This window comes from Methylocaldum sp., assembly GCF_035627495.1.
Lineage (GTDB): Bacteria > Pseudomonadota > Gammaproteobacteria > Methylococcales > Methylococcaceae > Methylocaldum.
Genome location: NZ_DASPLO010000214.1, coordinates 1 through 46766 on the forward strand (window position 1 = coordinate 1; position 46766 = coordinate 46766).

46 protein-coding genes and 1 tRNA gene are annotated in these 46766 nt (G+C 54.4%); 19 read left to right on the forward strand and 28 right to left on the reverse strand.

Annotation, left to right across the window (positions count from 1 at the left end; genetic code table 11):
- Positions 1–214, forward strand: a 214-nt coding sequence (locus VEB01_RS21165; protein ID WP_414675535.1) for an IS1 family transposase, incomplete at its 5' end; no start/stop codon positions are given.
- Here VEB01_RS21165 and nth read toward each other — a convergent pair.
- From nth to dksA, 9 genes are all read right to left on the reverse strand, one after another.
- Entirely contained in the window at positions 215–871 is a 657-nt protein-coding gene (nth, locus tag VEB01_RS21170; RefSeq protein WP_324878992.1) for an endonuclease III, read from the reverse strand.
- Positions 868–1581 carry an electron transport complex subunit E gene (locus VEB01_RS21175; RefSeq protein ID WP_324878994.1) on the reverse strand — a complete coding sequence of 238 codons (714 nt, stop codon included), beginning with the start codon at positions 1579–1581 and terminating at the stop codon, positions 868–870. The genes nth and VEB01_RS21175 overlap by 4 nt, the downstream gene beginning before the upstream one ends.
- The gene (rsxG, locus tag VEB01_RS21180) at positions 1578–2222 is read right to left on the reverse strand and encodes an electron transport complex subunit RsxG (RefSeq protein ID WP_324878996.1); all 645 of its coding nucleotides are present in this window, start codon (positions 2220–2222) and stop codon (positions 1578–1580) included. The genes VEB01_RS21175 and rsxG overlap by 4 nt, the downstream gene beginning before the upstream one ends.
- Complete coding sequence (gene rsxD, locus VEB01_RS21185) at positions 2219–3250, reverse strand: electron transport complex subunit RsxD (RefSeq protein ID WP_324878997.1); 1032 nt, start codon at positions 3248–3250, stop codon at positions 2219–2221. The genes rsxG and rsxD overlap by 4 nt, the downstream gene beginning before the upstream one ends.
- Before the next feature lie 69 nt (positions 3251–3319).
- Positions 3320–5002 carry an electron transport complex subunit RsxC gene (rsxC, locus tag VEB01_RS21190; RefSeq protein ID WP_324878998.1) on the reverse strand — a complete coding sequence of 561 codons (1683 nt, stop codon included), beginning with the start codon at positions 5000–5002 and terminating at the stop codon, positions 3320–3322.
- On the reverse strand, positions 4999–5538 hold the full coding sequence (rsxB, locus tag VEB01_RS21195) for an electron transport complex subunit RsxB (RefSeq protein WP_324878999.1): 540 nt from the start codon (positions 5536–5538) through the stop codon (positions 4999–5001). Before rsxB ends, rsxC begins: the two co-directional genes overlap by 4 nt.
- A 13-nt stretch (positions 5539–5551) precedes the next feature.
- A complete protein-coding gene (rsxA, locus tag VEB01_RS21200) occupies positions 5552–6133 on the reverse strand; it encodes an electron transport complex subunit RsxA (protein WP_324879000.1) in 582 nt (193 codons plus the stop codon).
- A gap of 150 nt (positions 6134–6283) precedes the next feature.
- The gene (gene gluQRS, locus VEB01_RS21205) at positions 6284–7237 is read right to left on the reverse strand and encodes a tRNA glutamyl-Q(34) synthetase GluQRS (RefSeq protein WP_324879002.1); all 954 of its coding nucleotides are present in this window, start codon (positions 7235–7237) and stop codon (positions 6284–6286) included.
- 23 nt (positions 7238–7260) lie between these two features.
- On the reverse strand, positions 7261–7701 hold the full coding sequence (gene dksA / locus VEB01_RS21210) for an RNA polymerase-binding protein DksA (RefSeq protein WP_324879003.1): 441 nt from the start codon (positions 7699–7701) through the stop codon (positions 7261–7263).
- Positions 7702–7837: 136 nt separating this feature from the next.
- On the opposite strand from dksA, the gene VEB01_RS21215 reads away from it, so the two are divergent.
- The 15 genes from VEB01_RS21215 (at position 7838) to VEB01_RS21285 (ending at position 27111) form a co-directional block, all read left to right on the forward strand.
- Positions 7838–9001, forward strand: coding sequence for an aminotransferase class I/II-fold pyridoxal phosphate-dependent enzyme (locus tag VEB01_RS21215; RefSeq protein WP_324879004.1), 1164 nt, complete (start codon positions 7838–7840; stop codon positions 8999–9001).
- Positions 9002–9268: 267 nt separating this feature from the next.
- Positions 9269–9874 (forward strand): XrtA/PEP-CTERM system exopolysaccharide export protein, encoded by a 606-nt coding sequence (locus VEB01_RS21220; RefSeq protein ID WP_324879005.1) that lies wholly within the window; start codon positions 9269–9271, stop codon positions 9872–9874.
- A gap of 26 nt (positions 9875–9900) precedes the next feature.
- A complete protein-coding gene (locus VEB01_RS21225; protein WP_324879006.1) occupies positions 9901–11433 on the forward strand; it encodes an XrtA system polysaccharide chain length determinant in 1533 nt (510 codons plus the stop codon).
- Between the two features lie 14 nt (positions 11434–11447).
- On the forward strand, positions 11448–12362 hold the full coding sequence (locus VEB01_RS21230) for an XrtA-associated tyrosine autokinase (RefSeq protein ID WP_324879008.1): 915 nt from the start codon (positions 11448–11450) through the stop codon (positions 12360–12362).
- On the forward strand, positions 12337–14133 hold the full coding sequence (locus tag VEB01_RS21235; protein WP_324879010.1) for a TIGR03016 family PEP-CTERM system-associated outer membrane protein: 1797 nt from the start codon (positions 12337–12339) through the stop codon (positions 14131–14133). The genes VEB01_RS21230 and VEB01_RS21235 overlap by 26 nt, the downstream gene beginning before the upstream one ends.
- 6 nt (positions 14134–14139) lie before the next feature.
- On the forward strand, positions 14140–15189 hold the full coding sequence (locus VEB01_RS21240) for an XrtA/PEP-CTERM system-associated ATPase (RefSeq protein WP_324879012.1): 1050 nt from the start codon (positions 14140–14142) through the stop codon (positions 15187–15189).
- Between the two features lie 87 nt (positions 15190–15276).
- Positions 15277–16146, forward strand: a complete 870-nt coding sequence (locus VEB01_RS21245; protein ID WP_324879014.1) for an XrtA system polysaccharide deacetylase — start codon at positions 15277–15279, stop codon at positions 16144–16146.
- A gap of 23 nt (positions 16147–16169) precedes the next feature.
- Complete coding sequence (locus tag VEB01_RS21250) at positions 16170–17192, forward strand: FemAB family XrtA/PEP-CTERM system-associated protein (protein WP_324879015.1); 1023 nt, start codon at positions 16170–16172, stop codon at positions 17190–17192.
- Between the two features lie 21 nt (positions 17193–17213).
- Positions 17214–18410, forward strand: a complete 1197-nt coding sequence (locus VEB01_RS21255) for a TIGR03087 family PEP-CTERM/XrtA system glycosyltransferase (RefSeq protein ID WP_324879017.1) — start codon at positions 17214–17216, stop codon at positions 18408–18410.
- Positions 18407–19981 carry an exosortase A gene (gene xrtA, locus VEB01_RS21260; RefSeq protein WP_324879019.1) on the forward strand — a complete coding sequence of 525 codons (1575 nt, stop codon included), beginning with the start codon at positions 18407–18409 and terminating at the stop codon, positions 19979–19981. The genes VEB01_RS21255 and xrtA overlap by 4 nt, the downstream gene beginning before the upstream one ends.
- Before the next feature lie 4 nt (positions 19982–19985).
- Complete coding sequence (locus VEB01_RS21265) at positions 19986–21128, forward strand: TIGR03088 family PEP-CTERM/XrtA system glycosyltransferase (RefSeq protein ID WP_324879021.1); 1143 nt, start codon at positions 19986–19988, stop codon at positions 21126–21128.
- Between the two features lie 12 nt (positions 21129–21140).
- A complete protein-coding gene (locus VEB01_RS21270) occupies positions 21141–23030 on the forward strand; it encodes an XrtA/PEP-CTERM system amidotransferase (RefSeq protein ID WP_324879023.1) in 1890 nt (629 codons plus the stop codon).
- Positions 23031–23052: 22 nt separating this feature from the next.
- Positions 23053–24264, forward strand: coding sequence for a TIGR04063 family PEP-CTERM/XrtA system glycosyltransferase (locus VEB01_RS21275; RefSeq protein WP_324879025.1), 1212 nt, complete (start codon positions 23053–23055; stop codon positions 24262–24264).
- Between the two features lie 168 nt (positions 24265–24432).
- Entirely contained in the window at positions 24433–25683 is a 1251-nt protein-coding gene (locus VEB01_RS21280) for a glycosyltransferase (RefSeq protein WP_324879027.1), read from the forward strand.
- Positions 25684–25758: 75 nt separating this feature from the next.
- Positions 25759–27111 carry a putative O-glycosylation ligase, exosortase A system-associated gene (locus VEB01_RS21285; RefSeq protein WP_324879028.1) on the forward strand — a complete coding sequence of 451 codons (1353 nt, stop codon included), beginning with the start codon at positions 25759–25761 and terminating at the stop codon, positions 27109–27111.
- Between the two features lie 459 nt (positions 27112–27570).
- Here VEB01_RS21285 and VEB01_RS21290 read toward each other — a convergent pair.
- The 11 genes from VEB01_RS21290 to VEB01_RS21340 all read right to left on the reverse strand — a co-directional run bounded on the left by VEB01_RS21290 (position 27571) and on the right by VEB01_RS21340 (position 36274).
- Positions 27571–27647: transfer RNA gene (locus VEB01_RS21290), tRNA-Met, on the reverse strand.
- An 81-nt stretch (positions 27648–27728) separates the two neighbouring features.
- Positions 27729–28241, reverse strand: a complete 513-nt coding sequence (locus VEB01_RS21295; protein WP_324879029.1) for a phosphatidylglycerophosphatase A family protein — start codon at positions 28239–28241, stop codon at positions 27729–27731.
- The gene (thiL, locus tag VEB01_RS21300; RefSeq protein ID WP_324879031.1) at positions 28234–29196 is read right to left on the reverse strand and encodes a thiamine-phosphate kinase; all 963 of its coding nucleotides are present in this window, start codon (positions 29194–29196) and stop codon (positions 28234–28236) included. Before thiL ends, VEB01_RS21295 begins: the two co-directional genes overlap by 8 nt.
- 35 nt (positions 29197–29231) lie before the next feature.
- Positions 29232–29828: a transcription antitermination factor NusB gene (gene nusB / locus VEB01_RS21305; protein WP_324879033.1), complete on the reverse strand. Its 597-nt coding sequence runs from the start codon at positions 29826–29828 to the stop codon at positions 29232–29234.
- Positions 29825–30304 carry a 6,7-dimethyl-8-ribityllumazine synthase gene (ribH, locus tag VEB01_RS21310; RefSeq protein WP_324879035.1) on the reverse strand — a complete coding sequence of 160 codons (480 nt, stop codon included), beginning with the start codon at positions 30302–30304 and terminating at the stop codon, positions 29825–29827. Before ribH ends, nusB begins: the two co-directional genes overlap by 4 nt.
- Before the next feature lie 17 nt (positions 30305–30321).
- Positions 30322–31425 carry a bifunctional 3,4-dihydroxy-2-butanone-4-phosphate synthase/GTP cyclohydrolase II gene (gene ribBA / locus VEB01_RS21315; RefSeq protein WP_324879038.1) on the reverse strand — a complete coding sequence of 368 codons (1104 nt, stop codon included), beginning with the start codon at positions 31423–31425 and terminating at the stop codon, positions 30322–30324.
- Between the two features lie 2 nt (positions 31426–31427).
- Positions 31428–32084, reverse strand: coding sequence for a riboflavin synthase (locus tag VEB01_RS21320; protein ID WP_324879039.1), 657 nt, complete (start codon positions 32082–32084; stop codon positions 31428–31430).
- Between the two features lie 18 nt (positions 32085–32102).
- Complete coding sequence (gene ribD, locus VEB01_RS21325; protein WP_324879040.1) at positions 32103–33212, reverse strand: bifunctional diaminohydroxyphosphoribosylaminopyrimidine deaminase/5-amino-6-(5-phosphoribosylamino)uracil reductase RibD; 1110 nt, start codon at positions 33210–33212, stop codon at positions 32103–32105.
- Positions 33213–33242: 30 nt separating this feature from the next.
- A complete protein-coding gene (gene nrdR, locus VEB01_RS21330; RefSeq protein ID WP_324879042.1) occupies positions 33243–33752 on the reverse strand; it encodes a transcriptional regulator NrdR in 510 nt (169 codons plus the stop codon).
- 69 nt (positions 33753–33821) lie between these two features.
- Positions 33822–35078 carry a serine hydroxymethyltransferase gene (gene glyA / locus VEB01_RS21335; protein WP_324879044.1) on the reverse strand — a complete coding sequence of 419 codons (1257 nt, stop codon included), beginning with the start codon at positions 35076–35078 and terminating at the stop codon, positions 33822–33824.
- Positions 35079–35278: 200 nt separating this feature from the next.
- Positions 35279–36274: a PspC domain-containing protein gene (locus VEB01_RS21340; RefSeq protein ID WP_324879046.1), complete on the reverse strand. Its 996-nt coding sequence runs from the start codon at positions 36272–36274 to the stop codon at positions 35279–35281.
- 208 nt (positions 36275–36482) lie between these two features.
- On the opposite strand from VEB01_RS21340, the gene VEB01_RS21345 reads away from it, so the two are divergent.
- Both VEB01_RS21345 and VEB01_RS21350 read left to right on the forward strand, forming a co-directional pair.
- A complete protein-coding gene (locus VEB01_RS21345; RefSeq protein WP_324879048.1) occupies positions 36483–37835 on the forward strand; it encodes a PP2C family protein-serine/threonine phosphatase in 1353 nt (450 codons plus the stop codon).
- Between the two features lie 113 nt (positions 37836–37948).
- Positions 37949–39043, forward strand: coding sequence for a glycerophosphodiester phosphodiesterase (locus VEB01_RS21350; protein ID WP_324879050.1), 1095 nt, complete (start codon positions 37949–37951; stop codon positions 39041–39043).
- Here VEB01_RS21350 and VEB01_RS21355 read toward each other — a convergent pair.
- Positions 39028–39228, reverse strand: coding sequence for a hypothetical protein (locus VEB01_RS21355; protein ID WP_324879051.1), 201 nt, complete (start codon positions 39226–39228; stop codon positions 39028–39030). The genes VEB01_RS21350 and VEB01_RS21355 overlap by 16 nt on opposite strands.
- A gap of 322 nt (positions 39229–39550) precedes the next feature.
- Between VEB01_RS21355 and VEB01_RS21360 the strand changes: the two genes are divergently transcribed.
- On the forward strand, positions 39551–39736 hold the full coding sequence (locus VEB01_RS21360; protein ID WP_324879053.1) for a hypothetical protein: 186 nt from the start codon (positions 39551–39553) through the stop codon (positions 39734–39736).
- Positions 39737–40067: 331 nt separating this feature from the next.
- On the opposite strand, the gene VEB01_RS21365 is transcribed toward VEB01_RS21360, so the two are convergent.
- The 7 genes from VEB01_RS21365 to VEB01_RS21395 all read right to left on the reverse strand — a co-directional run.
- Positions 40068–41495 (reverse strand): hypothetical protein, encoded by a 1428-nt coding sequence (locus tag VEB01_RS21365; protein ID WP_324879055.1) that lies wholly within the window; start codon positions 41493–41495, stop codon positions 40068–40070.
- A 368-nt stretch (positions 41496–41863) separates the two neighbouring features.
- Positions 41864–43081: a toxic anion resistance protein gene (locus tag VEB01_RS21370; RefSeq protein ID WP_324879058.1), complete on the reverse strand. Its 1218-nt coding sequence runs from the start codon at positions 43079–43081 to the stop codon at positions 41864–41866.
- A 99-nt stretch (positions 43082–43180) separates the two neighbouring features.
- The gene (locus VEB01_RS21375; RefSeq protein ID WP_324879060.1) at positions 43181–44548 is read right to left on the reverse strand and encodes an ATP-binding protein; all 1368 of its coding nucleotides are present in this window, start codon (positions 44546–44548) and stop codon (positions 43181–43183) included.
- Positions 44545–45228 (reverse strand): response regulator transcription factor, encoded by a 684-nt coding sequence (locus VEB01_RS21380; RefSeq protein WP_324879061.1) that lies wholly within the window; start codon positions 45226–45228, stop codon positions 44545–44547. The genes VEB01_RS21375 and VEB01_RS21380 overlap by 4 nt, the downstream gene beginning before the upstream one ends.
- A gap of 115 nt (positions 45229–45343) precedes the next feature.
- Complete coding sequence (locus VEB01_RS21385; RefSeq protein ID WP_324879063.1) at positions 45344–45640, reverse strand: PepSY domain-containing protein; 297 nt, start codon at positions 45638–45640, stop codon at positions 45344–45346.
- Between the two features lie 147 nt (positions 45641–45787).
- A complete protein-coding gene (locus VEB01_RS21390) occupies positions 45788–46234 on the reverse strand; it encodes a glycine zipper 2TM domain-containing protein (protein WP_324879065.1) in 447 nt (148 codons plus the stop codon).
- Between the two features lie 304 nt (positions 46235–46538).
- Positions 46539–46766 (reverse strand): hypothetical protein (locus tag VEB01_RS21395; protein ID WP_324879067.1); only part of this gene is annotated, 228 nt, incomplete at its 5' end.

The following is a 46766-nucleotide window of genomic DNA, read 5'->3' on the forward strand; positions in this document are numbered from 1 at the left end:
ACCATATACCGCGGTGATTCCCGCCGACCAACACCACGCTGGCCCGAAACGGGACGGGCAAACCGCTCATGTCGAACGCGGGAACAACACCGTGCGCCAGCGGTCGGCGCGCTATACCCGAAAAACCCTGGCGTTCTCCAAGTCAACCCGGATGCACGAAGCTTGCTTGGTTCTGTTCCTCCATCGCTACAATCTGGACCAGATCATTCTTTAGTTACTCACTACCCGAAAAGGATTCGGGTCGAGTTTTGTCCGGGTATTCGCAAAGGTCGGCGATTGGGCAGATGGGGCATTTCGGCTTGCGGGCGACGCAGGTATAGCGGCCGTGCAGAATGAGAAGGTGATGGGCATCTTTGAGATAAGCTTTGGGAATGGAGCGCTCTAGTTTTTTTTCCACCTCCAATACCGTTTTGCCAGGCGCGAGCCGAGTTCGATTGGCGACTCGGAAGATGTGGGTATCCACGGCGATGGTATGCTGGCCGAAAGCGGTGTTGAGCATGACATTGGCGGTTTTACGGCCGACGCCCGGCAGAGCCTCTAATTCTTCCCGGGTTTGCGGCACTATGCCGTCGTGTTTTTCGATCAGTAACCGGCAAAGCCCGATGATGTTTTTGGCCTTGCCGCGGTACAGGTTAATGGTGTTGATATATTCCTTCAGCCCTTCTTCGCCCAGGGCGAATATGCCCTCGGGCGTATTGGCAACCGGAAATAGCTTGGCGGTGGCCTTATTGACGCCTTTATCGGTGGCTTGCGCCGACAGCACCACAGCAATCAGCAGCTCGAACGGCGTTGAGTAATTAAGCTCGGTCGTTGGTTCTGGGATAGCAGCGGCTAGACGTTCGAAAATCTGTCTGCGCTTTTCGGCGTTCATGATTCATGGACGGGAGATTTGTGGAGTGAGTCGGTTTGAACGGGAGCTGTCTTGCTCATGGCTTTTTTCTTCGCACGGGCGTCGATGACGTTTTTCACCGCGATCAAAAGACCGAGGCCGATGAAGGCGCCAGGTGGAAGAATCGCCAGCAGAAAACCGTCGTAGTCACTGAAAATCGGTAAAGTCCAGTTCTTAGCGATTTCGCCGAACATCAAATCCGCCCGGTTCAGCACGGCACCGGTTCCGATCGCCTCGCGGAGGGCGCCGAGCATGACCAGCGCGAAAGTGAATCCCAGCCCCACAAACAAACCGTCCACAAACGCACGGTCAACCGGGTTCTTGGACGCGAAGGCTTCGGCACGCCCAATGATGGCGCAGTTGGTGACGATCAGCGGAATGAAGATGCCGAGAATCTTATGGAGATCGTGGAAGAAGGCGTTCATCAACAGCTCGATGACGGTGACGTTGGAGGCGATGATGAGCACGAACACCGGCAACCGTATCTCGCTCGCGACGTGATTGCGGATCAGCGAGACAATGACGTTGGAAAAGACCAGCGCCACGGTGGTGGCCAGACCGAGCCCCAGGCTGTTGATCACCGAATTGCTGACCGCCAGTAACGGGCATAATCCCAAAAGCGCGACGAAAGCTTGATTGTTGTGCCAGAGGCCGTCGCGGACGATTTTTCGGTATTTGGATAGATCGATCATGGATTCGGTCCTACGGAGCTTCCCGACTCTTGGTCAAACAGCCGGTCTCTGTTCCGGTTGAAGAAGGTTAGGGTCTTGTATACGGCTTTGACCACCGCGCGGGGTGTAATCGTCGCTCCGGTGAACTGGTCGAAGTCGCCGCCGTCCCGTTTGACTTTCCAGCGGGATTCGGGAGGATTGTCCAGCGAGCGGCCATCGAAGCCAAAAATCCAGTCGGATTTGTCCGTATCGATAGGATCGCCGAGTCCCGGCGTTTCGCGATGGCTGATAACCCGAACGCCTCTCAGCGAACCGTCCGTACGGACGGCCACTAATAATTTGATAGTGCCGTTGTAGCCGTCCGGAGCAATGGGGGAAAGAACAGCCGCTACCGGTTTGCCGTTTTTTCGTGCTCGATAAACGGTAACCGGCTTGTCGGTGCCCAGCGTGAGGTCACTAACCGTTATGGTGTCGGCGAGGATGTCGTTGTCGAACCAGTCAGCCGGAACCAAAGATTCCAAGGTATGCCGTAAAACGGCCTGTTCGTTGGACTCGATGCGATCCTCCGTCCCATGATGTACCAGGGCCACCAACCCCATGCCGATAACGGCAAACAATCCAAGCGCAGCGGCAGCGTTGATGATGGATTTAGGCAGGTTCATTTGGCGTGTCCATAGACCCGCGGTCGGGTGTAATGATCGATGGTGGGAGCGGCCAGATTCAATAGCAGGACCGCAAAGGCGACACCGTCCGGATAGCCGCCCCAGGAGCGGATGACGAATACCAGTAGGCCGATCAACGCACCGTAAATCAGTCGTCCACGCGGAGTGGTCGAGGCGCTGACGGGGTCGGTGGCAATGAAGAAGGCTCCCAGCATGGCGGCTCCGCTGAAGCACTGGAACAGTGGCGTGGGGTAGAGCGCCGGGTCGATCAGGAAAAAGAGCATTGCGACGGCGAAGAGGGCGGCTAGAAAACCGACCGGAATTTGCCAGGCAATGACGCCACGTTTAAGCATCCATAGCCCGCCCAGGAGAAAGCCGAAATTGACCCATTGCCAGCCTCTGCCGCCTATTCCCGAAAATAGGCCGCCGGTTTGAATTTCGTCCAATAACCGGTTCAGTCCGAGCTGGGTTTTGATCGTGTCGAGCGGCGTCGCCACGGTCAGGGCATCGAAAGTCAGGTTCGACGGCAGCGTGCGGCTGAAGATCGCATTCCAGGCATCGGCAAAATTCAGCGCCGAAGCGCTGAGTTCCTTAGGTGGAAGCCAGGCGGTCATGTGCTGGGGAAAAGAGATCAGGAGCACGGCGTAACCGACCATCGCCGGGTTGAAGGGGTTGTATCCCAATCCGCCGTAAAGGTGTTTGCCGATGACGATCGCGAAGAGCGTCCCGAAGGCCGTGAGCCACCAAGGCGCCAAAGGGGGCAGCGAAACGGCCAGCAGCACGGCAGTAAGGGCGGCGCTGTAATCCTTGAGCGCCGGCGTGATGGGGCGTCGGCGCAAAGACAGCATGGCGGCTTCACCCAATTCCGCCGCGATTAGGGCAATGATGCACTGCACGAGCACCCCGGCGCCGAATTGCCATACCAGGGCCGCCAAGCCCGGTATTAGGGCGGCGAGCACCTCCAGCATGATACGGTTGACGCTGCTGACGGGCGCAAGATACGGCGCTTGGGCGGTCGGAAAACGCATGATGGAGAATGTTGGATGATTGGTGTTTTTTAGTTGGCCGGTTTGGGGGGCGAACTCAGAAATGCCGAGTTAATCGATTTCCGACGGAATCGGTTGAGCCTTGGAGATCTGGTCACCAGACTGCTTTTCGGCGTGACCAGCGTCGACTGAGATGTCGCGGCTCTCGGCATCGGTTGCCGGCGATATTGCTTTTTCCTTGTCATCATCGATCGGTTCGCTATTTCCGCTTGGCGGTGCCGTTTTTTCAGCACGACGGAGTTTGGCGCGTTCGATGGCTTCAAGGATTTCCGGCGCCTTTCCGGTTACCAAGGTTTCTTTCTTTCGCCTCGCGCTTTCCGCGCGCTCACGTTTCTCCTGTTCCTTCCGCGATTGTCGTAATTCGAACCGCAGGCGGGCATGATCCGCCTTTTCGCGCTCGCGCCGCTTGGCCACGGCTTTGCCTTTGGCGGCACGGAAATGTTGCACGAGCGGAATGTGGCTCGGGCACACATAATCGCAACAGCCGCATTCGATGCAATCGAATAAGTTGTAATCCAGCGCGCGTTCGATTTGTTCCGAGCGGCTGTACCAGTAAAGCTGCTGCGGCAGCAAGCTCACGGGGCACGCCTCGGCGCAGGCACCGCAACGGATGCAGGGTAGGGATTGTTTTTCGCCGATCAGTTCGTTTCGGCCGGCAACCAGTAGGCAGTTGGCCGATTTAGTCAATGGCAGATCGTCGGTCGGCACGCCGAAGCCCATCATCGGGCCGCCCAGAACGAGCCGCTCGGCTTCGTTCGTGTACCCCCCGCATTGATGGATTAGATCGGCCAAGGGCGTGCCGATCCGGGCCAAGACATTCTGTGGCTGTTTTACGCCACGGCCGGTTACCGTCACGATACGGGAAATCAAAGGAATACCGCGAATGACGGCATTGTAAACGGCGGCGGCCGTTCCCACGTTCTGGCAGACTACGCCGATGTCGGCCGGAATGCCGCGCATCGGCACCTCGCGGCCGGTCAGTATGCTAATCAACTGTTTCTCGCCGCCTGTAGGGTAAATGGCCGGAACGCGCACGAGTTGAATGGTCTCGAAGCCTTCGCGTTCTTTGGCTCTCTCCAGCGCGGCCAGCGCTTCCGGCATATCGTCTTCCACCGCCAAGAGGCAGCGCTCCGCCTGCAGAATATGGAGGAGGATTTTGGCGCCATTCAGCACGTCCGCGGGATAATGGCTGAGGAGGCTGTCGTCGCAAGTGATATAGGGCTCGCATTCCGCGCCGTTCAAGATCAACGTGTCCACCTTGCGGTGGTCGCCCGGCGCTACCTTGATCGAGGTGGGAAAAGCGGCTCCGCCAAGACCGACGATGCCCGCTTCGTAGATGCCCCGGCGCAATTCATCGGGGGAGCACTGCCGGTAATCCGCCACGCCGGTGAATTCCATGGCGACATCGTCGCCGTCGGTATCGATCACGATGCACAATCCGGATAAACCGGACGGGTGGGGCAGAGGCAGGTCTTCGATAGTCCGGACGATGCCGGAACTGGAGGCGTGGATCGGCGGGGTGAACGGATTATCGTCGCGAGCAATGACCTGGCCTTTGAGAACCCGGTCACCCGGCGCGACAATCGGTTGAGAATCTTCTCCATTGCGTTGCTGCAATGGAAAAATCAATCTTTCCGGAATACGAGCGATTGCGAGAGGGGCTACGGAGGATTCCCGCTTGTGCCCGTCCAGATGCAGGCCGCCATGAAAATTCCAGAGTTTGAGTAGGTTCACTGGCCTAGCGCCTTGGGTTCGGGCCATCGCCAGGTGGCCAGGGTTTCTTTAATGGGCTCCATGCGGATGCAATCCACCGGACATGGCGCCACGCACAGCTCGCAACCCGTGCACTCGGACTCGATGACGGTGTGCATAAGCTTGGGTGCTCCGAGGATGGCGTCTACGGGGCAGGCCTGAATGCACAAGGTACAGCCGATGCATTTGCTTTCATCGATGATGGCAGCGGACTTGGGTTTTTCGATGCCGTGTTCGGCGCTTAACGGCTTCGGCTCGACGCCCAGCAAATCGGCCAAGGCGATAACGCCTTCCTCGCCGCCGGGGGGGCACTGGTTGATGTCCGCATCGCCCCGCGCGATCGCCTCAGCGTACGGGCGGCAACCGGGAAACCCACATTGTCCGCATTGCGTTTGCGGCAGAACGGCATCGATTTTATCGACTAATGGATCGCCCTCGACTCTGAAGCGTCGGGCGGAATAGCCGAGGATCAATCCAAATAAAGCAAATAATGCGCAAACGACGAATACGGCCAACATGGGTAAGACCGGATCAACCTTTGACGAGGCCGGTAAATCCCATGAAAGCCATGGAAATCAGACCGGCGGTAACCAAGGCGATAGCGTTGCCGCGGAAGGGTAAAGGGACGTCGGCCACTTCTATCCGTTCGCGGACAGCGGCGAACAGAACCAAAACCAAAGTAAAGCCGAGAGCTGCTCCAAAGCCATACAAAAACGATTCGATGAATCCGTGCTGGGATTGGACGTTCAGCAGCGCGACGCCAAGCACCGCGCAGTTGGTGGTGATGAGCGGCAGAAAGATACCCAGCACCTGGTAGAGCAACGGACTCGTCTTGCGTACGACCATCTCAGTGAATTGCACGACCACGGCGATGACGACGATGAAGACGATGGTGCGGAGATATTCCAATCCTAGAGGGACCAGCAGATATTCATTGGCGAGATAGCTGCTCACCGAGGACAGGGTCAATACGAACGTGGTCGCCAACCCCATGCCCATCGCGGTTTCAAGTTTTTTCGATACGCCCATGAAGGGGCAAAGCCCGAGAAACTTGACCAGGACGAAGTTATTGACCAGGGTCGTGCCGACCAGGATGAGCAGGTAATCCTTCATTAAGGAAAAATCGGGGAAGCGGGTCGTGGTTTGGAGGACGGAATTTTAAAGAAAAGCAATGGCTTGTCAAACCGTTAATCCGACTAAAATACTTTGTTTTTGTGTGGAGTCAACCACCGTAGATTTCCGAGTAAGTGGCGAGGTCATTATTTATGCTTTGTAAGAGTAGCCCACCATTAAGTTCACGGGGATGGCGCGCAGGGCCGATAATCGGGAAATGTCCCAGCTTCGGATTGCCCAATCAAGGACTTCTTCCGTTGTGGCCGACTGCAAATCCTGAGGCGGATTTTGATTTAGGAGAGTCAATAGACCAACCAAGGTAAACGAAGGATTTTGCCCGTCTACGGGATCGGCGTATGTCTGTTTGCTGAGTTTGAGACCCGTTTGATCTAGGAGAACCGGAACATGCGCGTATATCGGAGTGGGCAAGCCAAGCAGTCGCTGCAAATAAATTTGCCGGGGAGTGGAATCCAGCAAATCGACGCCCCGAACCACTTCGGTAATGCCTTGTTCGTAATCGTCAAGCACAGTTGCCAAGTGGTAGGCGTATACGCGGTCGCGGCGGAGAACGATGAAGTCCCCGATTTCCTTTTCGAGGTCTTGTGCCAGCGGTCCTTGGAGCAAGTCCTCAAACGCTATGGATGAATCTTCGGTTATGACGCGAAGGGCGTGAGGATCGGTCAGTCGCGTCTTTTTGTTCCGGCAGAATCCAGGGTAAATCGATGTTTCCGCATTTCCATCGGACAACGCGGCGAGATCTTTGCGGGAGCAGATGCAAGCATAAAGAAGCTTTTGAGTATCGAGCAGGTCAAGTGCCGATCGATAGGCGTCGAAGCGCTCGCTTTGGCGTAGTACCGAGCCGTCCCAATGCAAGCCGAAAGCTTCGAGGGTGTGAAGAATGCTATCCGTTGAAGCGGGAACTGTGCGGAACGGGTCAAGGTCGTCGATCCTTAAACACCATTCGCCTTGTTGCGATTTAGCTTGGAGAAAACTGGCCAGAGCGGTGTAGAGCGAACCTAGGTGCAGGGGGCCGGTCGGCGATGGCGCGAAACGGCCCCGGTACTTTGGCTTAGAAGACGAGGTGGGGAATGGAGTGTCGTTCAAGTCCGAACGTGGATGGACCTAGGTTAGCTGACTTGCTTTTCCCGGATTTCATCCAGAGTCTTGCAGTCGATGCATTGGGTTGCCGTCGGCCGTGCCTCGAGGCGCCGAAGACCGATTTCGACACCACAGGTTTCACAGTAACCGTAATCGCCGCGCTCAAGATTTTCCAAGGATTCTTCGATTTTCTTGATGAGCTTCCGTTCCCGGTCGCGGGTACGCAGTTCCAGGCTGAACTCGGATTCCTGCGTCGCTCGGTCGTTCGGGTCCGGGAAATTGGCTGCTTCGTCCTGCATGTGATGCACCGTGCGATCGACTTCCTTCATGAGTTCCGCCTTCCAATTCTGTAGAATGCGGCGGAAGTGTTCAACTTGAGCCTCATTCATGTATTCTTCGCCCTCCTTAATTGGATAAGGCGTGAAGCTGAAAGGCGTCGCATGATTATCGGCTTTTTGGGCGCTGGACATCCGTAAACTCCTAAACCAAGTTCAAAAACCGAATATTACTAGCAGACAAATCGCCGTTCTGCAAGATTGTCTAAGCCCTGCTGAAGCGGGCGTAACATTGCTTCCGGCCTACCTTTAAAGCTTTACGGATGCAAAAATGATTATTTCGGATCGTATGGCCGGTATACAGCCGTTTTTCGTGATGGAAGTCTTGTCTCGCGCCAAGGCTCTGGAGCGTCAGGGGCGGGATGTCATTCACATGGAGATCGGCGAGCCGGATTTTCCGACCCCGCCGTTAGTCATCCGGCACGCGACCGAATTCATGCAGCGCGGAGAAATAAAGTATACGCCGGCCGCTGGGTTGCCTGAACTTCGGGAGGCAATATCGGAATATTACCGTGACCGCTACGGCGTCCGTATCGCGAGTGAGCGGATCTTCATCACTCCCGGCGCCTCCGGCGGTTTTTTATTGGCCATGGGGTTGCTGCTCAACGAAGGTGACAAGGTTCTGCTGGCGGACCCGGGCTATCCGTGCTATTCGAATTTCGCTCGCCTTTTCGGCGGTATTCCTTCCTTAGTCCCCGTCGACGCGTCAACACGCTTTCATCTCAATTCAGAGATGCTTTCCGCCTGCTGGGACAGTCGAACGAAAGGGGCTGTGATTGCATCACCTTCAAATCCCGCGGGTGCGGTGCTGCAACCGGAGGAGTTGAAGAGGCTTGTCAACGAATTGGAGCAAAAATCGGCCTTTTTGATAGCAGACGAGATTTACCACGGGCTGGAATATGACAAACCTTCACCGACGGCTCTAACGTTTTCGGACCGGGTTTTCGTGGTTAATAGCTTCTCGAAGTATTTTGGCATGACGGGCTGGCGGGTCGGCTGGCTTGCGGTACCCGCTAACTATATCGACGATGCCGAAAAACTCGCACAGAACATTTTTATTTCTGCGCCCGCTCCCTCACAATATGCCGCCTTGGCATCGTTTACGGAAGCAAACCTACAAGAATTGGAACGGCGACGGCTTGTTTTTCAGGAAAGAAGAGATTTTCTTTGTGAAAATTTGCAGAAAATCGGGTTTTCAGTAAACGCCGTCCCGAATGGTGCATTTTATGTCTATGCGGAGTGCTCTCGATTTACATCAAATAGTCTCGACTTCGCCTTGAATTTGTTGGAGGAAACCGGCGTGGCGGTGACTCCAGGTAAGGATTTCGGTAAAAACCTGCCTGAGAGACATCTTCGGTTTTCCTATGCAGTCACTTTTGATCGGTTAGCGGAGGCGATAACTCGTATAAGACGATTTGTTCAGTGCCGATCCTGATTGTCCGATTTGGGAGCACAAGAGCTATGCTAGACTTCGTAATTGCTGCTTGAGTCGGCACTGATGGGGTGTGACGCCGCATTGCGGAAGCGGGAAGCCAGGCTTTGGCGCTAACATGGAGCCTGACGTTCCGCATAATTGCATCCTTTAAATCAAAACTAATGAGTGCTATCTGGGTTTTGCAGGGTCAGGATTTCGGCCGGCTTTGTTTCACCCCGGGTTTCCTAAGCCGCCGTCTTTATAGAAAGCTAATTGGGGATAGGTATTATGCGTCGTGTTAAGTATCGAGCCGTGTGCGGAGTTGTATTCTGCCTCTCGTTTCTCGTGGGATGTGCTCCGCTTGCTCCAAATGTGGATCCACCCTCGGAATATACTTACATTATTGGACCCGGCGATAGTATCGAGATGTTTGTATGGGGAAATCCTGAGGTATCTCGAACCGTACCGGTTCGGCCGGATGGGAAAATCAGCGCGCCCTTGGTCGAGGAACTACCCGCATCGGGTAAAACCCCTTTTCAGCTTGCGCGCGATATCGAAAAAGAATTGACGAAATACATTCGCAATCCATTAGTAACGGTAATTGTGAGTGGTTTTGTCGGTCCCTATAGTGAGCAAGTTCGAGTTGTCGGGCAAGCTACAAAACCCCAGGCTGTTCCTTACAAAGAAAATATGTCTCTGCTTGACTTAATGATTGTAGTGGGCGGGGTTACGGATTATGCGGCGGGAAATCGAGCTTCGATCGTGAGAACGGTGAATGGCGTAAAGCAGCAACTAAGGGTTCGCATTGATGATCTGCTCGAGGACGGCGATATTACGGCTAATGTAAATATTCTGCCTGGAGATGTTTTAATTATTCCGGAAGCTTATTTCTAAACCCGTTTTGCGTAGGGCCGCCTTCCATGCATGAACTAATTACCGAAATTCTCACTTATATCCAAAGCGCGACTCGCTACAAATGGTTTTCTATAATTTTGGTATGGGTAATTAGTCTTGCCGGCTGGGTTTTTGTTGCACAAATGCCTGATAAGTACCAGGCGAGCGCGCGGGTGCATGTAGATACTCGCTCCGTTCTGCGTCCTCTGCTTTCAGGGTTGGCAATTCAACCGGATGTTTCCGGTCAGGTCCGTCTGATGTCCAAACTAATGTTCAGTCGTCCCAACCTCGAGAAAGTAGCTCGGATGACCGACTTGGATTTGGGCGCTAAGGACGAAGGGTCCATGGAAAAATTAGTCGGTCGCCTGCAATCGTCAATGAGCATCGCGGGTGGGGAAAATAATTTGTTTACGATCAGTGCGGAAGATCAGAATCCAGCGACGGCCAAGAAGGTCGTTCAAGCGCTTTTAACTATTTTTGTCGAACAAACGCTGGGAGAGTCCCGGGAAGATTCGAACTCCGCGCAGAAATTTCTAGATCAGCAGTTAAAGGAATACGAGGCGCGCTTACAGGCAGCGGAGAAAGCAAGAGAGGATTTTAAACGAACCAATTATGGATTGCTGCCGGAACAGGGTGGCGACCTTTATGGGCAGCTTAACACTCTCGCCGGGCAACTCGAACAGGCCAAAATGGCTCTGCAAGAGGCTGTTAACCGTCGCGACGAGATGCAGCGGCAGTTGAACGATGAGGAACCGACGTTCATGGACTCCGGTGCCCAAGCTGAAAATCCTTTAGATACGCGCATTCAAGCGTTGCAAGCCCGATTGGACGAATTATTGCTTAAATATACGAAAGGGCACCCTGAAGTCATAGCGGCTAAAAAGAGTATTGCCGAGTTGGAAAAGAAGAAGGAGGAGGCTGCCGCCTCTGGAAAAGGGGCCGGCAGCGGCGGCGAGGCAAATCCTGTTTTTCAACAAAAGAAAATTGCGCTTGGTGAGGCGGATGCCAATGTGGCCTCCTTGAACTCGCGAGTAAAAATTTTCGAGGAAAAAATAGAAAATCTCAAGAAGCAAATGGACGAGCGTCTGAAGGTGGAAACTCGGTTGCAAGGACTGAATAGGGACTACTCTGCGATCAAAGAAAATTATGATGCACTCCTTCAGCGGCGGGAAACAGCGAGAATGTCGGAGAGCGTAGAGCAAAATACTGATAGCGTTAAATTCAAAATTGTCGATCCGCCTCAAGTACCTATGAAGCCGTCCGCTCCCAAGCGAATTCTTTTGTCTACAGGGGTTTTTGTGGGGAGTATTGTTGTAGGTGTTGGGTTGGCAGTATTTTTGGCGCTTCTCCGCCCTGCGTTTACCACGATGAATAAGCTTCGCGAAGTTACGGGATTACCGGTACTTGGTAGTGTTTCCATGAATTGGATTCCGCAAATCAAAGAGCGGAAGTGGCGGGAGTTCTTGGCTTTCACGGCTACTTTCGCCATGTTACTGGTGGTGTTCATCGGGGTAATTGTATTGGAGGTTAAAGGGTATCATCTTCCGTCCTTTATCTAGTCGGAGTCAGTCGCGTGAGCATCATTGAAAAGGCACTTGATAAGGCACTAGAGCTCGAACAGTCTTCGACTCATAAAAAGGCCGATCAACAAGATTTTTTAGAAAAAGCGGCGAAGCTTGAAGCTGCCGCGCCGAGCCCCGAGCCAGCCGTTGAAGACGCTGAGGCCAAGAAAATACATCCGATCAATTGGAGCAGCCTCCAGGCAAAAGGCATGCTCGGGCCCGAAATGGCATACAGTCAGTTAGCGGAGGAGTATCGCTTGATCAAGCGCCCGCTTTTGATGAACGCATTCCCGGATGGGGATAACGGCATTGATCGTGCGAATTTGATTCTCGTTACTAGCAGTGTTCCCGGCGAGGGAAAGACCTTTACCGCCGTGAATTTGGCCCTCAGTATAGCCATGGAGCGGGATAAAACTGTGCTGTTGGTAGATGCCGATGTGGCGAAACCCTCGATAGCGGAATTGCTGGGGATTTCGGCGAAGACGGGATTGATAGACTTGCTTCAGGATAAAACGATCCGCTTTTCCGACATCCTCGTTAAAACGGATATTCCGAATCTCACGTTGTTACCGGCAGGCAAGTTGGATAAACATTCCACCGAGTTTCTGGCCAGCGACGCGATGAAACGGCTAGCCAATGAGTTATCTGCGCGTTATCCGGATCGTGTGGTTATTTTCGACTCCCCTCCTTTGTTGGCTGCCAGTCAAGGCTCTGTTTTAGCCACCCTGGTTGGGCAAATCGTCCTGGTGATCGAGTCGGAATCGACCCCACAATACATTGTCCAGGAAGCCATTTCCAAATTAGAGTCCTGCGAGGTCATTGGCTGCGTATTAAACAAGACCAAGAAGGGATTTGGGTTCAGATATTACGGCTATGGGTACGGTTACGGATATGGATCTTATGGTCAGCAAAGAGCGGAAGGCTGATCCTCTTGACGCTTCGTCCGTGCCGAATATCAGAAAGATTAGTCAGAGCCTATCTGCTCTTTCTTTTTTGTTGTCTCTATCGCCGGTGTATGCGGTTGATTGGCGCGTAGAGCCAAGTCTAACCGTACGGGAGATATATTCTGACAACATCAATTTGGGTGGCGGCGCACAACAGCCTAACGGTTCTTTGAGACGGAACGGCGATGATGCATTCGTGACCGAGTTAAGTCCTGGCGTATCGGTCAGGCGCCAAGGGCGGAATAAATTTAACTTGGATTATCGAATGCAGAATTTATTCTACGCTGGAACGGACATAGATCCACGAATCAATAACCAACTTCAAATGAGTTCGACTACCGAAATTTGGGATGATGCGGTATTCGTCGATTCTACAAGTTCGATCGCACAGTACAACAATACAAACACGGGCCGCTTTGCGCTCGACAACGTATCACAAACTGGCAATACCACTGAATACCGAACTTTTCGGATAAGCCCCTATTGGAAGCCGCACTTAGGCGGTTACGCGGAGGGCATTGTCCGGGTCGGGTACAGCAACGTCGGCGGTGGAAACTTCGATTCGAATATCTTGGAGGAAAGCATCGATTTGCATAGCGGCAACTGGTTCGACACGCTTACCTGGCGCGCTAATTTTTATAACCAAGATAACAAGCGTGATAACGGTACCGGAGGAGTTGGCGGTACCGATGACGTGAAATTTCAAAACTACAATGGTGAGTTGAGATACCGGCTGTCCAGGGAGTTCAGTCCCTTTATCCAGGGGGGGCATTTCGAAAATGAATTTTTGGGCCAAACGAGCGCTGCGAGCGCTCAAAACGGTAGTTATTGGACCGCGGGACTGGCTTGGACGCCCAGCCCGAAATTGATCGTCCAGGGCGGAATAGGTAGTAACAATCACTTCTTGTCTTTAGGATGGAATCCGAGCAAGAGAACTACGCTGCAAGTCACCTACCGGGAAAGTGACGTGGGTGGTGCTAATGGAGGAGGTTTCGGCGGCGGAGGAGCCTATGGCGGTGGCTTTACCGGTGGAGGCTATGGCGGAAGCGACTTCGGTGGAGGTTCGTTCGGTGGTGGCTTTAGCGGAGGTGGACTTGACAGAGGCTCCTTCGGTGGAGGTTATGACGGAGGAGGCGTCGGACAGTTGGGGGGATTTAACGCCGGAACGACTTGGGACGCTCTGCTCAGTCACAGGACCCGCCGAACGCACTGGAACGCAAGCTACACGGTTAGCACCACGACCATTCAGCAGGTTCTGCTGGATCAGCAGGTGTTCGTATTGAATGATCCATTCGGTAATCCGATCGTGAGTCCGGTTACCAATCAGCCATTCTTATTGGCCATCAACCAACCTATTTTGACCAATGAGGTCATCACTCGAAAACGGGGGCAAGCGTCTGTTTCCGGTCGTACTGCCAAGAACACGGTAACCTTGACGGGCTATCAGGAAAATCGAAGCTTCCAATTTTCAGGTGATCAAGACGTACTCGGGCTGACCGCATCATGGAGTTGGCGATTCACGGCCCGAACCCACTCATTCTTGAATTTCACATGGCAGGCAATCGACAGCCAGAGCATCACCTTGGGTAATTCCGATAACAAGTTCATGACCGTGTCATTGGCGTTGAACCGAAACATTTGGACAGACTTGATAGGCTCTTTGGAGTTGCGGCACACGCAGCAGGATTCGAATCGATCAGAAAATGAATACGACGAGAATCGGGTAACCGCCAGTTTAAATATGAGGTTCTGATCCTTCATGTACGATGCGTTTTACAATCTGAAAAAGAAGCCTTTCCAGCTCAATCCCGATCCCGAATTTTTCTACAACAGCGCGGTTCATAAACGAGCTTTGGCGTATTTACGCTACGGCTTGGCGCAAGGTGAAGGATTCGTCGTCGTAACCGGAGAGCCGGGTACGGGAAAGACGATGCTGGTAAAGGAGTTATTCGGCACGCTCCGGAATGAAAATACCGTTGCCGGCCTCATGGTTACTTCCCAAGTCGGAGCCGAGGATACTCTGCGCATCATAGCCGCCACTTTCGGTCTTTCTTACGATGGAGATGCGAAGGCGGTCTTACTTAAGAATCTGGAAGAATTTTTTAAGCTTAAGGCTAGAGAGGGAAAGCGAGTCTTATTGGTCGTCGATGAAGCGCAGAATCTTCCGGTTCAGTCTTTGGAAGAGCTGCGTATGCTGCTTAATTTCGAGTTGGAAGGGCGATCGATCTTTCAAGTATTCCTGCTGGGGCAGGATGAGCTACGATCAACCGTGCAGGGCTCCAAAATGGAGCAGGTACGGCAGCGAATAACTGCTATGTACCATTTGCGACCATTGGAAAGCGAGGAAACTAAGGAGTATATCGTTCATCGCCTGACAACGGCAGGCTGGGCACACGATCCGGAATTCACTAAAGAGGCATTTGAAGAAGTCTATCGGCACACCGCAGGCGTTCCACGAATAATCAATACGCTATGCGATCGCCTTTTATTGTACGGATACTTGGAGGAACTTCACGTACTGGACCTGGAGGCAGTCCGCTTGGTGATAAAGGAGATGGAGCAGGATACCGTCCGAGTTAAGCCCCCATCTCGCCAAGAACTGACTAATGTTGAGACGCCAATGTATCCGATCGACTCGGAAGGTGCGGTTCCGATCGCCGGGAGTTTGGAGGAGAGGGTAGTTCAACTCGAGAATTTGGTTCTTGCTTTGCGGAAAACAGTACAGAAGGAACGCGCTTTGTTGAGGAAGGCCATTCTCTTGCAGCTCGATATGGATGAGGCTTATAGCGAACCGGTTGACGAAGTGTAGAGAGAAGCAAGATTGGCATAAAAGCTTCTACTGTGAATTAAAAATTACTACTCAATAAACGCTGGTCGGATGACTTAGGGGACATTCTTGGGTACTCCAACACTTGCTGCCAATCCCATTGTCAATGCGATGACAGTGGATGTCGAAGACTATTTCCATGTGTCGGCATTTGAGCCCTATATTGGAAGGGATAAATGGGATGAATTGCCCTGCCGCGTTGAAAGGAACACCGACCGAATACTTCAGCTCTTTGCCGAATCGGGGGTGCGTGCTACTTTTTTTATGCTGGGATGGGTGGCCGAACGTTACCCGGTGCTCGTCAAGCGGATAGTGAATGCCGGTCACGAACTGGCCTGCCACGGCTATAGCCACGTGCGAGTGACTCGACAAACTCCCGATGAGTTCCGGGAAGATGTTTTACGGGCCAAGCATTTACTCGAAGATCTCGGCGGAGTTCGCGTCCTTGGATATCGTGCAGCCAGCTATTCGATCGGTTCTAAAAACCTCTGGGCTTTACAGGTTCTGGAAGACTCCGGATTCGGCTACAGCTCCAGCATTTATCCCGTAAAACACGATTTATATGGCATGCCGGAGGCGCCTCGTTTCATGTTCCGGCCTTGTAAGCCCGACGGTTTGCTGGAAATTCCCGTAACTACGGTTGAGTTAGGCAATAAGAAATTACCGTGCGGCGGCGGAGGCTATTTCAGGTTGCTGCCCTATCAGGTTTCTCGCTGGGCCATTGATCGGGTGAATCGGAAAGACCAACAATCAAGCGTCTTTTATTTCCACCCATGGGAAATCGACCCGGATCAACCGAGACAGCAAGGCATCAGTCTTAAAACGCGGTTTCGCCATTATTTGAATCTTTCTCGGACCGAATTACGCTTGCGCCGTCTTTTACAGGACTTCCGCTGGAACACGATGGCTAAGGTGTTTTTGTCTCCGAACCACAATTAATCCGGATCGAAACGTTTCAATACATGGAAATTAAGCGATTAGACGGCGGTCGTAAGTCCGATTGGGATGCTTTCGTAACCGAATGCGCCGAAGCGAGCTTTTTTCATCGAGCCGGGTGGCAGGAGGTGATCGAACGGGCTTTCGGCCACGAAACGCATTATCTCTTTGCGGAAGAGGGGGGGCGGATAGTCGGAGTATTGCCGCTCGGTCACGTCAAGAGCTTGTTGTTCGGCAATGCGCTGATATCGAATCCATTCTGTGTATATGGCGGCGCTGCTACGGAAACCGATGCGGCTCGCACTGCGTTGGAGCGGGCGGCCTGCGAGCTGGCACATCAGCTAGGCGTCGATTATCTGGAGCTTCGTAACGTCAGATCGACTGGATCGGGGCGGCCGACCAAATCACTTTATGTCACATTCCGCAAAACACTCGATCCCGATCCCGAAAAAAATCTCGCCACGGTCCCGCGCAAACAACGCGCTATGATTCGGAAGGGCATTGCGGCGGGGTTGAGCAGCGTCATCGATTCCGGTGTGGACCGGTTTTTTGGCGCCTATGCCGAGAGCGTCCGCAATCTCGGAACACCGGTATTTTCAAAACACTATTTCGCGATCCTGAAAGAAGTATTCGGCGAGTCCTGTGAAATTCTAAGCGTCGAGCATCAAGGGCGCGTAATCGCCAGCGTGATGAGTTTTTATTTTCGTGATGAAGTGCTCCCGTATTACGGCGGAGGAACCGACGAAGCCAGGGAACTAAAGGGTAACGATTTCATGTATTGGGAGGTCATGCGGCGGGCGGCGGAAAACGGCGTGCGGGTGTTCGACTACGGTAGAAGCAAAGAAGGTACCGGCTCCTACCGGTTCAAAACCCATTGGGGATTCGAGCCCGAGCCACTGGCTTACGAGTACGAGCTGGTGAAAGCAAAAGCGGTGCCCGAGATAAATCCGCTTAACCCGAAATACCGGTACTTTATCGCTGCTTGGCAGCGTCTGCCTTTACCGGTCAGCAATCTGGTAGGGCCTTGGATTTCCCGCAACCTCGGCTAGACGCAGAACTACGCGCCACTCATGAAGGAGATCTTGTTCCTCGCTCACAGGATTCCCTACCCGCCCAATAAAGGGGACAAAATACGGTCCTTTAATTTACTGAAGTATTTATCGGGGACTTATCGCATTCATCTCGGTGCTTTCGTAGATGACTCGAACGATTGGCGTTATGCGTCTGACGTAAAGAGATTTTGCGGGGAAACTTGCCTGCTTCCACTGCATCCGGGACGCGCCAAGCTCAAGAGTCTTAAGGGACTATTGGCGAGACTTCCTTTGACTGTGCCTTATTACGCCGACGCTCGTATGAGCAGTTGGGTAAACCGCATTGTGAATGAGCGCCCCATACATGCCGTTTTAGTGTTTTCGTCTGCAATGGCTCAATACGTGGCGGGGTTTGACTCGCTGCCGCGGATCATAGATTACGTTGACGTCGATTCCGACAAATGGCGGCAGTATGCGGCCAAAAAGTCATGGCCGATGAGTTGGATTTATCGGCGGGAAGCCGAGTATTTGGCTCGCTACGACCGCAATATCGCGAATTCTTTTAACTATTCCCTTTTCGTGTCGGAAAACGAAGCGAGCTTATTTAAAGGTCTTGCCCCTGAGGTGAAAGACCGGATTTTAGGTATCGAAAACGGCGTCGATACGACTTACTTTTCGGACGAAGCAGACTGTCCCAACCCTTATTCGACGGATGAGGATGTCATGGTATTTACCGGAGCTATGGATTATTGGGCCAATGTCGAAGCCGTTACTTGGTTTGCACATGGCGTATTTCCGGAAATACGCCGCCAGATGAAGTTCGTGCGTTTCTGTATTGTCGGCGCGCGCCCTACCGAGGTGGTCCGGAACCTTGCTCGCATCGAGGGTATTACGGTAACCGGGGCGGTTAAAGATGTTCGGCCTTTCCTGAAGCATGCTCGTTGTGCGGTTGCACCTCTGAGAATCGCGCGGGGAATTCAGAACAAGGTGCTGGAGGCCATGGCGATGGGCAAATCCATCGTGTCCACGAAGGCGGCGATTGAAGGCATTGAAATCAAAAGCCCTCTGGATCTTCTTGTTGCGGAGACTGCCAGTGAATGGGTGGACATTGGTTTGCAGGCACTTCGCACTGATTCGCTGCCGCTTAAGTCCGAGAGAAATAGGGAGTTTGTAGTGCGGCGGTACGGTTGGGAGAACAGTCTTCGCCGTTTGGGGGCCTTGCTGGATACCGTATGAAAACAAGTTGCGAGCTATCGTCGGGCGCGGCGGATAAGAACATGCGGGATACGTCCGCTGGCTGGCATGCTGCCTTGGGGTTGACGATCCTATCGGTTCTGGCGCTACTGGGCCTCTACCACTCGACCTTATTGTCGATGGTCGCGATTTGGTGGCGTTCGGAGACTTTCGCGCACGGCTTCGTTATCTTTCCGATCAGCATTTGGCTTATCTGGCGTCGCCGGCTGCAGGTGGCTCGGCTTTCGCCGCGGCCCGACTATCGTGCGTTACCGCTGCTGTTTTTTCTCGGAGCGGCATGGCTTGTGGCTCACGCTGCGGACGTTGTGGTGGGCGAGCAGCTTGCTTTCATCGGGATGGTTCCGCTGCTCTGCTGGTTGATGCTCGGCTGGCCTGTGTTCAGCGAATTGGCATTTCCCTTGGGCTTTCTTCTGTTTTCCGTGCCTATCGGTGAATTTCTGATTCCGCCCATGATGGATTTTACGGCGGATTTTACGGTGAAGATGCTGCAAATTACCGGGATTCCAGTTTACCGGGAAGGAACGTTTTTCAGCATTCCCAGCGGTGATTGGTCGGTCGTAGAGGGATGTAGCGGCCTGCGCTATCTCATTGCTTCGGTCACATTGGGATGCCTTTATGCCTATCTGACTTATCGCTCTCAAATTCGGAGATTGGTTTTTGTCATCTTGGCGCTTGTTTTTCCGGTGGTCGCCAACGGTCTTCGTGCGTATATGATTGTCATGATCGCCCATTTGAGCGGAATGAAGCTGGCTCTCGGGGTGGATCATTTTATCTACGGGTGGGTATTTTTCGGAGCGGTAATGTTGCTGATGTTCTGGATTGGCTCGTTTTGGAGCGAACCCGAGCAGGAAGGTATCAATCCGTCTCCGGTAAGTGGCGGGGCACAGACCGATCGACGCAGCATAAGCAAACTCATAAAGAGTGCCGGTATCGCGTTAGCCCTTTCCGCGCTTTGGCCCGTGCGGGCAGCTTATATCGAGTCGCTAGTGGCGGAGCGGAATACTCCGGTTCAGTTGCTGGTGCCGCAGCCCACGGGTCATTGGCAGTCCATAAAGTTTCTGACGGATTGGGAGCCTTTCTATGTGGGAGCGGATGCCGAGGTTAGCGCGTTTTTCGGTGACAGCTCCAGTAGGATCGGTTTGTACCTCATGTACTATCGCGGCCAAGAACAGGATGCGGAACTCATTAATTCCCAAAACATCTTGATTCGCCAAAAGCATCCGGTATGGAAGATGCCGGAAGAGAAGCCGGTCGAGATTCAGTTGAATGGTATTCCCGTCACGGTCTGGCAAGGGCGTCTTAATTCGCCCGGCCAAAACCTGTTGACCTGGCGCTGGAACTGGGTATCGGGGCGCTATACGGCAAACGACTATCTTGGGAAACTGCTTGAAGCCAAAGACAAACTGTTGGGAACGATTCGAGACGGCGCGGCGATAATCGTCGTTACGGAATACGACGAAAATATCGAGGAAGCTTCGCAGGCGCTTCAGCGTTTCATCGATGCGATGTTGCCGTCGTTGGAGCAAAGCCTAAGACAGGCGGCCGAGTCGTAGACCGATGACTTCGCCGCTGGTCGCGCATATCATCTATCGCCTTGGTGTCGGCGGCCTGGAAAACGGGCTGGTGAATTTGATCAACCGGACCCCGCCGGACCGGTATCGGCATGCTGTCATTTGTCTCAGAGATTCGACCGATTTCAGATCGCGGCTCAAAAAAGAGGTTCCGGTTTACGAGCTGCACCGTCGGGAGGGTCAGGATTTTGCGGTTCACGCGCGGCTCTACAAACTGCTGCGTCAACTCAAGCCCGCCATTGTCCACACCCGCAACCTGGCCGCCTTGGAATGTCAAATGGCCGCCTGGTTGGCGGGCATTCCCCGGCGGGCGCATGGCGAGCACGGATGGGATGTTTTCGATCCGGAGGGGAGCAATCGGAAATACCAGTGGTTGCGCCGGTTTTTCAGGCTGCTTGTGCATCGTTATATTCCGCTATCGCGCCATCTGGAACTCTATCTTCGAAAGAAAATTGACGTTCCGGAAGACAGAATCACCCGCATTTGCAATGGCGTCGATACGGCAGTATTTCATCCGGCTCCTGATGGCAAGCGTCGGATAGAAGGATGTCCTTTCCTGGATCGGGAAGAGAAAATCATCATCGGCACAGTAGGTCGCATGCACGGTGTTAAAGACCAGATTACGCTGGCGAACGCCTTTCTGCACCTGATCGATCGCCGCCCTGATTTTCGGGAAAGAGTGCGCCTGGTGCTGGTGGGTGACGGCCCACTGCGCGCTGAGGTTCGTCATCTGTTGGAGGAAGCCGGTATGGGGCACCTGGTCTGGATGCCGGGCGAGCGTTCGGATATCGCCGATATATTGCGCGGGCTGGATATCTTCGTGCTCCCGTCGCAAGCCGAAGGCATATCGAACACGATCCTGGAGGCTATGGCTACGGGTCTCCCGTTGGTCGCAACCGACGTGGGCGGCAATCCGGAATTGGTGGTGGACGGCGTCACGGGAATTTTGGTGCCGAAAGAAAATCCCGAGGCCATGGCGACGGCTTTGGCAACTTATCTGGATGATCGGGAAATGGTTTTGGCTCATGGTCGGGCAGGGCTCAAGAGGGCGAAAGAGTCATTTAGTCTAGACGGTATGGTTGATCGTTATCTTGACGTTTATGACGAGTTATTAAGCACGAGGCATTGAGGAACAAACACTATGTGTGGAATCGTTGGCATTTTCGACAGGTTCGGGCGGAAAGAGATTGACCGCGATCTGCTCGGGCGGATGAACGAAAGCCAGCACCATCGAGGCCCAGATGAAGGCGGCTTGCATACCGAGCCGGGGCTGGGATTCGGGCACCGGCGCCTTTCTATTATCGACCTCTCGAGCGGTCAGCAGCCGCTGTTCAATAAAGACAAAACCGTTGTCGTTACCTATAACGGCGAGATTTACAATTTCCGCGAGATTCGACGCGATCTCGAAGCTCTGGGTTTCGAATTTCAAACCCACTGCGATACCGAAGTCATCGTGTATGCCTGGGAAGCGTGGGGGGAGTCCTGCGTTGATCGGTTTCGCGGCATGTTTGCGTTCGCAATTTGGGATCGTCCGCGAGAAATCCTATTCCTGGCTCGTGACCGGTTGGGGGTGAAGCCTTTGTACTACGCCGATCTCCCGAACGGGCAGTTTATTTTCGGATCGGAATTAAAGGCTCTGTTGCAACATCCGAAGGTTCCGCGCGAGATCGATCCTACCGCAGTGGAAGATTATTTCGCCTATGGATATGTCCCCGATCCCAAAAGTATATTTTCGGGTGTTCGTAAACTGGCTCCCGGGTTCCGGCTAAGGCTCAAGCGCGGTGAACCGGAGTGTGTCCCCAATTGCTACTGGGATGTGCCGTTTGCAGTAGATACCGGGATTACGGAGCAGCAGGCGCAGGAGGAACTCATCGAGCGCTTGCGCGAGGCCGTCCGTATACGTTTGGTAGCCGATGTGCCGTTGGGCGCGTTTCTGTCGGGCGGCGTCGATTCGAGCGCCGTAGTAGCGATGATGGCCAGTCTGTCCGGCGACCCGGTCAACACCTGTTCCATTTCGTTCGGGGATCCGGCATTCGATGAGACCCGGTACGCGGCAATGGTGGCGGAACGCTATCATACGGGACATCGGGTTGAGCGAGTCGATCCGGACGATTTCTCGCTCGTCGACCGGCTCGCGGATCTGTACGACGAGCCGTACGCGGACAGCTCGGCCTTACCGACTTATCGGGTGTGCGAGTTGGCGCGGAAAGAAGTTACCGTGGCGTTGTCCGGAGATGGCGGTGACGAAAATCTGGCCGGTTACCGGCGCTATCGCTGGCATGTGTACGAAGAGCGCATCCGTTCGTTACTGCCCCTGAGCGTTCGGCGCCCGCTATTCGGGTTGCTCGGCCATGTTTATCCCAAGGTCGACTGGGCGCCCAAAATTTTTCGGGCCAAGTCCACTTTCGAAGCCTTAGCCCGCGATTCCGTCGAAGGTTATTTTCACAGTGTCTCGATTTTGCCCGACAACTTAAGAGAAGGGATCTTTAGCTCGGCATTCCGGCGTAATCTACAAGGCTATAGCGCCGTAGATGTCTTGCATCGTTTTGCGGAAAATGCTCCGAGCCGGCATCCGCTGTCGTTGGTGCAATACCTGGATATGAAGACCTATCTTCCCGGCGATATTCTCACCAAGGTCGATCGCGCGAGTATGGCCCACGCCTTGGAAGTGCGTGTTCCCTTGTTGGATCACAAGTTAGTGGAATGGATTTCCGGATTGCCGCCGGAAGTCAAGTTACGGGGGCAGGCGGGGAAATATCTGTTTAAGAAGTCTCTGGAGCCGTATTTGCCCAACGATACCCTTTATCGTCCGAAAATGGGTTTCGCTGTGCCTTTGGCGAATTGGTTCAGAGGACCCCTCAAACAGAAAGTGAGGGATGCCGTCATGGGCTCGAATCTGGCGGAATCCGGAGTCTTCAATATGGATTTTCTCAAGACGATGCTCGACCAGCACCAAGCGGGGCTTCGCGATCACAGTGCCGGATTATGGTCGCTCCTGATGTACGAATCTTTTTTACGCCGTCATGCATAATTGAGGACGATAGCCGACCACTATGCGTATTCTTCACATCCTCGACCATTCCATACCCTTGCATAGCGGCTATACCTTTCGTACGCGCGCCATTCTCGAGCAGCAGCGTGCTTTGGGATTCGAAACGTTTCATATCACCTCCGCCAAACACAAAGCTTCGGATGTGCTCGTCGAAGAAGTGGACGGCTTTCGGTTTTTTCGAACGCCCCAGCCGATCGGCTGGTATGCCCGTTTACCTTTACTTGATCAGTTCGCGGTGGTAGACGGCCTTGCGAAGCGATTGGGTGATGTCGTTGAAGAGGTGAAACCCGATATTTTGCACGCCCATTCGCCGGCTTTGAATGGCCTCGCCGCATTACGCGTCGCACAGTGGTACTCGTTGCCCGTGGTGTATGAATGCCGGGCATTTTGGGAGGATGCCGCCGTAGATCACGGGACAAGTCGGGAAGGAGGGCCTCGCTACAGGGCGACGCGCGCCCTGGAAACCTATGTGTTCAGGGGAGCGCACGCAATCACTACGATTTGCGAGGGCTTGCGCCAGGACATCATTCAAAGGGGCATTCCGGACGATAAGATAACTGTCATCCCGAACGCGGTTGACGTTAATCGTTTCCAATTCGGGGGCATGCCCGATCAAGATCTTCGTGAAGAATTGAGCCTCACCGGAAAGACGGTATTAGGGTTTATCGGGTCCTTTTATGCCTATGAAGGGCTACCGTTACTTCTCGAAGCCATGCCGGAGATGCTGCAAAAAAAACCGGAGCTTCGTCTGCTCTTGGTCGGAGGTGGTCCGCAAGAGTCGCATCTCATGGAAATCGCGAAGAAACTCAGAGTAGAAGACAGAATCCTTTTTGTCGGGCGTGTGCCACACGATAAGGTTCAGAGATATTACGACCAGGTCGATATCTTTGTTTATCCCCGTTATTCGATCCGGTTGACCGAGTTGGTTACTCCCCTTAAGCCGCTCGAAGCGATGGCCCAAGGGCGTTTGGTGGTCGCCTCCGATGTCGGAGGGCACAAGGAACTCATCAAGAACCGAGAAACCGGGTGGCTGTTCAAGGCAGGTGACGTTCCAGACTTGGCCCATAAGATTTTAGATATCCTCGATCACCCAGAGACTTGGTCGGCAGTCAAAGAGGCGGGGCGGCGGTTTGTGGAGCAGCAGCGGAATTGGGCAGGGAGTGTCGGGCGTTATGTGAATGTTTATCAGCCCTTGCTTCAAGGCAAACCGTAGCAGTGGACTTTTGGGCTAAAGACCAGACGACGTAAAAGGCTTCACAACAGCGATCTTTATAAACCAGGAGGCCGGTTTCGCGCCAAGCGTCTATGTCGAGACAATCGGGCATGCGCACCGGGGCTCTGGGGCTGTCTCAGATAATAATCTTTATCGACCGGGATTCTGATGGCAATTAAACGACCGATCAGCATGATGGACGCTGACGCTTCCATGCCTCGCGTACTGGTGTTTACGACCGTGTTTCCCCACACAGGCCAGCCCAATGTTGGTCTATTCGTGCAGGAGCGTATGTTCAGGGTTGGGCGCAGAGTGCCTTTGATCGTAGTTGCACCAATACCCTGGTTCCCTTTTCAAGGCCTATTGCGAAAATGGCGTCCTTACTTCAGGCCCGAGGCGCCAGAATTCGAAATTCAGAATGAATTTCACGTTTATCACCCAAAGTTTTTTTCCATCCCGGGACTGCTCAAATCCTGGGATGGTTTCTTTATGGCGTTAGGTAGCTATCCCACGCTATGCCGTTTGCGGCGAGATTTCGGATTCAATCTCATTGATGCTCACTTCGCCTACCCGGATGGTTATGCAGCGACTCTTCTCGGTCAATGGTTCAAGATTCCGGTAACTATTACCTTGCGTGGAACCGAGGTGCCTTTGGCAAAGTACTCTGGGCGGCGGAAGCGTTTAGTTAAAGCTTTAAGGAACGCCAGTCATGTTTTTTCGGTTTCCCGGGCACTGAAAGAACACGCCGTCCGCTTGGGCGCCAAATCCGAAAAGATTAGCGTTGTGGGTAATGGAGTCGCTTTAAGCAAGTTTGAGCCGGTGGACCGGTTTGAAGCACGGCGGCAACTGGGAGTTTCTCCTCAAGCGCGGGTGCTGATTACAGTGGGTTCCTTGGTCCCGCGCAAAGGATTTCACCGCGTAATTGAACTCCTCCCGAACTTAGTTGAGAAGTATCCGGACTTGATTTACCTGATCGTCGGTGGGCCCGGACCCGAGGGGGATATAGGCGATACACTTAAAGCCTTGGTTGTGCAGCTGAATCTAGAGCAGCATGTTCGATTTTTGGGCGCGATGCCGCCAGAACGTCTGAAATGGTTGCTTTCCGCCGCGGATTTGTTTGTTTTGGCTACATCCAACGAAGGCTGGGCGAATGTTTTTTTGGAGGCAATGGCATGTGGTTTACCCGTCGTCACCACTGACGTTGGCGGAAATCGAGAAGTGGTTTGCCGAGACGAATTAGGTTTTACAGTTCCTTTTGGTGATCCCGTAGCGCTATTGGATGCTCTTCACCGAGCACTAGCCCAACCATGGGAGAAAGCACCTATCCTCAACTATGCAGCTGAAAATGAATGGGAGCAACGAGTGGATATATTGATTGAAGAGTACCTAAAGATTCTAAATCCCGATATGCGGAATTAATGCATGTCTCTATTAAAGCTCTTTGTCATTTGAGTTTGCTTGAGATAGTTATCACTACATTTGTGACGATACCCTATGCCACTTAGAGACGTCTTTGTAACAGTGGTTGTTTTCGGATTGTTGCCGAAAATTTTGTCTCGGCCAGATATTGGTCTATTGCTGTGGTGTTGGTTGTCTTATATGAATCCCCACAAGCTTTCATGGCAATTTGCTCACGATTTTCCCTTCGCTTTGATTACCGCGCTTGCCATCTTGCTCGGTCTATTAATTTGGAAAGAGCCTAAGAAGGTACCCTGGACATCTATTCCAGTAATTTTGTTGATTTTTATTGGATGGATATTTCTGACTACTCTTTTCGCTATTGATCAAGAAGGAGCCTGGGAACAATGGAATAAGGTTTGGAAGATTCAGTTAATGACTTTCGTGGTCATCATGGTTATGACCACTAAGTGGCGAATAAATGCCATGGTTTCAGTTATTGCTTTGTCACTCGGATTTTATGGATTTAAAGGCGGTATTTTTACTGTGTTAACGGGTGGGGCATATGCAGTTTATGGACCTGGGGGAAGTTTCATTGCGGGGAATAATGAAATTGGTCTTGCACTTATCATGACCATCCCTTTGCTTCGCTATCTCCAACTTAGTGTGGAGCAACAGCGGCTGAAGCAGGGCTTGGGACTGGCGATCCTGTTATGCGTTATTTCCATTGTAGGAACTCAATCTCGCGGTGCTTTACTTGGACTCGCTGCGATGATCTTCTTTCTGATCGCAAAGAGTCGCAAAAAAGGACTGTTAATCTTAGTTTTAATTGTTTCGATACCTACTATTATCGCCTTTATGCCGGAATCATGGCACGCGCGGATGTCAACTATAAAAACATATGAGCAGGATGACTCGGCAATGGGGCGTATTAATGCTTGGACAATGGCTTTTAATCTTGCTAAAGACAGAATTATGGGCGGAGGATTTGAATGCTTTAGGCCAATAACATTCAGCCTTTATGCACCAAATCCCGACGATGTGCACGACGCACATAGCATTTACTTTGAAATATTAGGCGAACACGGGTTTGTCGGCCTCGCACTTTTTTTATTACTTTGGGTTTCCGGATGGAGAGCCGCTTCCGCGGCAATTCGTATTGCGAAGCGGTCTGATGAGACAAGATGGATTTCCGATTTATGCTCGATGATCCAGGTTTCGCTGATAGGTTACGCAACTGCCGGAGCTTTTTTAGGCCTAGCGTACTTCGATCTTTATTATAATCTTCTAGCCATATTAGTACTGTGCACGGCGATTCTGAACAGGAAGAGCGAGGTTAATACTCAGGAGAAGGATCTTGAAAATCCCCTAGCTGCAAGAAGTAGAGCCATACCTAGAAAATTCATTAAAGAGCGGAAAAAGCAGCTGATTTACGATAAAGAAGGATGATCGCAATTTTATGGAAGATGTTTAAGTTAAGCGAAATGTTACGTATGAATGGAATACGCACGGCAGCCATTCAGTGTGACTCATTTCTCGGTGATTACCGTAGAAGGTCCTTTCAGTGCGCGAAACAACTTGTCAGAGGTGAAGCTGCACACGCGGATCCTGAGTCGACTGTTCGGAGTAGGCGTGAGTTTTATGGGCTTCCCGGGGAGTTCCGGGATACCGATGTCATGATTGATACTGGCACTATCGGGAGTCTAAGGGACCGTTTGGAAACCGCTATTCATGAGCGATGCGCCTGAGTAAAAGGTTTTCCCTTAGAGAAGCTCTAAAAAACTCCCTGTGATACGCTGATGCCATCCATGGTTGTGAGTTGGTCGTCATGAAGCAAACCACCTTCGCTAGCAGACGCCAGAAACAAAAAAAGCCTACAGATGTTTATCTGTAAGCTTCTGAATTTATTGGTAGCGGGGGCAGGATTTGAACCTACGACCTTCGGGTTATGAGCCCGACGAGCTACCAGACTGCTCCACCCCGCGTCAATTCAGAGTACTATACCGTAAATGTTTCCTTAACGCAATCAAACGTTAACGTTGAGTGACAAAAAGGCTTTACGATCGTCAGATGCCGAATCCGGTTCGTAACGCCAGCAAACAAATGGCTGCGTAAATGCCTGCCAATGCATCGTCGATCATTATCCCGAGTCCGCCGTGAACGGTGCGGTCGATTATGGCTATCGGCCAAGGTTTCCAGATGTCGAAGAGACGAAAGACCAGGAAGCCTATTAACACCCATTCCCATGAAGCGGGTGCGAACATCATGGTGATCAGGAAGCCGGCGATCTCGTCCCAGACTATGCCAGGATGATCTTGCACCTTAAGCAGTTTTTCACAACGCCCACAGATGTAGACGCCAGAAATCAAAAAGGCGATTACGGTTAGTGCGTAAATCGGTGCGTCTAGACTAGCTACGAGCCAGTATATCGGGACGGCGACCAGCGTCCCGAAGGTTCCCGGTGCGACTGGCGCAAGACCGGACCCGAAACCGAAAGCCAGGAAGCACGAGAGATCACGGAAAATCTCCGCCGCTGCAATAGGCCGATGGGATCGTGTTTTTCTTGTCCGACTAATCACTGGAAAAGTGTTGATATCCGTTTTGAGAAAGTTCAATGGACCGGCCTTCTTTGGAAAGCCTCAGCCCCGCTTGGGACTCGATTTGGCCAATCAAGGCAAATGGAAAACCACCTGCGGTTAGGTTGCGCTCTAACTCCTCCCGGCTCGTCGGTGGAACAGTGAAACAAAGTTCGTAATCGTCACCCGCCGATAAGGGCATCGACCAATCGTCCGTCTCCGCGACATAACGGTGCACGCCATCCGATAATGGTAGCCGTTCCCAATAGAGAGTCGCGCCCACGTCACAGGCTTCCAAGATGTGTCCTAAATCGGCGGCGAGCCCGTCGGATACGTCTATACAGCTGCTAGCCAAGCCGCGTAGCTTCAAGCCGATGTCGACACGGGGCTCCGGTCTTTCCAAATGGGCGAAGGCGCCTTGGTCTTCGATGCCGGTTTGGCCCAGACGAATCTTAAGCCCTAGTCCGGCGGCGCCCAATTCGCCGGTCAAATAAACCAAGTCCCCGGGACAGGCGCCGGATCGCCGGAGAGCGTGGTTCCGAGGTGTAAGACCGAGCGCTTGGACGGTAATCGTCAACGGGCCACGAGTGGTATCTCCGCCGATCAACTCTACCTCGTAGCGTTTGGCTAAAGTGAAAAAACCCTTCGCGAAACTTTGCAGCCAGTCTGCGTCGCAATGGGGGAGGGTAAGAGCGAGGGTGACCCACTTAGGCTCTGCGCCCATCGCGGCAAGATCGCTGAGATTTACGGCCAGCGCTTTATGTCCCAGACTTTCCGGATCGACATCGTGCAGAAAATGCACTCCTTCCACTAGGGTATCGACGGTTATGACCAACTCCTGGTCACTCTCGCACCGCAGCAAAGCGCAATCGTCGCCGATGCCTAAAATCGTCGACCGATGTTTGACGGCTTGGACGGTGAAAAATCGGCGAATGAGGTCAAATTCACCTAGCGCCATGGTATTACGCCATGCAGGGATTGGTGAAGCAACCGCTAGGTTTTATGTCTCGTTTGCAGTTCCGCCGTACGGTGCTTACGGGCTATCCGGTCCAATATGCCATTAACGTATTTATGGCTTTCTGCGGCTCCGAAATGCTTCGCGAGGTCGATGCCTTCGTTCAGCACGACCCGATACGGCATTTCCAGGCGAAAGAGCAGCTCATAGCCGCTTATCCGCAGAATGGCCCGCTCCACCGGATCGATCTCCGCGACGGTGCGATCGGCGAATTCGCTCAGCGCCGAATCGATAACATGGAGGTGTTCGGGCACGGCATGCAGCAATTCCTTAAAGTACCGGGTGTTGATTTCCGGCGCACAGCAATGCTCGACCAGGTAATCGAGAGGGGGCCGCTCGGGTGTCGGGTCTTCCGTTTCCCTCTGGCGGCAGTATTTCTCAAGCAATTCTTCAAGAAGACCTTGTTCATGATCGGTTAAGTCGTACCCGTTCTGATATCTCTTAAAAAGTACCTTGACCGCTTTCAGTTCATCGAGGAATTGAGATTCGATCGCCGACAGATTGGCATCGCTCAACTGCCATTGATACAAGGCCTGTACCGCACAGCGCCGTGCCATGGTTCGCGCATTACTCATGCCGAGCCTAACTGGTTCAATAGGTTAACCATCTCGACTGCGGACAATGCCGCTTCGGCGCCTTTATTCCCGGCTTTGGTCCCGGCCCGTTCGATGGCTTGCTCTATGGTGTCCACCGTGAGGACGCCGAAGGCGACCGGAATTTCATGCTTTAGCGAGATGCTGCTCATGCCTTTCACGCATTCGCCTGCCACGTAGTCGAAATGGGGTGTGGAGCCCCGAATGACTGCGCCGACGGCCACGATGGCATCGTAGCGTTTCGAGGCCGCTGCCTTCTGCACCGCCAGCGGCAGTTCGTAAGCTCCGGGTGTCTTGATTAGATGTATGTCTTCTTTTTTTCCGCCGTGCCGCAATAGGGCATCTACTGCTCCGGCTACTAAATGGTCAACGATGAAGCTATTGAAACGAGACGCCACAATGCAAAAACGGGCGCCTTGGGCCAAGAGATGGCCTTCATAAGTTTTGATATCGGACATCGATGTTCTCTCTATTCTCAGGAAACGTATTCGACGACTTCCAGATCGTAACCGGATAAACCAAGATATTTTTTCGGAGCACCCAATACGCGGAGTTTGTGTACCCCCAAATCCGCCAAGATTTGGGCACCGGTTCCGGTGGTGCGCCAATCGTCGGTTTTTGGATCGTTGACGGGCAGTCCGATGCCATTATCTTCCATCTGGTATTGGTGTATGCGTTCGACCAGAGACTTGTCATCCTCTTCCTTGCGGATGACCACCAATACCCCGTGCCCTTCGTCGGCAATCCGCTTCATCGCATTGCGCAGGGGTAGACCGCTATCGCTCCGTCTGGCTCCGAACAAATCGCTCAGGAGATTGCGCCCGTGCACCCGAACCAGTACCGGTTCGTCGCCGGCCACTTTTCCCATCGTCAGCGCCAGATGCAAGCGCTTGTCGATCTGATCCTGGTAGGCGTGCAAGCGGAATTGGCCGAATTCCGTCGGGAAATCACAAGAGCAGATCCGCTCCACGGTCTTTTCATTCTGGATTCGGTAATGAATCAAATCGGCGATCGTTCCGATCTTGAGGCCGTGCTCTTGCGCGAATTTCTCCAAATCGGGGCCGCGCGCCATGGACCCGTCGTCGTTGAGAATCTCCACAATCACGGCGGTGGGCTCAAGTCCTGCCAGCCGGGCAAAGTCGCAACCGGCCTCGGTGTGCCCGGCACGATTGAGCACGCCTCCCGGTTGCGCCATCAGCGGAAAAACATGGCCCGGCTGAACCAAATCGTCCGGTTTGGCCTCGGCTGCCACCGCGCAAAGAATCGTGCGGGCGCGATCTGCGGCCGAAATGCCGGTCGTGACGCCGCTCGCGGCTTCAATGGACACCGTGAAATTAGTGGAATGGGGCGTCTTGTTCTCATTCACCATTAAGGGCAACCGCAGTTGCTGGCAGCGCTCCCGGGTCAATGTCAGGCAGATCAATCCGCGGCCATACCGCGCCATGAAGTTGATGTCCTCGGGACGCGTATAGACGGCGGCCATGACCAGATCACCCTCGTTTTCGCGGTCTTCGTCGTCCATGATGACCACCATTTTGCCGAGGCGGATATCCTCGATGATTTCTTCGATGCTGTTCATGCCTAGGCGATAAAACCGGTGTTTTTAAGAAAATCTTCGGTAAGGGCCGGTCCGCTCTCGGAGGCTCGCTCGCCGAGTAAAAGCCGCTCGAGATAGCGGGCCAGAATGTCAACTTCCAGGTTAACCCGCTGCCCCACGGCGGTTTCGCCCAGAGTTGTTTCGGCCAAGGTGTGCGGAACGATATTGATGCCGAAGCGGTTGCCGTTTACTTCGTTCACCGTCAAGCTGATCCCGTCGATGCAGATCGAACCTTTCTCGGCAATGTATTTGGCCAAACCTGCCGGCGTTTCGATGGTAAAACGCACCGAGCGGGCTTCACTGCGCTTGTCGACCACCGTGCCTACGCCATCCACATGGCCACTGACGAGATGCCCTCCGAGCCGAGTGGTGGGCAGCAGGGCCAGTTCCAGATTCACACGAGTGCCGGTTTTGGCTCCGCCCAGCGTGGTACGGGACAAGGTTTCCCGCGAGACGTCGGCGGCAAAAAGCTGATCGCCGAGTTCGATCGCCGTCAAGCAGACGCCGTTAACCGCAATGCTGTCGCCCAATTTGACATCGGCGAAGGGAAGTTTTCCGGCGGCTACCGTCAAACGGCAGTCGCCCCCTTTAGGCTCGATGCGGGTGATGGTTCCAATCGCTTGGATGATGCCGGTGAACATAAAGAGCTCGTTGGTGATTCAAAAACACTTCTGTCTGTGCAAGGTCAATTTGAGATCGCTCCCAACCTGCCGCACGTCGCTAATCGTCATCTCAAACCGCTCGGCCATCCGCGTCAAGTCAGGCAGGTAGAACAGTCCGCGCGCCTGATCGCCCAGAACTACCGGAGCGACATACACGATCCATTCGTCCACCAGATTTTCCCGGAGCAGGGCGCCGTTGAGGATCGGACCGGCCTCGACCAGAACTTCGTTGAATTGGCGATCGCCCAGCCAGTCGACGACCGCCGTCAAGTTCAGCCGTCCGTCAAGCGCGGCGGGCAAGCTCTCGATGTCGAAACCGGCCGACAAAGCTTGAATTCTTTCCTTATCCGATACGGCCGTTAAGACCGTCGTGCGGTTCCTCTCGCTGGCGAGACGGATTGTCGCGGGAATGCGTAGCCGGGAATCGAGGACTACACGGACCGGCTGTAAAACCTCTCCCGCCGCTTCGGGCAAGCGCGCCGTCAATTCTGGGTTGTCCTGGAGCACGGTGCCGATGCCGGTCAGGATGGCCGAGCTCCTGGCCCGCAAACGGTGCGCGTCGCGCCGGGCGTCTTCGCCGGTAATCCATTTGCTTTCGCCGGAGGCTAAGGCGGTTCGACCGTCCAGGCTCATGGCCAGTTTGCTTCGGATATACGGCCGGCCGGTTTTCATGCGCTTGCAGAAACCGGGATTCAACGTCGCCGCCGCATTTTCCAATAGCCCGCATGCGACTTCCACGCCGGCATCCTTGAGTTTCTTCAAACCCTCGCCCGCAACCCGCGGATTCGGGTCTTTCATGGCCGCCACCACGCGAGAAATTCCGGCCGATATCAAAGCCTCCGTACAGGGCGGCGTTTTGCCGTGATGACAGCATGGCTCCAGGCTGACATAGGCGGTCGCGCCGTGTGCCCGAACACCGCTTTCCCGAAGCGCCTCGATCTCGGCATGGGGCCCACCCGCTTGTTGATGCCAGCCCTCGCCGACGATCTGTCCGTCTTTTACGATCACGCAACCGACCCGCGGGTTGGGGTCGGTCGTGTATAAACCGCGCTCGGCCAAGTGAAGCGTGCGGGCCATGAATTCCGCGTCTTCGAGGGTAAATGCCATAGAAAGACTCATCCGGAGTGGTCGCTTGGCTTATGACGCCGACTCGTCGTCGAACAAATCCGGCTGATCTCTTTTCTCGTCCGGATCGGGCTGTTTCTCGAGGCGGTCGATCACCTCGCGAAATTCGTTTACGTCCTCGAAACTCCGGTATACCGAGGCAAACCGCACATAAGCGACATGGTCGAGCTCACTGAGTTCTTGCATCACGCTTTCGCCGATCAATCGGGATGAAACTTCCCGCTCGCCGCGAGCCAACAGTTTTTTCTTGATGCGATTGATGGCCGCTTCGATACGGTCGCTTCCCACCGGGCGTTTCTCAAGAGCGCGAAGGATACCGGCGCGAAGCTTGTCTTCCCGGAACGGTTCCCGGCTGCCGTTGCCCTTGATCACCCGAGGCATGTTCAGCTCCGCCGCCTCATAAGTCGTGAAGCGTTCCTTGCACTCGGTACATTCGCGGCGCCGACGCACCTGATCGCCTTCTTGGGACAAGCGGGAGTCGATTACCCGCGTGTCTTGAGCACCGCAAAATGGACAGCGCATGATTGGTTCGTTACAAACGGAGCGGCGCGGGCCTTCAAGAAACCCGTGCCGCCCGGAAGAAAAACTATATTAGTCCGCGTAGACGGGGAATCTGCGGCAAAGCTGCAGCACCTCTTCTTTAACCCGGTTGATGACCGCTTCGCTTTGCGGCTCGTCGAGCACGTCGCACATCCAGCCGGCCAGCGTTTCGCAATCGAGCTTGGTGAAACCGCGGGTGGTTACGGCCGGTGTCCCGACGCGAATGCCGCTGGTGACGAACGGCGACTGCGGGTCGTTGGGAACGGCATTCTTGTTTACGGTGATATTGGCCCGTCCCAAAGTTTCGTCCGCCAACTTGCCCGTGAGCCCCTTGTCGATCAAATCGACCAGGAACAAATGATTATCGGTCCCGCCCGAGACGATTTTGTACCCACGGTCGATGAAGCGCTGTGCCATGGCACGCGCGTTTTCGACGACGCTCGCCTGGTATTGCTTGAAGTCCGACTGTGCGGCCTCCTTCAAGGCGACGGCCTTGGCCGCGATCACATGCATCAAGGGTCCTCCTTGGATGCCGGGGAAAACCAGGGAATTCAGCTTCTTCTCGATATCCGGGTTGGACTTGGCCAGAATCAGCCCGCCGCGCGGACCACGCAGGGTCTTGTGGGTGGTCGTCGTGGTGACGTCGGCTATTTGTACCGGGCTGGGGTAGACGTCGGCAGCGACGAGTCCCGCCACATGCGCCATATCCACAACCAGAAAAGCTCCGACCGAATCGGCGATGCTGCGGAAGCGCTGCCAGTCGACAATTCTCGAATAGGCGGAGAAGCCGGCAATGATCATCTTGGGCCGGTATTCCTTGGCCAGGGTTTCTACCTGGTCATAATCGATATGCCCGGTCGCGGGATTGAGGCCGTATTGAATAGCGTTGTAAATCTTGCCCGAGAAATTGACCTTGGCGCCGTGGGTAAGATGGCCGCCGTGGGCCAGGCTCATGCCGAGTATGGTATCGCCCGGTTCGAGCAGGGCCATGTAAACCGCGGCATTGGCTTGCGAGCCGGAGTGGGGCTGAACGTTGGCGAAATCGGCGCCGAACAGTTCTTTTGCACGTTCGATAGCCAGGCTCTCGACGACATCCACGTATTCGCAGCCGCCGTAGTAACGTTTGCCCGGGTAGCCCTCGGCGTACTTGTTGGTGAGTACAGTGCCTTGTGCTTGCAGCACCCGTGGACTGGCATAGTTTTCGGAAGCAATCAGCTCGATATGGTCTTCTTGTCTTCTTTCTTCGTTTTGAATCGCCGACCAAAGTTCATCGTCGAATCCGGCGATTTCCATACCCTTGCTAAACATAAATCGAACCTACAGGCTGGTTGGATGAATGGCATATTGTAACGCAACAGCCATAGGGCGCGCGGGGGCAAATTCGTTTTGTCACATAAAAATTAATAAGGCAACGGATCACCCGTACATGAGTTTATGGCGGCTGTTGTCCCGTGCCGGTGACAAAAGCGCCATGCGCGCGATTCCAGGGCGTTTAGCCGCTGACGCATTCAGTCGGACAGCCGGAAGGATTGCTCGGCGAATTTTTCCTTGAGAAATCGTCCATGCACCAACAAACCCTGGGCATCCTTTTCAAAGAGGCTCTTCGCGAGATCGTGCAAGGCACGGTCGAGCAAGTTCAGTTGATCGTTGAGCGATTCTTCGGCGGTCTTGCCGCTGCTCAACTGTTGCGAGCGGGCCATACTCGGCGGAAGTTGCAGATATTGATTGACGGTGTCCGGCAGATAGTCGAAGGCGATCTTGCGTACTTCGAAAGGCGCCAGATCGAACACATCGTTGCCGCTGTCGATCCGTTCCATGAGAAATGTCAGTTTTTCCTCGATTTGCTGCAGCATGAGCAAGGTATTTCCACCCGCACGTTCGCGCAAAGTCTCTCTCAAGGGAGAGAGACGTTCTTTCCATATTTTTACCTGTGGCGAAACAGCGTCCGCATCGCCCAAGGTTCGGTGTATTTCTTGATCGATCAATTCGTTCGAGGCGCGTTGAATCTCGTCCTTTAGCTCTGCCAACTCGACAAGTAGGCGTTTGAAAGGGGGTAAGTTTGCGGGGAAGGACAGCATTTGCCTCACGACGGCCGGAAAGCGCAGCAATGCCTGTTCCCGAAGTGAATCGGTCGTGTTTGGCGTGGTACTCAGGCGTTCCAAATAAGGAGCAAGAATCTTGATCGCGTCAAAGGTTTCCTGAACCTCATCGGCGACCGACGCCGGCAATCGGCGGTGGGCTTTGCGGACCAGTTTCTCGATCCGTTTGAGTTCTCGATACAGACGCCAGGAAACCTCCGGCATCGGCGTTTCGGTTCCGGCCGGCAGCAAAGCCCAGAGCGCCAGATAAATCCACATCGTCAGGCTGAACGAAAAGAATACCGACAAGGTGAACAGAAAACGCACTACCGTGACGTCGACGTCAAAATAATCCGCGATTCCTGCGCACACGCCGCCCAGCCGGCGTCGCTGACGGTTGCGTTGAAGTTTGCGTCTCGAGCTCATTTTTCGGAGTGGTTGGAACGGATTTACTGTATCCGGATAGCCAAGATTCGGCATGGGCTTAGATTCTAAACGAGAAGTCGACACTTCGAGCGAAAAACGGCTGGAAAGTTTCAGATTCTGAAACTCTGCCGTCCGGCCCCAAGCGGTAAAGCCGGAGCCCATTTTCGCTTCGTGCATCACGATGGTTTAGAGTTGGGTAAGATATGGCGTGACGAATCAGGTCGCTAGGGCGCAGAAAGTCGAGAAGATGACCAATTTAGAAGCAAGCGAAAACCCGATCGGCTTCACCGAAGCGATTTCCGAGATGGTGAGCGTCGATTGGCTCACCTTGGTGGATCACAGGACCTGTGTACAACTAAGCGAACCGTTGGAACGCGTATACGAGAAGTTCCGGCAGGCAGACGTGAGTTTTATGGCCGTGCTGGACAAGGAACGTGTGATCGGTTTGTGCGCCCGCCACGAGATCGGCATGCAGCTTGGCTCTCAATACGGATTCTCGCTGTTCGGGAAGGCGCCGGTTCGCGATCATCTGGTCGCCCTACCGTTATTGATCAATCCCAAGCAACTCTGGGCTGACGTGCTGCAACGCGTGTTTTCGCGCACCGGTGCAAGTTTCAATCAAGATGTGCTGCTGGTGGATGATAGAACCACGTTTTTGGGACTCATTTCGGTACAAACGCTCGTCCGCCTACAAACTCGGTTGCTGATGCAGAGCATCGCGCAACTGGAGCAAAAGCAAGCCGAAATCAGCCGACGCAATCAGCAAATGACGGAAGACTTGCGCATGGCCCGCGAGATGCAACTGGCCATGTTGCCGCGGACGATGCCGACCATTCCCCCCGGTGTCGCGCCGGAAGCCAGTGCCATACGTGTGCTGAGTCATTACGCTCCTTTGGGCTTGGTGAGCGGCGACTTCTTTGAGATCTTGCCAATTTCCGACACCGCGATCGCCGTTTTGATAGCCGACGTTATGGGACATGGTGTACAAGCCGCTTTGGTGATGGCCATGATGCGGGCGCTGATCCAAGACCACAGCGACGCGGCCACCGATCCGGGCGAATTCCTGACGGCGCTCAACCGAAACCTTTGCGAGATACTGGAAGATAGCAGCCTGCCTACATTTGCCTCGGCTTTTTCCTTGGTGATCGATTTCAGTGCCGGTGAGCTTCGTTATGCCAATGCCGGACATCCTTGCCCTATCCATTTTCATCACGAAACCGGACGCGCTGTGCACTTGGATTGCGAAAAATCGAGCAACGGCGGGGTACTCGGCGTGAGAGCCGACGTGACTTATCGTACCGGCAAAGCCGCATTGAAGGAGGGGGACGCGGTGCTGCTGTTCACCGATGGATTGTTCGAAATCCGGGGAGAAGATGGCGACATCTTGGGTCAGGATCGCCTTTTCGAATTGGCGGCGGCAAACATGACGCTCTCGGGCGAGGTTTTGCTTCAGGAGCTGATTAACGAGGTTCAGGGCTTCTCGCCCCAGAGGCAATTCGAAGACGATGTGTGTTTAGTGACGGTGGAAATTGCGGATGTCACATTCGACAAACCCGTTTAGCCGAGTTTACGGCGGAGCGTTAGCGAAGAATGGAGCCGATTTTGACCGGATTGGCCGGAGCGCGCTTGGGAAAATTACTATGGTTTGGGTTTGCGGTATGTTGCGTCCTGTCTATGGCTGGCTGTACTCGTTACTTTAAGTTCCCCACGTTAAGCGGAGAGCCGCCGGTCGTCATCGCCCATCGGGGGGCGAGCGGCTATATGCCCGAACACACACTTTCCGCCTATAAACTCGCGATAGAGCAGGGGGCCGATTTCATCGAGCCCGATCTGGTGTCCACCAATGATGGGGTGCTGATCGCGCGTCATGAGCTGAACATCACCGAAACCACGAACGTTGCCGAGCATCCGGAGTTCGCCGACCGGCGCACGACCAAGGTCATTGATGGAGTAAGCGTGGAGGGCTGGTTTGCCGACGATTTTACGCTCGCCGAGATAAAAACCCTGCGCGCGAAGCAACGCCTTCCATTTCGTTCGCAGCAGTTCGACGATCTATGCGAAATTCCGACGCTCGAGGAAGTGATCGAGTTGGTAAAGCAGGAGAGCGAGCGGAGCGGACGCGTAATCGGCATTTATCCGGAAACCAAGCATCCCACTTATCACAGGTCGGCCGGCCTGCCGCTGGAGAAAAACCTGGTTAAGCTGCTGGAGCGGCATAAGCTGAACCACAGAACGGCGCCGGTGATGATCCAGTCTTTCGAAGCAGCCAGTTTAAAAGCGTTGAGGAGAATGACCGAGGCTCGGCTCGTGCAGCTCATCGATGGTAATGGCATTGCGCCGGATGGTGGGGTGATACCGGGCAAGCCGTACGACTTTACGGTCAGCGGCGATCCCCGTACCTATGCGGATCTCTTGACGAGAGAGGGATTGGCGGAGATCAAAACGTATGCGGACGGCATCGGGCCGTGGAAGCGCTATCTCGTCGGCGTCACCGGAACCGGCGGAGTTGACGCCCTAGCGAATGACTCGCACAAAAAACTCGGGCATCCGACCCATATGGTTCGGGAGGCGCACAACGCCGGTCTATTCGTTCATGCCTGGACCTTTCGCAACGAACCTCGCTATTTGGCGAGCGACTACGGCAGCGATCCGCTGAAAGAGTACTGGCAGTTCTACCGTCTAGGCGTCGACGGTGTTTTTTCAGATTTCCCGGACACCGCGATCGCCGCTCGTGCAGCTTTAGAAAAACGGGATCAAGTCCCGCGATAGATTTCAAAATGGCCGTTGATCAGGTGGCTGACGAACTCGGTCCATGTCATCTGTTGATGGGGCTCAGCGTCCGGCATCCAGGCGTTTGGGTCGTATTGTATCGCCACCGTGTTTGCCGTCGGATCCAGGCCGACGATTTGGAAGCGGTTGCCGGAAAGATGATCGTGCCCGACGTGTTTGTGCATGCGGTAAATCTCCTATTTGAGTAACCTCGGATAAACATAGAGTCGTAAGCGAAATCATCGACGGCTCTATGAGCTGGGTTGGAACATAAAACCTAACATTGTAATCCAATACTTACAGTGAGTAGGTGTTTTGATCTTTTGAGGTGAATGCACCATGTCGCACGTAAACTTTTTTCTTCCGCGTTACTAAGGATTTTGGCGGGCAAGCCTGGAGCATATACGCTCTCATGTTTCACAAAAGGCTATAAGGCGCGTTACGTCATAAGCTTGTCAAATTGCCCCGGTAGCCTCGTTTTACGAAGAGATAGAAGGAACAGTCCATATGCAAAACGAATTTATAAAAGTCATCGGGCGCCGGCCGGTCTATTCGGTTCAAAAAGGATGGAACGAGCTCTCCGAAACCCATCGACGCGAGGCTGGCAGGCATGAGCAGGAGTGTCAGAGCGACAGAAACGAGGGATCGAACGATAAGGCTATTCCGCAAACGAGCCGGGCGGATCGGGATTGATAATTGGTTTGCGAGAAGGATCGAGAATGGGTGGATCAAATATCAAGGGAGATCCGCTTTCTGCATCGCAAGCTAATCAAGTAGCCAATTACTACGGCCACAATCAACGAGGGTTCAACCCAGGCACTTCCTGCTAATCAGATTTGTGCCCCATTCCGCCCAAATGATCTCGAGTGGAAAACGCGGGACGATGGGAAGATCATGCCAAGAGCGCGGTGGACTAAAGCGCTTCCTCGCCCGCCGAGGAATGGCGAGGAAGCGCTTTATGGACAAGATTAAGTCAACTCGCGAGCGAGTTCTCGCCCCTCGTATGATGAAGTCGTCGGCTTCGTTACAACGATTTCAGGTATTCGACCACATCGCGTTTTTCCTGGTCGGTTAGTCCCAAGTTGAAGCGCTCGTTATAACTGTTCACCACGTCCAGCAGGGTCTGGAAACGGCCGTCGTGGTAAAAACGCCCTTTGTTCTCCGGACGCATGAACAAGCCGCGTTCGCGCACGAAGATGCCGGCCAAGTTCATCGTCTTGTAACTGTCGCCGGGGGCCCGATTCGCCTGGAAGCTGTCGATCTTCATCTCCTCGGGCGTGTGCAGGTTCCAGCCCGGTTCGGTCCACAGCGGTTCGACATGGCAAGTTCCGCACTTGGCCTTGCCGCCGAACAGTTCATGCCCCCGTTTGGCCGCCTCCGCGTCAAAGTCCACGCCGGCTTTTGGCTTGGGCGCGGGCAGAGCCAGTTGATAGAAGTGGAGCGCCGGCAGTTTGGGCGTGACCAAATCCTCGTCCGGATCGACGGATATGTGGCCGAATCGCCTTGCGGCAGCGATCGGAAACTTATCGGCGTTATCCAGCCGGGGATCGAAGAAGGTGCCGACCCCGCGCAGTTCCAATACGGCCACGAACGCATTCCAATAAGGGACGGTACCCCAGTCGCCGGTCCAGGTGTGCTGGTTGAAACCCGCCAGACCGAAGGCATTGGGAATGAGCGCGGCAGCCGGCTTGCCTTCCGGGGTGAACGCCTTGCCATCGAGCAGGAGTTCCGCATCGAACTTGCCGGGACCCCAGCTATTTAGCACGTCGCGGACTTCGGAATCGGTAATGTCGGGATGAACGATTTTCAGCAAATCGACGATCGGTTGCAGATTGGGCGCGAAGGCGATGATGGCCCCAACGTTGAGATCGCGATTTGCCCATCCGTCCAAGCGCTCGCCGACGCCCGGGGCGATCGAATCATTCACGGTGGAGTGACAGAAAGCGCAAGTGAGGCCGATGGACTTGAGCGAGCCGTCGGGATTGAACGTGCCTTTGACGCCCAATACGGCGTCTTGCTTGATGAGGGTCAGGGTAATCGCCACATCGTTCAGATCGACCGTGCCCTGTCTGAGTTGTTGGACGACCGCCCTCGGCAGCGCCTTTACGTCCACCTTCAGTCCCAGGCCCAAGGCTTGTTGTGGCGTCAGTCCGTCACCGACCCCGCCAAATCGTTCGCCTTCGATGGCCTTATGCAACTGAAGCGAATCGCCCCAGAATTGCTCGTCACCAAAAGTATCGAAGCGAAAAATCTCCCGTCCTTGGGTGACCGTCTGGGCTGCATTCTGGACAATGGGATCCCGCCTCAATAGGGAAGCAGCGTTTGCCCCGGCCTCCGTCGGTTTCCCGGGCGGATGAGAATCGTTGGCAAACGTCGCCAGGCTAAACAAAAGCCCTGCAACTGACAGACATATCGGAGTAATTCTCCGGGTAGTAAGGTTGACTCTATCCATAAGTCTTTCCTCGTGATTCCAATATGGTTTTCCGAGCGCCTGCAAGCGGCTCTCGTTTTGAAAATATCCAACAGTCCGCGCTACAACTACCCGTAGAATTACTAGCCGCTCCTGAATTCCTAAAAAAGGGACAGGCTTATTTTCTAGGCCAAGGCGACGAAGGCTACGCAAGAAAACACCGTAACACAGCCCAGCCTCGTTCCCCCGAATCTCGTCAACTCCTACCCACGTAGAATGCGGCGAACGAAGGAAACCGCGTCGCGGTCCCGCGGTACTCACCCCACCATACGGCTCTGTGTCGAGGCTAATTGTTGTGAACGATGGCGTTGATGTACAGGAGGGAATATCGACAAGTCATTGGGTTCATTCTAAAAACGAATTTCATCCGATCCACTCAATTCGAATTCTTTTACCACCTCGGCTTGTTGTTCGCTCCGGACTCGATCGAGATGCGTCTTGGCTTTATCGACTTCGTGCGATAGAAGCTCCACGGTTTGCTTCATGGTGCCGAGTGCTTGGGTCTTGTAAGTTGCTATGGCGTCCATGGTTTCGTAGATGTTCTGAAAGGCCTGTTTCAGCTGATCCAAGGATATGGCCGAACTGGCGGCTTGTTCGTGGGTGCGTGCCGCTTGCTGTTTCAGGAGGCGGGACGTTGAGGCGATGAGATTGCCGGTGGTGCTGTTCAACGCCGTAATTTGATCCAGCACCAGCTTTTGATCCGTGAGGGCTTGCGCCACGATTACCGCGGTTCGGAGCGCCGATACGGTCGTCGATGTCGCGCGGTCGACGCCTTTGATCAGCTCCAGATTGTTCTTGCGAATCATGTCCATCGACAAATAGCCCTGGATGGTCACGGCCATCTGCGTGAGCAGATCCTGAACTTTTTGGCGGGTATAAAAAAGCATTTCCTCACGCACGATGCGAGCCTTTTCGGGGTCTTGAGCCTCGATTTCCGGCAGGCGGTGCTCTATAGCCTGATCGAGTTTTTTGCCCACATAAATGTATTGCTCTAGCCTTTGCATGACCTCCCAGGCATGGACTTTTTCCTGCTCCAGCGCGGCATTGTCCTTACGAAGCTCATCCTGGCCGTTGTAGAGTGCCTGAATGATGGCGTTCAGGTGCGTTTGAGCGGACTGATAGCTTTCGAAGTAGTTTTTCAGCTTGCTGCCCAGCGGAATAATGCCGAGCAATTTCCGCGGCGCCAGGAGATCGCCTTGCCGCGAAGGATCGAGTTCCTCCACGGTCGCGCGTAGCTCCTGTAGGGATTTCGAGATGGTCGAAGTCTCGTCGTACACCCCGGACTTCATGGCTCTCACCGGACGCTCCAAGAGCCGGTTCGAAACCGTTGCGGCGGCCCTGATCTCACGATTGCCCATGTTGTGCACACCGGAAAGACGGTCGCGAAATTCCGGGTCGCTGACGTCGGAGGCCAGGACCGCATGTAGGAATTCCGCAATTTTCTCGTCCAATTTAGAAATAGTGTCCTGGTCCAGCTTGACCATGCCGGCGGCTTGTTCCTCGCCGATTTCGGAGACGGGTTGCGGTGGAGTCAAGGTCAAGGTGTCGTTCGCTGTGGCTTCGGCCATGGCTTTCTCCGGATTGAAATTTCAATGGGCATAAAGAGGAATTCGCATCCCATTAGATCGAATTCGAGACGATTTATCGAATCGTTCGATGCGGGACCCTTAGCCGACGTTCCGAATCATGACCGCAGCGCCCCCGAGCGGGCTCCGCTCGATGGCGAGTTGGCCGAGATAGGTTCGCACGATGGACTCCACTATGGCGAGGCCGAGGCCGTGCCCCGGCACCGACGAATCGGTGCGCTCGCCTCGGCGGGTAACTCGCTCGGCCACGTCCGCCGCTATTCCGGGGCCGTCGTCATCTACCCGCAATTCGAGGCGAGGGCTTGTTCCCAGCGGTTCCGAAACCGTCCGGGCGCTCAGTTCGACGCGGCTTCGACACCACTTGAAAGCATTGTCGAGGAGATTTCCTATGATCTCGAGCAAATCACCTTCGTCCCCATGGAAGACGATGTCATCGTCGACCATGATTCGGCAGTCGATCTGCTTTTCGGCGTAGACCTTGGCTAAGACAGCCGCGACTTGCCGGGATTTTTCCGCAACGCTGACCGGCGGAGTCAGATGGGTCCGCCCGGAGGCGGCGGCCCGCTTCAGTTGGTACTCGATAATTCGAGTCATGCGGTCGATCTGTTCCTGGGCTACCGCGCCGATTTCGGCATCGGCGTCCGAATTTTGCCGTTCCATGGCGCCGCGCAGCACGGCCAGCGGGGTTTTGAGGCTGTGCGCGAGGTCGCCCAGCGCATCCCGGTAGCGCGCGAGGTGGGACTGTGCATTTTCCAGCAGTGCATTGAGGTTGTCGGTCAGCCCTCGGAGCTCCTCGGGATAGTGGCCGATAAGCTTATCGGCGTGACCGGCCTCGATGGCCGAAAGGTCGGCGGCAACGCGGCGAAGCGGCGAGAACGCCCAGCGGAGAATAGCGCCTTGCACCAGCAGCAGCACGAGCGCTGCGGCTCCGAGCCAGCTCCAGAGACTGCGGCGGAATTGATTGACTTGAGCGTAGAACCCATCCAGCGTTTCGGCCACTCGAAACACGCAGCGAACCGGTTTCTTGCGCTCTTCTTCCCAGAGCACGCTGAAACTGAGCACATAAACCGGTGTGCCGTCTTCCAACACGGCATTGCTGAGTTTGGCAGTGCCGGTTTGGGGTGTGGGTGTAGAGGGAATTTCAATGCCGGCGGTGGAAAGAGATCGCCAGTCCGGTTTGCGGTTGCCTCGCCGGATGTCGGCATAAAGCCCGGACCCGGTTTGGTTAAAGCGGGGTTCATGCAGGTTTTCGGGGCCTTTCATCACACCGCGGGCGTCCAGTTCCGACCCGGCCAGCAGGGTATAGATGAACCCTTGCAGTCTGTCGCGCATGGCGGTCTTCGCACTATCGCGAAAGGCCTTGTCGAGGACGAGCCCGGTTGCGCTGAGAAAGGCGATCAGCACCACGCTGGCGACGAGCAGCCCCCGCGTCTGAAGGGAATAGGTCATCCGGGCGTGCGTTCCAGGGTAAACCGGTAGCCGCGTCCGCGGAGCGTCTCGATGGGACGATGAACGTTCTGGGGGTCGAGTTTCCGGCGCAGCCGGCCGATGAATACTTCGATGACGTTGCTGTCCAGATCGAACTCCTGATCGTAGATGTGTTCGGTCAGCGCTGTTTTGGAGATGACTTTGCCGGTATGCAGCATCAGATATTCGAGGACCTTGTATTCCTGGGCGGTCAACTCGACCGGCTGGCCGTCGACACGCACGGTCTGCGCGCCGGTGTCCAGCACGATGGGGCCGCACCGGAGCGAAGATTGTGCGATGCCGGCGGACCGCCGCAGCAGAGCCTTGGTTCGAGCGAGCAGTTCTTCGAAATGAAAAGGCTTGGCCAGGTAATCGTCCGCTCCGGCGTCGAGTCCTTCCACCTTGTCTTGCCAGCGGTCACGGGCGGTGAGGATCAGAATCGGAAAATTGACGCCGGCGGCACGCCAGCGTCTGATGACTTCGATGCCGGACACGAGGGGGAGCCCCAGATCGACTATGGCCAGGTCGAACGGATGCTCGCTTCCGAGAAAGACCCCCTCCTTGCCGTCGGCGGCGACGTCGACCGCATAGCCGAGGGTTTGCAGGCGCGACTTTAGCTGGGAGCGGAGCTCGGCTTCATCTTCGACGATCAGAAGGCGCATGAGAATCGCTTGAACTTAGCTCGTGTGATGGTTTTAGCTGGCAACGCACGCGAGGGCGAGATTCAGGCGCGGCAGTGGACCGGACAGATAACTCCGCGACGACGCTTCTGAATTCTCATCCCTCGGCATCGACATAGAAGACTCGCACGCGCCCGTTTGGCATGAGTACCTTGATGCGGTAGGTCACGGCGCCGTCATTTCTGACGGTGTCGGCAGCCAGGATGCGACCGCCGGTTTCACGCCGGATGCGCTGGATGGCTTCGTCGAGGCTTATACCGGATCGGAACTGGGGTTGGCGCGTAATAAACGGCGTGATTAAACCTTCCGGACCGAACGGCGGCTGCGGGTAGGCCGGACATGCCATCAGCAGCAGACAGCCAAGGATAACGGGCAAGAGTCTTATGTTTATCACGCGGCTTGATGCGACCACGAGGTTTGCGAAGGGTGGGCCGGGCCGCAAAAGCCGCCCGGCGCTGAGCTAACCCAAGAATAACACTGGCCTTTCCTGGCCGACAACGGGCTCGACCGAGCCACGGAGCGATGATGTAATCGTCTGGCTTCAGTGGCCGATCTCGTGTCCCAATACGGCTCCGGCTACCGAGCCGGCGATGATGGCTCCGTGGTTGCCGTAGCCGACCTGTTCCCCGAGCACGCCGCCGAGGACGCCGCCCGCGACGATCGGCAAGGTCCCGGATAAACCGCTGCTACGACGGTAATTGGAAGGGTAGTGGTCGTGATAGATCACCCGCGGTGCCTGGTAGTGGTGAATGTCCCGATGGATCACGCGCGGCTCGCGGTAATAACGCGGGGAAGACTCATAGTAATGGTGAATCACTCTCGGGCGGTGATGATCATGACCATGGTGATGATGCCCATAATCGTGGCGGTGATGCCCATGATCATGATGATGACGGTGGCCCCAATGGTCGTCGTCGGCGCGAGCGCCCGATGCGGCAGCGAGTAAGGCAATTGCGGATATGGCGATAATCTTTTTCAGCGGTTTCATGACTTGATCCCCCGTTCAAAAACTCGAAACTGGTGCCGGACCACGAAATGTAAACTTTGCCGGCAGGTTGAAGATAGTCTTTCGTTCCTGAACGGAAGCTGAACGGAAGCAGGTAACTTCAAATGAACCGGCTTCCCCGCTGAGGATTAGATCGTTTTCAGCTCTGATGTACGGTCTGAATAGCGTAAGGCATTGTAAAGAAAAGGAAACCACCGTTGGCAGCGCCTTATTTTAGAGCGGGTCTCGCCCCGCTGGCGAGTTGCTTGCCCAAAGAAAAGTAACCCAAGGGCACCCGGATGGCGCGCTAATCCTGCGCGTCACCGGCTTGAATTGGGGCGACAGAAGGCACATTCCCTGTGCCTTTGTCGTCGCGCGGCTTCTTGGCGATGCGATCCTGCATCGCGGCGAAGGCCGGGGTTCGCCTTTTCCGCTCCGCGTCCTTGTTACGCGGAAAAGTCCGGCCCGTACGTCCTGTACGGGCGTTCGCCGGGACGGGAGGCCACTGGCCTCCCGTCTTTTCCGGCTCACCCTT

Bases quoted from the DNA above. Each gene is read 5' to 3' on its own strand.
- VEB01_RS21240 (WP_324879012.1), top strand. From the start codon at position 14,140: ATGTACGATGCGTTTTACAATCTGAAAAAGAAGCCTTTCCAGCTCAAT.
- VEB01_RS21175 (WP_324878994.1), bottom strand. From the start codon at position 1,581: ATGATCGATCTATCCAAATACCGAAAAATCGTCCGCGACGGCCTCTGG.
- ribH (WP_324879035.1), bottom strand. From the start codon at position 30,304: ATGTCCGATATCAAAACTTATGAAGGCCATCTCTTGGCCCAAGGCGCC.
- VEB01_RS21380 (WP_324879061.1), bottom strand. From the start codon at position 45,228: ATGCGCCTTCTGATCGTCGAAGATGAAGCCGAGCTCCGCTCCCAGCTA.
- VEB01_RS21220 (WP_324879005.1), top strand. From the start codon at position 9,269: ATGCGTCGTGTTAAGTATCGAGCCGTGTGCGGAGTTGTATTCTGCCTC.
- VEB01_RS21375 (WP_324879060.1), bottom strand. From the start codon at position 44,548: ATGACCTATTCCCTTCAGACGCGGGGGCTGCTCGTCGCCAGCGTGGTG.
- rsxB (WP_324878999.1), bottom strand. From the start codon at position 5,538: ATGTTGGCCGTATTCGTCGTTTGCGCATTATTTGCTTTATTTGGATTG.
- thiL (WP_324879031.1), bottom strand. From the start codon at position 29,196: ATGGCGCTAGGTGAATTTGACCTCATTCGCCGATTTTTCACCGTCCAA.
- VEB01_RS21265 (WP_324879021.1), top strand. From the start codon at position 19,986: ATGACTTCGCCGCTGGTCGCGCATATCATCTATCGCCTTGGTGTCGGC.
- nth (WP_324878992.1), bottom strand. From the start codon at position 871: ATGAACGCCGAAAAGCGCAGACAGATTTTCGAACGTCTAGCCGCTGCT.
- VEB01_RS21215 (WP_324879004.1), top strand. From the start codon at position 7,838: ATGATTATTTCGGATCGTATGGCCGGTATACAGCCGTTTTTCGTGATG.
- nusB (WP_324879033.1), bottom strand. From the start codon at position 29,828: ATGAGTAATGCGCGAACCATGGCACGGCGCTGTGCGGTACAGGCCTTG.
- dksA (WP_324879003.1), bottom strand. From the start codon at position 7,701: ATGTCCAGCGCCCAAAAAGCCGATAATCATGCGACGCCTTTCAGCTTC.
- VEB01_RS21370 (WP_324879058.1), bottom strand. From the start codon at position 43,081: ATGGCCGAAGCCACAGCGAACGACACCTTGACCTTGACTCCACCGCAA.
- VEB01_RS21320 (WP_324879039.1), bottom strand. From the start codon at position 32,084: ATGTTCACCGGCATCATCCAAGCGATTGGAACCATCACCCGCATCGAG.
- VEB01_RS21285 (WP_324879028.1), top strand. From the start codon at position 25,759: ATGCCACTTAGAGACGTCTTTGTAACAGTGGTTGTTTTCGGATTGTTG.
- VEB01_RS21235 (WP_324879010.1), top strand. From the start codon at position 12,337: ATGGTCAGCAAAGAGCGGAAGGCTGATCCTCTTGACGCTTCGTCCGTG.
- glyA (WP_324879044.1), bottom strand. From the start codon at position 35,078: ATGTTTAGCAAGGGTATGGAAATCGCCGGATTCGACGATGAACTTTGG.
- VEB01_RS21355 (WP_324879051.1), bottom strand. From the start codon at position 39,228: ATGCACAAACACGTCGGGCACGATCATCTTTCCGGCAACCGCTTCCAA.
- VEB01_RS21365 (WP_324879055.1), bottom strand. From the start codon at position 41,495: ATGGATAGAGTCAACCTTACTACCCGGAGAATTACTCCGATATGTCTG.
- VEB01_RS21250 (WP_324879015.1), top strand. From the start codon at position 16,170: ATGGAAATTAAGCGATTAGACGGCGGTCGTAAGTCCGATTGGGATGCT.
- VEB01_RS21350 (WP_324879050.1), top strand. From the start codon at position 37,949: ATGGCTGGCTGTACTCGTTACTTTAAGTTCCCCACGTTAAGCGGAGAG.
- ribD (WP_324879040.1), bottom strand. From the start codon at position 33,212: ATGGCATTTACCCTCGAAGACGCGGAATTCATGGCCCGCACGCTTCAC.
- xrtA (WP_324879019.1), top strand. From the start codon at position 18,407: ATGAAAACAAGTTGCGAGCTATCGTCGGGCGCGGCGGATAAGAACATG.
- rsxG (WP_324878996.1), bottom strand. From the start codon at position 2,222: ATGAACCTGCCTAAATCCATCATCAACGCTGCCGCTGCGCTTGGATTG.
- VEB01_RS21340 (WP_324879046.1), bottom strand. From the start codon at position 36,274: ATGAGCTCGAGACGCAAACTTCAACGCAACCGTCAGCGACGCCGGCTG.
- VEB01_RS21275 (WP_324879025.1), top strand. From the start codon at position 23,053: ATGCGTATTCTTCACATCCTCGACCATTCCATACCCTTGCATAGCGGC.
- VEB01_RS21255 (WP_324879017.1), top strand. From the start codon at position 17,214: ATGAAGGAGATCTTGTTCCTCGCTCACAGGATTCCCTACCCGCCCAAT.
- VEB01_RS21280 (WP_324879027.1), top strand. From the start codon at position 24,433: ATGGCAATTAAACGACCGATCAGCATGATGGACGCTGACGCTTCCATG.
- ribBA (WP_324879038.1), bottom strand. From the start codon at position 31,425: ATGAACAGCATCGAAGAAATCATCGAGGATATCCGCCTCGGCAAAATG.
- VEB01_RS21390 (WP_324879065.1), bottom strand. From the start codon at position 46,234: ATGAAACCGCTGAAAAAGATTATCGCCATATCCGCAATTGCCTTACTC.
- nrdR (WP_324879042.1), bottom strand. From the start codon at position 33,752: ATGCGCTGTCCATTTTGCGGTGCTCAAGACACGCGGGTAATCGACTCC.
- rsxA (WP_324879000.1), bottom strand. From the start codon at position 6,133: ATGAAGGATTACCTGCTCATCCTGGTCGGCACGACCCTGGTCAATAAC.
- VEB01_RS21225 (WP_324879006.1), top strand. From the start codon at position 9,901: ATGCATGAACTAATTACCGAAATTCTCACTTATATCCAAAGCGCGACT.
- VEB01_RS21270 (WP_324879023.1), top strand. From the start codon at position 21,141: ATGTGTGGAATCGTTGGCATTTTCGACAGGTTCGGGCGGAAAGAGATT.
- rsxD (WP_324878997.1), bottom strand. From the start codon at position 3,250: ATGCGTTTTCCGACCGCCCAAGCGCCGTATCTTGCGCCCGTCAGCAGC.
- VEB01_RS21360 (WP_324879053.1), top strand. From the start codon at position 39,551: ATGCAAAACGAATTTATAAAAGTCATCGGGCGCCGGCCGGTCTATTCG.